This is a genomic window from Streptomyces sp. NPDC041796, assembly GCF_055590785.1.
In genome coordinates, this window is sequence record NZ_JBVJAH010000025.1 from 1 (window position 1) to 51524 (window position 51524).

A 51524-nucleotide genomic window follows, 5' to 3' on the forward strand; every position below is an offset into this window, starting at 1 on the left:
GTGTTTCCAGTCTAGCAGATCCGTTTTCCGTTTCTGCCACCCGCTGGAGCGGGCTGCCGGGCTGTTCTCCGCTTTCGCGTTTCCCTTTCCGGCGGATCCGACTCTATCAGCCTTTTTCCGTCCTCCTGACCGCCACCTGATGGACACAGAGGTGTAGACCAGTGGTGTAGACCAGTTAGGATCCGGCTTGAGAGTCGCTGCCGGCCTCCGACTCAGAGTTGCGTCGTGGCCAAGCAGGGGTACGACCCTACCGCCCGTTGGTAGTTGAGGCAAATCGCTTCCGGTGGTCCCTAGGCCCGCCAACCTGGAACTTTCGGGCGAACCCGGACTTCTCATGACATACGCTTCTGATCAGTACGCCGTCCAGGACAGGCAGTGACGGCGACACAGAATCTCCACCCCCTGGGAGGCTCCCCATGACCACCGTGACGTCGCCGCTCGAGGGCCGCGCCATCGGACTTGCCGCTGTACCCGACCCGGTGTTCTCCGGCGCGATGGTCGGACCGGGTACCGCCATCGATCCGGTGCGTGAGGCCTCGGCGGCCGTGGCGCCCGTGGACGGCATCGTCGTTTCCCTTCACCCGCACGCCTTCGTGGTCGTCGACGGCGAGGGCCACGGGGTGCTGACGCACCTCGGGATCGACACCGTGCAGCTCAATGGCGAGGGCTTCGAGCTTCTCGTGAACAAGGGGGACACCGTGACGCGCGGGCAGGCCGTCGTGCGCTGGGACCCCGCGGCCGTCGAGGCGGCCGGCAAGTCGCCAATCTGCCCGATCGTGGCCCTGGAGGCCACCGCTGATTCGCTGGGCGACCTCGTCGAGGCCGGCGCTGTGAAGGCCGGCGACTCCCTCTTCTCCTGGCAGTGACGTCACTGCCGTCGTGTGACGGCACGGGTCGGGACATTTCAACGTGGCGGCTCCGGCCGCCGCTCAATCGGAGACAGGTGTAATGGAGACAACGCTGCGGGGCGTCGGCGTGAGCCACGGTGTGGCGATCGGCGAGGTGCGCCACATGGGAACGGCGGTCCTCGAGCCGCCGGCCAAGCAGATCCCGGCCGAGGAGGCGGAGCGCGAACAGGGGCGTGCTCGCCAGGCCGTCGTGGCTGTGGCCGCTGATCTGATCGCGCGCGGCAATCTGGCCGGTGGCGAGGCACAGCACGTGCTCGAGGCACAGGCCATGATGGCCCAGGATCCCGAGCTGATGGCCGACGTGGAGCGCCGTATCGCTGTGGGGAGCACGGCGGAGCGGGCCGTGTATGACGCGTTCGCCGCGTACCGGGCGCTGCTGGCCGGTGCCGGGGAGTATCTGGCGGGGCGGGTCGCGGACCTGGACGACGTACGGAACCGGATCGTGGCGCGGCTGCTGGGTGTGCCGATGCCGGGTGTACCGGACAGTGACGAGCCGTATGTGCTGATCGCGCGGGACCTGGCGCCGGCCGACACGGCGCTGCTGGATCCGACGCTGGTGCTCGGTTTCGTGACCGAGGAGGGCGGGCCGACCAGTCACAGCGCCATCCTGGCGCGGGCGCTGGGTGTGCCGGCCGTGGTGGCGCTGCCGGGGGCCGGTGAGCTGGCCGAGGGCACCGTGATCGCGGTGGACGGCAGCACGGGTGAGATCTTCGTGGAGCCGAGCGCCGAGAAGCGTGCGGAGATGGAGCGGGCGGCGGCCGAGCGCAAGGCCGCGCTGTCGGCGGCGACCGGGCCGGGGGCGACGTCCGACGGGCACAAGGTGCCGCTGCTGGCGAACGTCGGTGGGCCGGCCGATGTGCCGGCGGCCGTCGAGGCCGGGGCGGAGGGCGTCGGCCTTTTCCGTACGGAGTTCCTGTTCCTGGACGACAGCAAGCAGGCGCCGTCGGAGGCCAAGCAGGTCGAGGCGTACCGCAAGGTGCTGGAGGCGTTCCCCGAGGGCCGGGTGGTCGTGCGGGTGCTGGACGCGGGTGCGGACAAGCCGCTGGACTTCCTGACTCCGGCCGATGAGCCGAACCCGGCGCTGGGCGTGCGCGGTCTTCGGACGCTGCTGGATCACCCGGAGGTGCTGCGGACCCAGCTGGCGGCGCTGTCGAAGGCGGCCGAGGGGCTGCCGGTGCACCTCGAGGTCATGGCGCCGATGGTGGCGGACCGGACGGATGCGAGGGCGTTCGCGGAGGCGTGCCGTCAGGCGGGCCTGCAGGCGAAGTTCGGTGCGATGGTGGAGATTCCGTCCGCCGCTCTGCGGGCGCGTTCGATCCTGCAGGAGGTGGAGTTCCTGTCGCTGGGTACGAATGACCTGGCGCAGTACACGTTCGCCGCCGACCGGCAGGTGGGTGCGGTGTCGCGGCTGCAGGACCCGTGGCAGCCGGCGCTGCTGGATCTGGTGGCGCTGGCGGCCGAGGCGGCCAGGGCCGAGGGCAAGAGCTGTGGCGTTTGCGGTGAGGCCGCGTCGGATCCGCTGCTGGCCTGTGTGCTGACCGGTCTGGGGGTCACCTCCCTGTCGATGGGCGCCGCGTCCATTCCTTATGTGCGCGCGACGCTGGCGAAGTACACGCTGGCGCAGTGTGAGCGGGCGGCGGCTGCCGCGCGGGCCACGGACTCGGCCGAGGAGGCGCGGCTGGCCGCGCAGGCGGTGCTGTCCGGGGAGTAGTGCCCGGGTGAAGTGGTAGAGGGGCTTTCTCGCCGGTGGGCGGGGAAGCCCCTTTTTTATTGTGGTCGGTGGTGGGTGTCAGTGGTGGGTGGTTCCTTGGTCGTCGGGGGTGATGTCGAAGCCGGCTCGGTAGTCGACGTTGGGCTCGGGTGAGAGGGGCTCTCCGGTGTCGGCGTCGGTGCAGTAGGCGTTGAACACCTCGGCCGCGGTGAGCGGGACGAGTCGGCCGCGGTCGAGGCGCCAGCCGTGGACGCGGTCGGGTGCGGCGGGGGTGGTGGTGCGGAGGACGAGGCCTCCGGGGCTTTCGAGCGCGATGCCGGCCGCGAGGACGGTGACGAACTCGGCTCCTTCGGTGGAGTCGAGCACAGCGGGGCCGGTGGGTGGCCGTTCGGCGTGGAGGACGGCGAGGAGCTGTTCGTCGGCGGGGACGCTGCAGACGAGGTGGTGGGTGCCGGGGCCGGCCTCCTCGAGCAGCCGTGTGAGTGTGCGGGAAGCCTGGTCGAATGCGGCGCGTCCGATGTCCTGGCCGCAGTCGGCGCACTCTCCCATGTCGGTGAGGAGCATCGTGGCGTATTCCCAGGTGGCCTGCCGTACCGCGCGGTGGATGAGGAGCGGGACGAGCCGGTCGATGGGCTGTCCTGTATAGGGGACGCAGGCGCCGGTGGCGGCGATTTCGGCGGTGAAGCGGCTGCGGCTGGCCGGGCTGTCGGGGTCGAGGCCGGTCTCGGTGCAGTACAGGGCGTAGTCCTCGGGGTCGAAGAGGGCCACGGTGGTGTGTCCGCCTTCGGTGGCGAGGGTTTTGAGCAGCTTTTCGACGTGGTGGAGGTAGGTGCCGTGGTCGTCGAAGGTGGTGAAGCTCTGGTAGCGGTGGCGCATGGCCGTGAAGTCGTGCGCGTCGGCGAGGAGGCCGACGGTGCTCGGTACTTCGCGGCGCAGTGCGCGTCGGACGGCCGTGGTGGTCCTGGTGTGTGCCATGTGTCCCCCTTGTTCATCGATGCTCACTCACAGTAATCGGGGGCACTGACAGCGGGGGGCGGGGAGGCCGGGGGCGGACCAGGCGGTGCTGGGCGAGGCAGACGGCGGCGAAGGTCGCGCCCAGGGCGGGCCAGGCGAAGGGGCCCGCGGTGATGACGGCCGTGACCAGGAGGGGTCCGGCGCTGCGCTGCGTGGAGGCGGCGATCCCGTGGACACCGAGGTAGGAGCCTTGGGCGTCGTCGGGGGCGAGGGTGACGGAGAGTTCCCAGGACGCGGTGGCGTGGATCATTTCGGCGAAGGTGAGGGCGACGGCTGCCGCGGTGAGGGCGGCGACGGCGGTCCAGCGGCCGCCGGCCGTCGAGGCGGCCATGGCGAGGCAGCCGACGGTGAAGAGGCAGGCGAGGGGGATGAGGAGGGCGCGAGCGGCGGCTGGGGTGGTGCCGAAGCGGGAGAGGGGGACCTGGAAGAGGACGACGAGTACGGAGTTGAGGACGAGGAGCAGCGGGGCGAGGCCGACGGGGGCGTCGGTGGCGTGGACGATCCACAGGGGCATGCCGACTTGGAGGATGGCGTCGTCGAGGAAGAGGGCGGCTTCGGTGGCGGTGTAGAGGAGGAAGGTGCGGTCGCGCCACGGGTTGGAGGGCTTGGTGGGTGCGGCGGGGGTCGGGGTCGTGGAGATGGCGGCGACGCGGGCGGGGGACGGGGGTTCGGCGCAGCGGAGGGTGAGGGCGGCGATGACGGCGTACGAGAGTGCGTTGGCGATGAGGAGGGTCTGGTAGGCGGTGGTGGTGGCGACGGCCAGGGCGGCTGCGGCGCCCAGGCCGCCGACGGCCCAGCCGAGGTTGGAGACGGTGCGGTTGAAGGCCTGGTAGCGGGCGCGTCCGGGGCCGGTGAGGCGGGCCGCGTAGAGCTTGGTGAGGACGCCCGCGGCGCGGTCCGGGAGGGCGCCGATGGCGGAGTAGGCCAGGAGGAGCGCGTAGTCGTGGGTGGTGAGGAGGGCGAGGAGGGCGGCGGCGCGGAGGAGTTGGGCGCCGACGAGTACGCGGGTGACGGGGAAGCGGTCGGCGAGGCGTCCTGCGAGGGGGGCGCCCGCGATGCCGATGCCGCCGGAGACGCCGATGAGGAGGCCGACGTGGGCGACCGGCATGGCGGTGACCTGGGTGAAGTAGAGGGGCAGGGCGGTCGCCCAGAGGCCGGTGCCGATTTTGTCGATGAAGGAGATGAGCAGCATGCGGCGGCCGTCGCGGCCTCCTGGTATGCGGGCGGCGAGTGCGGTCCGGTGCTTGTGCTTGTGCTTGTGCTTGTCCACGGTTCCCCCTTGACGTGGATTTTGTGTTGATACATAGTTCGATACGTGGCAGCACAATATGCGATCAGTGGGTCGACGGCCATAGGAATCGCGGCCTCCGTGGAGCGGGCGGTGGCGGACGGTGGGCTGGCGCCCGGTGCGGCGCTGCCCCCCGTGCGGCGGCTCGCGGACGATCTGGGTGTCAGTCCCGGGACCGTTGCGACGGCGTACAAGGAGCTGCGTCAGCGCGGGATCGTGGTGACCAAGGGGCGGGGCGGCACTGTGGTGGCGCAGACGCCGGCGGTGGGGTCACGCCGGCCGCCGAGGGTGCCCGACGGTGTGCGGGACCTGGCGGGCGGGCATCCCGATCCGGCGTTCCTGCCGCGGTTGGTGCCGCCGTCCCCCGTGCTGCCGGTGCCCGGTTCGCATCGGGCGTCGCCGCGGCTGGCGTCCCTGGAGGACCTCACGCGCGCGTGGTTCGAGCGGGACGGGGTGCCTGCGGAGCGGGTGACGTTCGCGCACGGGGCGCTCGACTCCATGGGGCGGCTGCTGTCGACGGAGCTGAAGCCGGGCGACTCGGTGGCCGTCGAGGACCCGGGCTTCCATCACCTGCTGGATCTGGTGCCGGCCTTGGGGCTGCGCATGGTTCCGGTGGCGGTGGACGACCACGGCATCGTTCCGGAGGCGCTGCGGACGGCGTTGCGGGCGGGGGTCCGTGCGCTGGTGTGCAGTCCCCGCGGGCAGAACCCGACGGGGGCCTGCTTCTCGCGGGAGCGGCGGGACGCGCTGGTGGACGTGCTGGGTTCGTTCCCCGAGGTGCTGGTGATCGAGGACGACCACAACGCGGACATGTCGGGGGCGCCGTCGTACTCGCTGGCGGCGGCGGGGCTGCCGCGGTGGGCGCAGGTGCGGACGGTGTCCAAGCACCTGGGCATCGATCTGCGGTGGGCGGGCCTGGCGTGCGACGGGACGACGTTGGCCCGGCACGACGGGCGGATGCTGCTGACGTCGGGGTGGATCAGTCACGTCCTGCAGGAGACCGTGGCGCGGCTGATGACGGACGGGCAAGTGCAGCGGCTGGTGGGGCGGGCAGAGGCGGCGTACACCGAGCGGCGTGAGGCGCTGATCGGCGAGCTGGAGCGGCGTGGCATCGCGGCGCACGGGGCGAGCGGGCTGAACGTGTGGGTGCCGGTGCGTGACGAGTCGGCCGTGGTCAACGGACTGCGCTCGTGCGGCTGGTGGGTCGCGGCCGGAGCCCGGTTCCGGATCGCCGCGCCGACGGCCGTACGGGTCACCACGGCGGAGCTCCGGCCGGCCGACGCGGCGCGGTTGGCCTCGGACTTCGCCGACGTGCTGGGCGAGTCCGAGGCCATGTACGGCGGTTGAGTCAGAGCTTTTCGAAGGGGTGCCGACCGGCGAACTCGGGGGCGGTCATGCCCATGATGACGAGGTCGTGGTGGCTTCCGGCGAAGAACTCGTGGTCGCGAAGCCTGCCCTCCTCCATGAAACCGAGTCTGCGGTGCAGGGCGAGCGAGGCGTCGTTGAACGCGTAGATGCCCGCCTCGCATTTGTGGTAGCGCCGCTCACCGAACATGAAGCGCAGCAGCAGCACCACGGCGTCCGCGGCGTAGCCGCGTCGCTGGTGCTCGCCGACGATGCCGATGCCGTACCGGAAACGGCCGGTGCGGGGGTCGGCCTCGTTGGTGGAGAGGCTGCCCACGAGGTCGCCGGTGTCCAGGGCTTCGATGGCCAGCCGGAAGTTGTCCCCGTCCGGTGCGGCGACGGATTGTTCGGCCGCCCACGCGTGGTAGCGCTCGGCGGAGCGCGGCGGGTGGAGGACGTCGACGGAGCGCTGGTGCCCGGTGTGGGCGTCGAACTCCATGAACACCTCCCAGTCCTCGGGTTCGATGCCCCTCAGCCGTACCCGCTCGCCGGTCCAGAAGGAGTTGTCGGCGGTCATCGGATCCTCTGGGCCCGGTTTCGGGCGAGGTCCTCGTAGAAGCGCAGCAGGTCGAGGTTGTCGACGGAGCCGGGGTTGACGGCCTTGGACAGGTCGGTGCCCTGGAGGAGGCGCTTGACCGGGACCTCGATGCGCTTGCCGGTGAGGGTGTGCGGGACTCCGGGGACCTCGATGATCTCGTCGGGGACATGGCGCGGGGACAACTGCTCGCGGATGGTCCGCTTGATACGCGAGACCAGGCCGTCGTCCAGGGTGGCGCCCTCGGTGAGGTGGACGAAGAGCGGCATCCAATAGCCGCCGTCGGGCTCCTCCAGGCCGATGACGAGGGACTCGCGGATCTCCGGGAGGCGTTCGACGGCCTCATAGATGTCGGCGCTCCCCATACGGACGCCCTGGCGGTTCAGGGTGGAGTCGGAGCGGCCGTGGATGACGACCGAGCCCCGGTCGGTGATGGTGATCCAGTCGCCGTGGCGCCATACGCCCGGGTACATGTCGAAGTAGCTGTCGTGGTAGCGGCTGCCGTCGGGGTCGTTCCAGAAGCGGATGGGCATGGAGGGCATGGGGTTGGTGACCACCAGCTCGCCCACCTCCTCGACGACGGGCTTGCCCTGCGGGTCCCAGGCCTGGAGGTCGGTGCCGAGGCAGGCGGCCTGGAGTTCACCGATGTGCACCGGGAGGGTGGGGACCGCGCCGGCGAAGCAGCTGCACACGTCGGTGCCGCCGCTGACGGAGGCGATCCACAGGTCGTCCCGCACCTCGTCGTGGAGCCAGCGGAAGCCGTCCGGCGGGAGCGGTGAGCCGGTGGTCGCCACACAGGTGATCCGGGACAGGTCGTGGTCGCGGGACGGATGGACGCCGGCCTTGCGGCAGGCCATCACATAGGCGGCGGACGTGCCGTACAGGGTGGCTCCGGTGATCTCGGCGACGCGCCACTGGGCGCCGGTGTCCGGGAAGCCGGGGCTGCCGTCGTACACGACCACCGTGGTGCCGGTGAGCAGGCCGGAGACGAGGAAGTTCCACATCATCCAGCCGGTGGAGGTGTACCAGAAGAAGCGGTCCTCGGGGCCGAGGTCGCAGTGGAGGCCGAGCTGTTTGAAGTGCTCCAGGAGGATGCCGCCCTGGGACTGGACGATCGCCTTGGGCAGGCCGGTCGTGCCGGAGGAGTACAGCACCCACAGGGGGTGGTCGAAGGGGACCTGCTCGAAGACCGGCTCCCTGTCCCCCGCCGTGAGGGTGGACCATTCGAGGGCGCCTTCGGGGGCTTCCGTACCGAGGAGCGGGATGTGGACGACCGCGCGGAGGGTGGGCAGTTCGCGGCGGAGTTCGGCGACGGTGTCGCGGCGGTCGTGCTCCTTGCCGCCGTAGCGGTAGCCGTCGACGGTGAACAGGACGACCGGCTCGACCTGCTGGAAGCGGTCGAGGACGCTACGGGCGCCGAAGTCGGGGGCGCAGGAGGTCCACACGGCGCCGACGGCGGCGGTGGCGAGGAGGGCGGTGACGGCCTGCGGGATGTTCGGCAGGTAACCGCTGACGCGGTCGCCGGGGCGTACGCCGAGGGCGCGCAGCTCGGCGGCGAGGGCGCCGACCTGGCGGCGCAGCTCGGCCCAGCTGATGGGCGTCACTTCCTGCGTCTCGTCGACGTGCAGCAGGGCGGGCGCGTCGGGGCGGTCGGCGGCGGCACGCAGCGCGTGCTCGGCGTAGTTGAGGGTGGCGCCGGGGAACCACTGGGCGCCCGGCATGGAGCGGTCGCCGAGGACGCGCTCGTACGGCGTGGAGAAGCGGATGTCGAACCATTCGGCGACCGCCCGCCAGAAGGTGTCGAGGTGATCGACCGACCAGCGGTGCAGGGCGGGGTAGCCGCCGTCGGCGGGTGCGCCGTGCCGCTCGGCCGCCCAGGCCTGGAAGCGGGTGACCGCGGCCGTGTCGATGCGGTCCTGGTCGGGCTGCCAGAGCGGCTCGGGCTGGGCGTGCTCTGTGGTCATGGGGCTGCTCCCTGGCTGTACGTCCCTGTACGCGGGTCTGCGTGGGTCGCGCGCACGTGCGGGGTGTGCGCGTGACGCGGCTGAGCAGGACGATGCCATGTGATCGTTGTTCGCACCAGGGTTCGCCACCCATGGTCGGCGGGATGAATATGTGCTCGCACCACGGGTGAACGGCAGCTGAACGGCCCCTGCGTGCCCCGGGGCGGGTGGCAGGGTGATCGGCATGGACGGTCGTGATCTGGTGCGCTCGGTGAGGATCTTCAGCACGGTACGGGGGCTGCGGGCGATGCGGTCGGCGTGGCGGCAGCGGCGTACGGACGCCTGGGGGCTGCGGCCGCGGGGCGCGGAGCTGGCACGGGTGCCGGGGCCCGCGGAGGGTGCCGAACCGCTGCCGGGGGGCGGGATCGTCCGGTTCGCCCGCTCCGAGGTGCGGGTGTCCGTCTCCAGTGGCGGCACCGTGTTCTGGGGGTGGGACGGCGCGGAGCCGCTGCCGTCGTACGCGCTGGCGGGCCGGCCGCCGGAGCCGGACCCGCGGGCGGTGCTGGAGCCCGACAAGGGCGGCGGCTGGCGGGTGGTGTCCGAACGGGTGACGGTGGCGGTGTCGCGGAACGGCGCCGTGGAGATCCGTACGCCGGGCGGGGTGGTGTTGCGGCGGGACCTGCCGCCGCGCTGGTGGGAGCCGGTCGGCGGGGGCCCGGCCCGGTGGGTGCAGCGGTCGGAGGTGCCGGCCGACGCGCGGTTCTTCGGGCTGGGCGGGCGGGCGTCGGGCCCGAGGCTGCGCAACGGGACGTACCGGCTGTGGAACACCGACCCGCGCGGCAGCTTCGGGCCCGCCGACGACCCGCTCTACATCACCATGCCGGTGCAGCTGGTGGTGTCCGACGCGGGCACGCACCTGGCCTTCCACGACAACTCGTGGGACGGGCGGGTGACGCTGCGGGAGGGCGAGGAGGGCGCGGGCTCGGGGCACGACCGGCCGGGTGCGAGCGAGGTGCGCGTCAGCGGCGGGCCCCTGCGCTGCTGGGTGGTCGTCGGCACCCCCACGCGCGTGCTGCACGGTTGGGCGGCGCTCACGGGCGCGCCGGCGCTGCCGCCGTCGTGGGCGCTGGGTCCGCAGCACGCGCGGTGGGGGTTCGGCAGCGAGGAGGAGGTGCGGCGGGTGGTGGCCGGCTACCGGGAGCGTGATCTGCCGCTTTCGGTGCTGCACCTGGACATCGACCACTACGACGGGCACCAGGTGTTCACGGTGGACCGCGAGCGGTTTCCGGACCTGCCGGGGCTGGCGCGGGAGCTGCGCGAGGACGGGGTGCGGCTGGTGTCGATCGTGGACCCGGGAGTGCGGGCGGAACGCGGAAACGCCCTCTACGAGAGCGGCGCCGAAATCGGCTCCTTTGGGGCGTTCGTACGCGACCCCAGGGGCGGCGAGGTCCGGGGGGTGGTGTGGCCCGGTGAGTGCGTGTACCCGGACTTCACGGACCCGGCGGTGCGGGAGTGGTGGGGCGGGCTGTACGAGGAACGGCTCGCGCAGGGGTTCTCCGGGGTGTGGCACGACATGAACGAGCCGGTTTCCTTCACGCCGTTCGGTGACATGACGCTGCCGCGTTCGGCGCGGCACGCGCTGGAGGGCCGGGGCGGGGACCACCGGGAGGCCCACAACGTGTACGGGCTGGCCATGGCGAGGGCCGGGTACGAGGGGCTGCGGCGGCTGCGCCCCGACGAGCGTCCGTTCCTGTTCTCCCGCTCCGGCTGGGCCGGGATGCAGCGGTACGGGGGGACCTGGTCGGGTGACGTGTCGACAGGATGGCCGGGGCTGCGCGCCTCGCTGTCGCTGGTACTGGGGCTGGGGCTCTGCGGGGTGCCGTACTCGGGTCCCGATGTGGGCGGGTTCGACGGGAGCCCGTCGCCCGAGCTGTTCCTGCGGTGGTTCCAGCTGGGGGCCTGGCTGCCGCTCTTCCGCACGCACGCGGCGATCGACGCGGGGCGGCGCGAGCCGTGGGAGTTCGGCCCGGACGTGCTGGAGTGCGCCCGCGCGGCGCTGGCCGAACGGGAGCGGCTGCGGCCCTATTTCGTGACGCTGGCGCAATTGGCACGGCTCACGGGCGCCCCCTATGTGCGGCCCGTGTGGTGGGGCTCACCGGAGGACCGGGCGCTGCGGGACTGCGAGGACGCCTTCCTGCTGGGGGACGCGTTGCTGGTGGCTCCGGTGCTGACGCGCGGCACGGACCGGCGGGCGGTGCGGTTGCCGCGCGGGCGGTGGTACGACACGGCGACGGGCCGGGCGTACGAGGGCCCCGGACAGGTCCTGGTGGACGCGCCCCTGTCGCGGATCCCGGTGCTCGCGCGGGCGGGGGCGGTGATCCCCGTACGGGGCGGCGACGGGGCGGACGAGCTGGAGGTGTGGGCGCCGGCCGTGGGGCGCACCGGCGGCGGGCTGGTGGTCCGGGACGTCGGCGACGGCTGGGTGGAGCCGGAGATCGAGCGGTACGCGTCCCGGCTGGTGGACGGACGGGTCGTGGTGCGCCGGGTGACGGACGACGGGGCGGTGGAGGTCGAGGGGAGGGTGCGGGTGCGCGGGCTGGGGTGAGGCACGGGTGCGCGGGGTGCGGGTGGACGGCGGGGGCGGGGGGCGCGGGTGGACGGCAGGGACGGCAGGGGCGGGGGCGCGGGTGGACGGGGGGTGCGGGCGGGGGGCGGGGTGCGCGGGGTGCGGGTGGACGGCGAGGTGCCCGGCGGGTGGGCGCGGCACAGTGCGGCGGGCGGGCGGGGGCGGGGGCGGAGGGCGTGTGTGCGGACCGGGCGGCGGCGGGTGGGCGCGGCGGGGGTGTCAGGTGTAGTGGCCGGCGAACCAGTTGGCGACCGCCGCCGTGTGGAGGGGGAAGGCCAGTTCCGCGGGGGCGTGCAGAAGGTGGTGGCCGGCCGTTTCGTCGGTGGCGGCGGAGGCCGGGAGGCGGGTGGCCGGGCGTTCGGGCAGGAGGCCGAAGATCAGCAGGTGGCCGGCCGGCGAGCTCATCGCGTCGGCCAGCGTGACGTCGTGGGCGGGGGCCTCGATGCCGGTCTCCTCCTTCAGCTCCCGCACCACCGCGTCCCGCCAGTCCTCGCCGTGGTCGATGAACCCTCCGGGCAGGGCGATGCCGCCGCTGTGCGGCTCGATGGTGCGGGTGATGACGACGAGCCCGGTGCCGTGCGCGTCGGTCGCGGGCAGCAGGGCCACGGCGACGGGCAGCGGGTTGCGGTAGGCGACGGCGCCGCAGGCCGGGCAGGTGCGGGGCCAGCCGGACTCGGCCGCGTAGGGGGCGCCGCAGTTCGTGCAGTGGGAGTCCTTCACGGAGACGGACTGTACCGACCCGGCGGTGCCCTGTAAGACGGTCCGCATGACAGGACTTGCTTTTCCTTCCGGCCTCCGCCGCGCCCTGATGACGACCGCCACGGCACTCCTGCTCCTGGCGGCCGTACCGCCCGCCGCGCGAGCCACGCCCGAGCCGAGGGCGCCGAAGGAGTTCGTGGCTCTGCGCTCCGTCGACCCGACGATCATCCAGGAGATGCGCTACACCACCGAGCACAACTTCCTGGGCCAGCCGGTGGACGGCTACCGGCAGCCGGTGTGCATCCTGACCCGGCCGGCCGCGCGGGCGCTGCACCGGGCGCAGACGAAGCTGCTGCGGCAGGGCTATTCGCTGAAGGTGTACGACTGTTACCGGCCGCAGCGGGCCGTGGACCACTTCGTACGGTGGGCGAAGGATCTCCAGGACGAGGAGATGAAAGTGGAGTTCTATCCGCTTGTCGAGAAGTCGCGTCTCTTCGCGGACGGGTACATCGCCGAGAAGTCCGGGCACAGCCGGGGCTCCACGGTCGACCTGACGGTCGTGAAGCTTCCCGCCGCGCCGACCCGCCCCTATGTGCCGGGCGAGAAGCTGGTTCCCTGCTTCGCGCCGCGGGAGCAGCGATTCCCGGACAGCTCGGTGGACATGGGCACGGGTTTCGACTGCTTCGACACGCTGTCCCACACGGACGACCCCCGGATCAAGGGAGAGCAGCGGGCGAACCGGCAGCTGCTGAAGGGCACCCTCGGCGCCGAGGGATTCGTCAACCTTCCCGAGGAGTGGTGGCACTTCACGTACAAGCCGGAGACGTTCCCCGACACGTACTTCGACTTCCCGGTCTCCAGGAGGTCGGTGGCGGGCCACTGACGTCCGCCGTCTCGCGGAGTGCACCGGGCCCGTGGCACACTTCTGACGTTCCGTCAGATATGGCTGCCGGGGAGGGCCCATGACGCACGAGCGCACACCTGTGGTGGCCGGGTGGTTCAGTCATGAGGGCGACAAGGACGGCTTCCGGCTGCTGGGCACGCGCTGCTCGGCCTGTTCGGCGGTCTTCTTCCCGCGAGAGGACGCCTTCTGCCGCAACCCGGCCTGTGGAGGCGGCGGGGAGCTGCTCCAGGTGCCGCTCTCCCGGCGCGGGCGTGTCTGGTCCTACACCGACAGCCGCTACCGGCCGCCCGCACCGTACGTCTCCGACCCGGCGACCCCATGGCGGCCGTTCACCCTCGTCGCGGTCGAGCTGGCGGCCGAGGCCATGGTCGTGCTGGGGCAGGCGGCCCCCGGGGTGGGCGTCGCCGATCTGGCCGTCGGCATGGAGGTCGAGCTGGTCCCCGGTGTTCTCGACGAGGACGCCGAGACGGTGTGGACCACCTGGCACTGGCGTCCGGTGACGTCATGAGCGGTGATGTCGCCGTCCTGGGTGCGGGCATGCACCCGTGGGGGAAGTGGGGCCGCTCCTTCGTCGAGTACGGGACGGTGGCGGCGCGCGCCGCCCTCGCCGACGCGGGGGTCGACTGGCGGGACGTGGGGTCGGTGGTCGGCGCCGACACCGTGCGGGGCGGATATCCGGGGTACGTGGCGGGCGCGACGTTCGCGCGGGCGCTCGGCTGGCAGGGCGCCCGGGTGAGCAGCGTGTACGCGGCGTGCGCCTCGGGCGCCCAGGCGATCGCCACCGCGCGGGCGCAGATCCTCGCCGGGCTGGCGGACGTGGTGCTGGTGGTGGGTGCCGATTCGGCGCCGAAGGGGTTCTTCGCGCCCGCCGGCGGTGACCGGCCGGACGACCCGGACTGGCTGCGGTTCCGGGTGCTCGGGGCCACCAATCCGGCCTACTTCGCGCTCTACGCCCGCCGCCGGATGGCCGTTCACGGGGACACCCCGGAGGACTTCGCACTGGTCAAGGTGAAGAACGCGGCGGCGGGCGCGCTCAACCCGTACGCCCGCTACCGCAAGCCGGTGACCGCAGACGAGGTGGCCACCTCGGCCGTGGTCGCCGACCCCCTGAGACTGCTCGACATCTGCGCGACCTCGGACGGCGGTGCGGCACTGGTGCTGTCCTCCATGGCGTACGCGCGCGTGCACGGGGTCGAGGACCCTGTCCGCATCCGGGCCGTGTCGACCGTGACGCCCACCTATCCTCGTACGGTGCTCGACCTTCCGGACATCGCCACCGACTCGGCGGCCGGCGCCCCACCCGCGGTCCCGTTCCGCGAGTCGATCGCGACGGCCGCGTACGAGGAGGCGGGCATCGGCCCCGAGGACCTGTCCCTGGCGGAGGTGTACGACCTGTCCACCGCCCTGGAACTGGAGTGGTACGAGGACCTCGGCCTGTGCGACCGGGGCGAGGGAGCCAAGCTGGTGCGCGAGGGAGCCACGGCCCTCGGCGGCCGGGTCCCGGTGAACACGAGCGGTGGCCTCGCCTCCTTCGGCGAGGCGGTGCCGGCGCAGGCCATCGCCCAGGTCTGCGAGCTCACCCGGCAACTGCGCGGGGCGGCGGGGGCGCGGCAGGTGCCGGGCGCTCGCGTCGGAATCGCCGCGAACCAGGGGCTCTTCGGCCACGGGTCGGCGGTCGTGGTGGTCCGCTGAACGACGACGGCCGCCGACGGCGGTGGCTTCATGTGACGTACGGGCGCGTCCGGAGGCACTCCCGGGACGCCAGTGCGGCAGGCGACCTTGACGCACCATCGCGGCGGGAGAAAACTGCCTCTTCGTCGACATCGCCGGTTACGCCCGCACCAGCACCCCATGCCCGTTCGGCACGCCAGGGAGCCGTGGAGCCTAGGAGCCGCCATGAGCAATGGAGACATTTTCGCCGGTGAGGTCATAGGCACCGCGATCCTCGTCCTCTTCGGCGCGGGCGTCTGCGCCGCCGTCACCCTCAACTTCTCCAAGGCCAGGGCGGCCGGCTGGACCGTCATCGCCTTCGGCTGGGGCTTCGGCGTCCTGGCCGGGGCGTACACCGCCGCTCCCCTCTCGGGCGGCCACCTCAACCCGGCCGTGACGGTCGGGGTCGCCGTCGACACGGGCGAGTGGGGCAAGGTACCGCTGTACATCCTCGCGCAGCTGGTCGGCGCGGTCGTCGGAGCCGTACTCGCCTGGCTGGTCTACTACGCGCAGTTCCGGGCGAACGCCGACGCGAGGACCGCCCAGCCCACGCTGGGCATCTTCTCGACCGGGCCCGAGATCCGCAGCCCGGTCGCCAACCTCACGACCGAGATCATCGCCACGGTCGCGCTCGTCCTCCCGATCCTCGCGTTCGGGAAGAACGACGGCATCGGCATCGGGCGGATTCCCGGTGAGGAGGCGGGCATCTACGGATCGGGCATCTCGATCCTCCTGGTGTCGCTCCTGGTCGTCGGCATCGGCATGTCGCTCGGCGGGCCGACCGGCTACGCCGTCAACCCGGCCCGAGACCTCGGCCCGCGCGTCGCCCACGCGCTGCTGCCGATACCCAACAAGGGGACCTCCGACTGGGGTTACGCATGGGTGCCCGTGGTGGGACCGCTCATCGGGGGCGTGCTCGCCGGGGTCGTCTTCAACGCGGCCTACTGAGCGGTGGGGGCGGCCGACTCGCGCGTCCGACCGGCAGCGCCGACCGCGGCAGCCCCTGTCGACAGGCCGACTCGCACACCTCACCGACGCGCTGCCTCGGCGGCCTCGGCGACCTCGCCGGATCCCGGCACGGTCCATCAGCGCGGCTCTCACTCGCGACAAGGGGTTTCACCATGACGGACAGGTTCGTCGCCGCAATCGACCAGGGCACCACCTCCAGCCGCTGCATCGTCTTCGACCAGGGCGGTGCCATCGTCGCCGTCGATCAGCGCGAGCACCGTCAGATCTTCCCCAAGCCGGGCTGGGTCGAGCACGACGCCACGGAAATCTGGTCCAAGGTCCAGGCCGTGGTGGCGGGGGCGCTGGCCAAGGCGGGGCTGCGCGCCGAGCAGCTCAGCGCGCTCGGCATCACCAACCAGCGTGAAACGACGGTCCTTTGGGACCGGGCCACCGGTAAACCCGTGCACAACGCGATCGTGTGGCAGGACACCCGTACCTCGGCGCTGTGCGGCGAACTCGGCGGTGCTGACGGCCAGGACCGCTTCCGGGACATCACGGGGCTGCCGCTCGCCAGCTACTTCTCCGGGCCCAAGGCGGCCTGGCTGCTGGACAACGTACCGGGGCTGCGGGCCCGCGCCGAGCGCGGGGAGATCGCGTTCGGCACGATCGACTCGTGGCTGATCTGGAACCTCACCGGGGGTGTCGACGGCGGCGTCCACGTCACCGACGTCACCAACGCCTCCCGCACCATGCTGATGGGCCTGGAGTCCCTGGACTGGGACCGGTCGGTCCTCGAGGCCATGAACGTGCCGGAGGCGATGCTGCCGCGGATCCGGTCGTCCGCGGAGGTGTACGGCACCGCCGTCGGACGGCTGGCGGGCGTGCCGGTCGCGTCGGCACTCGGCGACCAGCAGGCGGCGGTCTTCGGGCAGGCCTGCTACGAGACGGGGACGGCCAAGAACACGTACGGCACGGGGAGTTTCCTGCTGCTCAACACCGGGGAGCGGCCGGTGGCCTCGAAGAACGGTCTGATCACGACGGTCGGGTACAAGATCGGCGGCCAGGCGCCCGTCTACTGCCTGGAGGGCTCGATCGCGATCACGGGCGCCCTGGTGCAGTGGTTCCGGGACCAGCTCGGCATCATCCGCAGCGCCGACGAGATCGAGACGCTGGCGGCGAGCGTGGAGGACAACGGCGGCGCGTACATCGTCCCGGCGTTCTCCGGGTTGTTCGCACCGTACTGGCGCTCCGACGCGCGCGGTGTCGTCACGGGCCTGACGAGGTACGTCACGAAGGCGCACCTGGCGCGTGCCGTCCTCGAGGCGACGAGCTGGCAGACCCGCGAGGTCGTCGACGCCATGTACCAGGACTCGGGTGTACGGATCTCGTCCCTGAAGGTGGACGGCGGGATGACCGTCAACGGTCTGCTGATGCAGCACCAGGCGGATGTGCTGGGCGTTCCGGTGATCCGGCCCAAGGTGTCGGAAACCACCTGTCTGGGTGCCGCGTACGCCGCCGGGCTCGCCACGGGGGTCTGGTCGGGCCTGGACGAGCTGAAGACCCACTGGCAGCGGGACGCCGCATGGGAGCCGCGTATGGAGGCGGCCGCCCGGGAACGCGAGTACGGCAACTGGCGTAAGGCGGTGGAGCGCAGCTTCGGCTGGGAGCAGGAGGCCTGAAGCGGGTGGAGCCCGCGGCCCGTACCGGTGTCCCCGGTGGTACGGGCCGCGGCCGGCTCAGGTGGCTCAGGTGGTGATCGGCTCGCGGTCGCGGCCGGCTCAGGTGGTGATCGGCTCCCGGTCGCGGGCGGCCAGGGTCAGGGCGTGTTCGACCACGGCGACGAGGACCTCCTTGACCGCCTCGCGTTCGCGCGCGTCGCACATCAGCAGCGGCACCTCCGCGTCGAGGTCCAGCGCCGCCCGTACCGTCTCGGCCGGGAAGCGTGCCGTGCCCTCGAAGCGGTTGACCGCCACGGCGAACGGGATGCCGCGCCGCTCGAAGTAGTCGATGGCGGCGAAGCTGTCCTCCAGGCGGCGGGTGTCGCACAGCACCACCGCGCCCAGGGCACCTTGCGCCAGTTCGTCCCACAGGAACCAGAAGCGGTCCTGTCCCGGCGTGCCGAACAGGTACAGCACCAGGTCCTCGCGGAGCGTGATGCGTCCGAAGTCCATCGCGACCGTGGTGGTGGACTTGGTCTCGACACCGTGCAGGTCGTCGACCGGCCGGCCCGCCTCGGTGAGGGTTTCCTCGGTGCGCAGCGGCCGGATCTCGCTGACCGCGCCCACCAGGGTGGTCTTGCCCACCCCGAATCCGCCCGCGACCAGGATCTTCAGCGTCACCGGCTCCACCGGTCGCTTCTTGCGGCCGGTGCTAGAGCGCCCGAAGGCCATTGATCACCTCACGGAGGATGCTGACGTCCGGCAGCTCGGCCGGCGGAACGGGACGGGTGACGTGGACGAGTTCGTCCTCCACGAGGTCGCCGACCAGGACCCGGACCACCCCTACGGGGAGGTCCAGTCCGGCGGCCAGTTCGGCGATCGACCGGGGGAGGTCGCTGCACCGCTCGACGATCTCCACATGCTCCGGAGAGAGCGTCTGGTCACGGCCGGGGTCGTCGGCCGCGGGCTCGGGAACGACCACCGCGATCAGGTCCAGGCGGTGGCGGGTGGCGCTGCTGGTGCGGCCGCGTGTCATCGCGTACGGGCGGACCACCGGGCCCGCGTCGTCGTCGAACCAGTGGTGCGGGTCATGGCGGTCCTGGCGTCTGTGCCGGCTCTGCCGCCCTGCTGCGTCACTCATCGCATCCCCCTCACCCTCCGACGCGCAGTCCGGTCCGAGGTGCCGTCGCGAGGTGGGCCCCGACCCGCTTGACCATCAGCGTCATCTCGTACGCGACGAGGCCGACGTCCGAGTCGGCGTCCGCGAGCACGGCGAGGCAGCTCCCGTCACCCGCCGCCGTGACGAAGAGGAAGGCGTCCTCCAGCTCGACGACGGTCTGGCGGACACGGCCGGCGTCGAAGTGGCGGCCGACGCCCTTGGCGAGGCTGTGGAACCCGGAGGCCACGGCCGCCATGTGCTCGCTGTCCTCGCGGCTGAGGTCCTTGGAGGCCCCGGTGGCGAGGCCGTCGCTGGAGAGCACCAGTGCCTTGCGGATGGAACCGACCCGGTCGACCAGTTCGTCGAGCAGCCAGTTCAGCTCGCCGGTAGAGCCGGTTGAGTTGGGTACTGCGGCGTTCGGTGCGGTCATCGACCGTCCCCCTCCGGTGTCGTTCGTGGTGCTGTCTCGCCCCGGCCGGCGGGCGGGGTGCTTTCGGCGTTGTGCCTGCGCCCGCGCTGCCAGCCGCGTTGCATCGCCGCCATACGGCTGCGTACTTCTTCCGCTTCGCGTTCCGTGTCACGGTCGGTGTGCGTGTCCTCGGCGGCGGACCGCCCCGCGTCCTCCTTGGCGGTCCGCCCGGCCGCCTCCCTCAACTGGGGCGCGAGGCTTGCCTGGCGTACGCGGCGGGGAAGCCCGCGCAGCAGCAGGGTGGCGTCGTCGTCGGGCGCTTGGCCGGTGGGGGTGGCGGGCCCCACGGCCCGGGCCGTGTCCCCGGTCCCGGCCGGCTCCGCCGCCCTCACGCCCTGCCCGGGTGCCCCGGACGCCCCCGGCGCGGGATGCGCACGGCCGCGTTCGTCGAGACGGCGGCCTCGGTGCGCGACGAGCGTCGGGGGCTTGCGGCGGGGCAGCGGGACGGGGCCGGCGGGCGGGCGCTCGGGTGTCTGGTCGGAGGCCTGCTGGTGCTGCTCATGGTCGGTGTGGCGGCCGGACACGGTGCGCAGCGGCGGGCGGGCGCGGAACAGCCCGCCGCGCTCGCTCTCGGTCTCCTCCAGGTCGCCGAGCCGGTCGTCCAGGTCCGCGAGGTCGGCGAGCCTGTCGTCGAGACCGAGCGCGCCGACCGGCGCCTCCAGTTCGACCGGTCCGTCGAGAACGGACGGGCCCGTGGCGGTGGACAGGCCGGAGGGCACCTTGGAGAGGGCTGCGCGCCGGGGCGGGGCCTCCTTGCCGCCCTTGCGGTCGAGCCGGAAACCCGCTCCCTGTGTCTCGGGTGCGTCGGTGAGCAGCGCGGCCGGTATGAACACGACCGCGGTGGTCCCTCCGTACGGGGATGGCTGGAGCGAGACCCGCACGTTCTGGCGCTGGGCGAGGCGGCTGACCACGAAGAGGCCGAGCCGGTCGGTGTCGGAGAGTTCGAACTCGGGAGTCTCGGCGAGGCGCAGATTGGCGTCGAGCAGGGCTTCGGGGGCCATGCCGAGGCCGCGGTCGTCTATCTCCAGGGTGAAGCCGTTGGCGACCCGCTCGCCATGGACGTGGACCGCGGTGTGCGGCGGGGAGAACACGGTGGCGTTCTCCAGGAGTTCCGCGATGAGGTGGGTGAGGTCGGCGACCGCCGGGCCACCGACGCCGATGCGCGGCAGGCGCCGCACCTCTATGCGCTCGTAGTCCTCGACCTCGGCGACCGCGGCCCGTACGACGTCCATCAGCTGGACCGGCTTGCGCCACTGCCGTGAGGGGGCCGCCCCGGAAAGGATGACCAGGCCCTCGGCGTGGCGGCGCATACGGGTGGTGAGGTGGTCCAGCCGGAACAGGTCGGCGAGTTCCTCGGTGTCCTCGGTACGCCGCTCCATCGTGTCGAGGAGGGTGAGCTGGCGGTGGAGCAGTACCTGGTTGCGGCGGGCGAGGTTGACGAAGACCTCGGACACGCCCCGGCGCATGCCGGCCTGCTTGACGGCGGCCTCGACGGCGGCCCGCTGGAGGGTGTTGAGGGCCTGGCCGACCTGGCCGACCTCGTCCTTCTCGTACTCGAGGTGCGGTACTTCGGTCTCGACGTCGACCTGTTCGCCGGCGGCGAGGCGGCGCATCACGCTGGGCAGCCGTACGCCGGAGACTTCCTGGGCCTCCTTGCGCAGGCGCCTGAGGTCGCGCACGAGGCCGCGTCCGATGCGTACGGAGACGACGACCGACACGAGCAGGGCGAGGAAGCCGAGCACGCCGGCGACACCCGCCTTGAACAGGACGCTGTGGGCGGCGGGTTCGACGCGGTTCTGGTAGCGGTTGCCCGCCTCGGTGTTCTCACGGACGAGGTCGTCGAGGACGGGGGTGGCCAGCTCCTGCCACCTGGCGGCGTCGATCGTGCGCGGGTCGTCGGTGGCACCGGCGTCGAGCAGCGCGTCCTCGGTGTCGCGGAGGGGTTCGGTGTGGGGGCTGCGCCAGTAGGCCTGGAAGGTTTCGCGCTCGGAGCCGGGCATGAGCTCCAGGTTGACCTCGTAGAGCAGTTCGCGGTGGGCGACGAGGTCGGAGATCGCCCGCAGCTCCTGGGCGGTGACCCTCTTGCTGATGAGGGAGGAGACCACCAGGGCGTCCTCGCGCGAGAGCATCTCCCGGGCGCGGACGACACCCACCAGTGCGCGGCCCTGCTTGTCCATCTCCACGTTGTCCAGGGCGTGGAGGTTGGTGAGGAAGCTGTAGCAGGGGTCTACGAGACGGTTGTAGAAATCCAGTGCCTGGATGCGGCCGACGGCGCGGTTCTCGACGGAGCGGCGCAGTGAGGCGAGGTCGTCGAGGGCGTCGAGGAGGGAGGTGAGCCTTGCGGCCGCCTGGGGGCTCAGGGCGTCGACGACGCCGGGGTCCTTGGCGTTGTCGCGGATCCGGCCGATGGCCCGGTCGGTCGCGACCCGGTCGCGCTGGAGGACGGGGAGGGCTTCGGCGGAACGGGGATCGGCCAGATAGATGAGTGTCTGGCGGCGCTCCTGCTGGATGACGTGGATGGTCTCTTCGAGCGGGTGGCCGACCTTTTCGACGATGTAACCGACGTCCAGGAGTTGACTGGCCTCGCGACCGGTGATGAATGTCGCGAACCCCCACAGCCCGGTGAGGGAGAGAAGCGGCACAAGGAGCAACGCCACGATCTTCCTGCGGATCGACTTCCCGCGAAAGCGCATGGCCTCCCCCACTCGCACCCGCCTGTCGTCGGCGTGGGTGTACACATCAACACATCAACAAACGGCGTGAGCCTACTACTGCATCACGGACAACTCGAAGGAACGTCCGGGCGATTTTCAGCCGCACACTGCGGAGCAGATCATGAGTTGTCCTGGTATTCGGCGAGTTGACAATTGCCGGTGTGGCGCATGACACCTGGCGGGGCGTCACTTCGTACTGCGCGCCGGTTGGCTGGAATTGCACGTTCCGGGGGGAATCTTCGTCGTGCGCCGTTCGTCCTCCTGTACGGGGAGGCGAGAACTGTCGGCGTAAAGCGGCTGAAGGCGGGCAGCCACCCTGGAGACGGTCGGTCGTGGGGAGTGGCGGTTCGGATGGAGACGGCGGCGCGGGGCGAACTGTGGGTGGAGGAGCCGGTGGGGAGGCGGAGGCTCCCCGACCCGGTGCGTACGGCGGCGGTACGGGCCGTGCTCATCGCGGCGCTGACGCTGATACAGGCGATGGTGGCGTTCTTCTGCACGCTCACGGCATCGTGGCTGGCCTTTCCGATGGTGCTGAGCAGCGTCGGGAGCACGGTGGTCGCGACCTGGGCCGTGCTGGACGTGTGGGTGACCCGGCAGGTGTGGAACCAGCGGCACGGCGTCGTGTCGACGCCGAGCAGCACGGCTCGCCGACTGCGCCGGGAGCGTCGCCGGGCCCGGCGCGCCGCCCGCACGGAGGCCCGCGAGACGGCGCGCATACGGGCGCGGCAGGGACGGCAGGGCGCGAGCGACAACCGGCTGTCGCGGGCCTGACCACGGGCCGCGGGCCGGGGCGATGGTCGCGGGACGGGACGGCAGGCGCGGGCCGGGACGGCAGGCGCGGGGCTGAGACGGTCGTCGCGGGCCGGGACGGCAGGCGCGGGCCTCAACGCGGGCCGCGAGTAGGGACGGTGGGCGCGGGCAGGGGCGGTGGGCGCGGGACGGAACGCGGGCCGCGGGACGGGACGCGGGCCGCCGGTCGCAGGCGGGGACGATGCTCGCGGGCCTGAGACGGGCGGGCCGGGCCCGGGTGGGGCTCGGCCCGCCGGGGGCTCTGGGGTGCGGTCGACCGGGTTCCGGCGTCGCGCCGCGCACGCGGGGTCAGTCGGCGGTCGCGGGCTCCGGATCCGGGCTGCGCTTGAACATGCGGGTGGCGGTGATCTCGCCGTGCACCGCCGCTTCGCCTTCGCCGGCCGGCTGCGGGAGGCCGGGGCGCAGGTGCTCCTCCACGCTGATGTACTTCAGGCCCGCCCTCAGGTCCGCGTCGTTGCGCAGCCGGATGACCAGCGGGAACTCGGCGAGCGCCGTCGTGTCGAACAGGCCCGTGGTGTAGAGCAGCTGGACGCCGAGCGCGTCCGAGACCGCCCGCTGGAGCTCCAGCAGGTACGTGGCGTTGGCGCGGCCGATCGGATTGTCGAGGAACAGCGTGCCGGCGTGCCGGTGCTTGTCGCGGCCCCGGTCGTTGCTGCGCAGGGCCGCCATCGTGCAGTACAGGGCGATGGCGGCGGTGAGCAGCTGGCCGCCGGAGAAGACGTCGCCCATCTGCCCGACCGGAACACGCTCGGCGCGCAGCACCGCGTCGGGCTTGAGGATCTCCACCGCCACGCCCTTGGGCTGGAGCGCGGCCTGGACTCCGCGCAGCAGCAGGGACATGCCGTCGCGGCGCATGTCGGAGTTCTTCTTGACGGCCGCGCGGGTCGCTTCGTCGATGACCTCGCCGAGCCGCTCGATGAGCGTCGCCTGATCGGGTTCCTCGAACCTGATCCGCAGGAACTCCTGCCCGGACCATTCGCCGAGACCCTCGGGGAGCCGGGACAGGCGCTGTGCCGAACGGAGCGTGGCCAGCGCGGATTCCACCAGGCCGCGCAGCCGGTCGACGATGGAGTCGCGGTTGCGCTCCAGCTGCGCGAGCTCGTCGGTGAGGACCCGCAGCCGGGGTGCGAAGGCGTCGGCCCACTTGGCGGCGTGCTCGGGCAGGGCCGAGGCGGGCAGCTCGCGGATCTGCTGCCGGGCGGGGGTCCGGACCTGTTCGTACCGGGTGGAGTTGGCGTGCCGTACGAGGACGTCGCACGTCTCGCGTACGGCGGCGTCGGCGGCCGACAGGTCGGCCGCGCAGCCGCGCAGGGAACGCCGCGTCTCGGCGGCGGACCGGCGTGCTTCCTCCAGGCTGCCCGGGTACGGCTCGGCGGACTCCTGCTCCTCTTCGGTGTGCTCCCTGAGCAGGTCGCGGAGGAGGGTGGCCGTCTCGTCGAAGCCGCCCGCCGCGTCCTCGGCGGCGCGATGCGCCTGGAGGAGGCGGGCGTGGGTGGCGCGGGCGCTCTCCAGCGCGTCGGTGCGGATGGCGAGTTCCGTGGTGGCGGTGCGGAGGAGGGACTGCGCGTGGTCGGCGTCGGTGGGCACCTGGTCCTCGGGCAGCTCCGTGTGCGACTCGCCGTCCACGGGGGCCAGCCGCTCGGCCTCGCCGCGCAGCCGGCCGAGCTTCTCGCTGGCCTCCGAGGCGCGGGACTCCAGCATCTGGACGAGGGACTCGGCGCGGGCCGCGGCGGCCTGGCGTGACGGGCCGTCGGCGCCGTCCGGGCTCTCCAGCAGCTGGGCGGCGCGGGTGCGGACCTTGTTGGTGAGCCGGTCCAGCTCGGCGAGGGCGGCGCTCTCGTCGCTCTCGGCGCGGGCCTGTTCGGCGCGCAGGTCGGCTCCGACGCCCACCTTCTCGTACAACTGGGAGGCGGCGCGGTAGGCCTCTCGGAGGGCGGCGAGCGGTACGCGCGGGGCGTCGGCGTCCTCCTCCGGGAGGTTCTCCGGGGCGCCGGCGATCTCGGCCCGCTCGGCGCGCAGGGCGCGGGCGGTGCGGTGGGCGTCGTCGGCGGCGCGCTGGGCGGCGCGGCGGTCCTCGTCGGCGGCGCGGGCGCGCTCCAGGCAGGTCTGGGCGCGGGCCTCGTACTCGGCGGTCTCGTCGGCCAGTTCGCGCAGCCTGGCCTGCCAGCCGGCCCGCTCCCGCAGCCGGAACGCCAGCCCGGCGAGGGCGTCGGCGGCCCGGCGGGCCCGCTGCGCGGCTTCCTGCCGCTCGTCGCGCACGCGGGCGGTGTCGGACGCCGCCTCGTCGGCCTCGGCCCGCACGGTGCGGGCTTCGGCGAGCGCGGCTTCGGCCGCTTCGGCGGCCTCGCGCGCGGTGGTGGCGGCTTCCGCGAGTTCGGTGAGCATGCCGGGCGGGCAGTCTTCGCGCCAGGAGCCGATACGGGCGGCGAGGGACCGGTCGCCGGTGAGGCGGGCGGCGAGGGCGCGGATCTCCTCGTCGCGGGCCGCGGCGCGGGCACGCAGCGCCTGGCGTTCCTCGTCGGCGGCGTGCTCGTCGTGCATGGCCGGGTTCGGCGGGACGAGGAAGACGTCCGTGTCCGTGCCGGTGGCACCGGGGACGGGCGCGAGGAGCGCGGCGGCGGTGCCCACGGCGACGGCGGAGCGGGGCAGCAGGGCGGCTCCGGCGAGGACCTCGCGGGCCCTGGCGTACGAGACGGGGTCGGTGATGACGACACCGTCGACCAGCTCGGGCCGGGCGGCCAGCACGGCCGCGTGGTCGGCGGGGTCGACGGCCTGCGCCAGGTAGCGCCAGCCGGGGAGGGCAGGGATGCCCTGCTCGCCGAGGTACTCGACGGTGGCGAGGACGTCGGGGCCGGGCGGCAGGAGCCCGCCGTCTCCGAGGGCGCCGAGGATGCGGGAGTCGTCGGCGGCGGCGGTGCGCAGCTCGAAGAGCTTGCGCTCGGCGGCGGCGATGCCCTGGTCGAGCAGGTCGCGCAGCTCGTCCGCGTACCGGTCGAACTCCTCGACGGTGAGGGGGCCCTGGGCGCCCCGCACGGGTCCGGCCACCTCGTCGGAACCGGAACCGGTACCGGAACCGGACCCGGCGTCCGCGCCCTGGCGGGGGCCGGGGACGGCGGGCCTGCCGCTGGACGGCCCGGAGGCCGACGGCAGGCTCAGCAGCTCGGCGAGGCGTTCCTCGGCGGCGATGGACTCGGCGGCGCGGCGCTCGGCCTGGTAGGCGTTCTCGGCGGCCTGCGCGGCGTCGGAGGCACGGGCGGCGGCCAGTTCGGCGCGGGATTCGGCGCCGGCGGCCTCACGGGCGCGGTCGGCCGCCGCCCGGGCGGCGTCGCGGGCCTCGTCCCAGGCGGCGACGGTGGTCTTCTCGGCGTCGCTGGCGGCGAGCGCGGCGCGGGCCGGGTCGGCGTCCGGGGCGGTGTCGTCGAGCCAGCCGGCCCGAACCGCCTCGGCGGTCTCCTGCTCGACCTCGGCGAGGCGCTGGCGCAGGTGGCCGGCCTCGCTGCGGGCGCGCTGGGCCTCGGTGGCGGCGGCGGTGGCGTCGCGGTGGGCGGTTTCGCCCGCCTCCTGCAGGGCGGCGGAACGCTCCTCCTCCTCGCCCGCGTGCCGCTCACCCTCCTCGGCGGCCGCGTGCAGCGCGCGTACGAGGTCGGCGGCGGCCTTGGCGCGGGCGGCGAGCGCGGGGGCGGCGTCCCGCTCGGCCTCGCGGATGGCGGCGGCCACACGCGCGGAGCGGTCGGCGGCGGCGCGGTGCCTGAGGACCGCCTCGGCGGCCTGCCATGCGGCGTGGAGGGTACGGGCGTCGGACAGCTCGCGGCGCTGGGCCGCGGCGCCCTTCTCGGCGGCGGTGAGGGCCAGGGACGCGTGGCGGTAGGCCAGTTCGGCGGCGATCAGGGAGGCGCGGGCGCGGGCCTGCTCGGCCTCGGTGACGGTGTGGGCGGCGGCGGTGACCTGGTGGGCGAGTTCGGCGGCGCGGCCCCGCTCCTCACCGGCGCGGGCGGAGAGGCGGCGGGCGAGCGTGCGGGTGCGGCGCTCGGCCCCGGCGTGGACGTCGCGGGCACGCGAGCGTGTGCCGGCCGCTTCGACGATCCGGCCGAGGAGGTCGACGGACCCGGCGGTGAAGTCGCGTTCGGCGGTGAGCTCGGCACGGCGGCCGAGCTTGTTGCCGAAGCCGCTGACGAGGTCGGCGAGGCCGTCGGTGTCGCGGGTGTCGGTGACGGCGCGCAGCAGCAGGTCGGTGAAGTCGGAGTCCTTCTTGACCGCGAAGAGACCGGCGGCCTCACCCTCGTCGGCGTTCATCTCCCGCTGGTAGCGGAACAGTTCGGGGTCCAGACCGAGGTCCCCGAGGTGTTCGTTCCAGCGGTCGTGGATCTCCTCCCAGTACACCTCCAGGTGCGGGTACGCCTTGTCCGCCTCGGTGAGGGCGTCACGGAAGCCCTTCATGGTGCGGCGGCGGCCCTGGGCGCCGGAGACGCCTTCGCCGGGCGGGCGTACGGAGGTGGCTTCGGCGACGGGCAGGTTGTCCAGGCTCAGCCCGGGCCCCGGCCGGAAGGAGTACCAGGCCTCGGCGAACTTCCGGGGGTCGTTGGAGACCTGCCGGCCGCGCCATTCGCTGACCTTGCCGACGACGACGAGTTCGCCGGTGAGCGTGTGCTGCCACTCCAGGGCGACGTGGCCGCAGTCGTCGGCGAGCAGGAACTTGCGCAGCACGCCGGAGCTCGCGCCGCCGAGGGTGTTGCGGTGGCCGGGCAGCATCACCGAGAAGATCAGCTTGAGCAGAACGGACTTGCCGCCGCCGTTCTCCAGGAAGAGCACACCCGCGGGCGCGGGGCGGCGCGGCGGGCCGACCGGCTCCTCCTCGAAGAACTCCGCCTGCGTGGGGGCGGGGTTGGGCACGGGCGCGCCCACTCCGCGCAGGTCCAGCACGGTGTCGGCGTAGCGCGCACCGGCGGGCCCGATGGAGTAGAGGCGGACCCGGGACAACTCGTACATGTCGGCGGACTCTCAGTCGTGTGCTGTCGTGTTACGCGTGGAAGGGCAGGCCGGCGTCGGCCGCCAGCTCCAGGTCGTCGCCCTCGGGCGGTGGCAGGAGCGTGGCGGAGCCGTCGGTGACCGGGACGACGCCCAGCTCCAGCAGCTCGGCCATGGCGGCGCTGCCCGCCATGTCGCGGACCTGGAGCTGGTAGCGGGCCGTGGTGCGGTAGGAGCCACCGCCCTCGTCGCCGGTGCGCTGGAGGAACCCGGAGTCGGTGAGGAAGGCGACGGCCTTGCCGATGATGCCGGTGGTGGACCCGGCGAGCCGGCGGGCGTCCTTGGTGGCACCGGTCGCGCTGCGCCGCGCGTAGATCCGCCAGGCGGCCTCCAGCCCGGGAGCGTCCGTCGCCGGGTCGGTGTTCTCCCCCTGCTCCTCCGCGCGCTCCTCCAGCCGCCGACAGGCCTGGCGTACGAAGGCGTCCACCCCGTTGACGGTGATGCGGCCGATGTAGCCGTCGTCGGCGAGGTCCTCGGGGCGCGGGAACGCCATGGCGGCGACGGCGAGGTGGGCCAGGCCGTGCAGGAAGCGGTCGCCGGAGTCGGTGGAGGCGCGACGGGCGTAGTCGCCCATGCGGACGGCGAAGACCGAGTCCTCGGCGGCGGTGACGGCCATGCCGGCGCGGGGGGACACCTCCAGCACGATGAGGCCGAGGCCGGTCGCCACGGCGTCCGCGAGGCGCGCGAAGGCGGGCTCCTCGCGGTAACGCCGCAGCAGGTCGGCGTACTCGGCGTCGCGGGCGGGGAGCAGCTTGGGCTGGAGCCCGAAGGACACCAGGCGGGCCGCGTCGGCCGCGTCGGCGGGCGTGACGGCGGAGGCGCCGCCGGACGGCACGGTGCCCGGCTGGGCCGCCTCGGGGACGTCCGGCTCGCTCCACGCGTCGGCGTGCTCGGCGTGGTGGTCACTCACGGCTGGGGCTCCTTGGTGCGGGTGCGTCGTGGTCGGGACGGGGACGTGAGGACGGCGCGCCCGCACCCGGCGGACGCGACGGACCCGGCGGGGTTCGCCGCGCCGCGGGCCCCCGGGCGACGGGCGCGGACAGCGACGGCGCCGACCGGCTGTGGCAGCGCCGTCATGCCGTGTCCGTGCGGTCGGCGGCCATGCCCGCCGCGTCCAGCAGGGCGGTGCCGACTATCAGGTCCGCGCCGCCGAACTCCGGGTCGTCCAGCTCGGTGCCGTCGTCGACGGCGAACAGCAGGCGCTGCTCGCCCTGCCGGTAGGCCGTGCCGACCGGGGGGCTCGCCGCGTGTATCGCCAGCAGGGCGACCAGGTAGGGCAGTTCGGGGTCGCGGCGGCGGGCCTCGGCGAGCAGCCCGGAGAGGCGGCGCGGCGCCTCGTGCTCGAGGTCGAGCAGCTCCATGGCGCTCGCAAGCTGTGCCTCGCTGAACCGGCTGTCGTCGGGCGTCGCGATCAGGTCGGGTTCCGGCATCTCGGCGCCGAGGTGTTCCCTTTCCACCGGCGGGGTCAGCAGCAGCTCGACCAGGTCGCCCATGCGTACCGAGCCGGGGGCGCGGAGGCCGGTGCCGCGGGTGAACCAGGCGTCGGTGACCTTGATCGCCTGCTCCACCGGCAGCGGCAGGATCGGAGCGACGAGCTGCCCGTAGAGATCGAGGCCGGAGCGCGCGGTGGGCCGGGCGAAGGCCTGCCGGTCCTGTTCGGCCCGGAACAGCGGTCCGGCCTCCAGGAGCCGGGACTGAAGCTGGGTGTGGCGGCGGATGCAGTCCTTGACGATGTCGACGAGCTCGGCCGCGCGCCGCTTGTGTTCCTGGTCCTCGGCCTCGTCGCGGGCCTTGCGGATGTTGGTCAAGATGGCGTTCTCGTGGCGGTACCGGTCGGCCACGTGGTCGAGCGCCTCGTCGATCATGTCGGGTACGGCGCTGAGCCAGTCGACGGCCCGGACATTGCGCCGGGTGGCCTCCAGCGTCTTGCGGAGGGTCTCCGCGTACTGCACGGTGCGGTACCGCGCCTGTTCGGCGGCGAGCTGGGCGTCGGCGAGCCTGCCGCGGCTGATCAGCACCTCCAGCTTGACCTCGGCGGCGATCTGCGCGCTGGTGACGTCGGTGTCGAGGGCGCCGACGAGGACGTTGACCGCCTCGTCGGTGGTCCGGAGGTAGACGCTGCCGCCGTAGCCGGGGACTTCCTCGATGAGCTTGAAGTCGTAGTCGCGGCGTACGTAGACGCCGTCGGCGCCGAACGTGCCGTACACGGCGCGGAAGCCGCGGTCGACGCTGCCGACGTTGATCAGGTTCTCCAAGACCCAGCGGGCCACGCGCTCGTGTTCGGCGGCGGGCCGCTGCGGGGCCTGGGCGGCGACGCGGGGCAGGAGGCGGGCGACGATCTGCTCGTGGTCGGCGCCGGTGTCGAAGTCCATGTTGAGCGTGACGAGGTCGATCGCCGCGAGGGCGACCTCCGCCATGGCGTACGTCGAGTACTCCCCCGCCAGGTTGGCCTTGCGGGCGTCCAGGTCGTGCAGGGGCGCGGTGCACGCGAGCGCGCGCAGCCGCCGCGCCAGCCCTTCGTCGGCGGCCGGGCCCTGCGCGGGCCGCGGCCCCGCGCTGAGCTGGGGCGGAACGAATTCCGTCGAGGCAGGCGAAGTCACGCTGCACAGATTAGGTCCTCGCACTGACAACGGTCGAAACGGCGCAGATGGCCTGTGCGAGCCCCGTGTGCCGGCCGGTGGGCGAGGGGCCCGGTCAGCCGGCCGCCGTCGGCGGTTCGGTTTCCACCAAGTGGGAGTAAACCTGGACCAACTGGTCGCGCGAGTCGTCCAGGTAATCCATGAGAAGCCGCTCGGCCTTCGTCCGCTCCCCCGCTCGCAGGGCGTCCAGAATCTCCCGGTTTCGGATGAGATAGGGCTCGTGCAGCGCGCGCGGGTCGTCCACCATGTGGAACACGAGCCGGAGTTCGGCCAGGACACCGCGCATCAGCTCGTCCATGCGGTCGCTGCCGGCGAGGGCGACCAGTTCCCGGTGGAAGTGGATGTTGGCGGTGGAGACGCCCTTCCAGTCACCGGCCCGCGCATCACGCTCACCCTCGGCCACTGCCGCGATCAGCCCGTCCAGCGCGAACGGCGGCTCCCCCAGGTCGTGCACGACCGCGCGCTCGACGAGCCGCCGGGTGCGGTAGATGTCGACCACGTCACCGACGGCGAGGACCCGGACGAACACCCCGCGGTTCAGCTCGTGGACGAGCAGGCGCTCATGGGTGAGCAGCCGGAAGGCCTCGCGCAGGGTGTTGCGGGACACTCCCAGCGCGCCACCGATGCTCTCCTCCGAGAGCCGGCTACCGGGCGGGAAGAAGCCTTCGGCGATACGGGTGCGCAGGATGTCCGCGACCCGTTCCGCGGTGCTCGTGCGTCCGAGCAGCGCACGGTCGTCCGCCAGCCCGCCGCCCCGCTCGCTCCCGGAGCCCGTCGTCCCCACAGCACCCTCTTCTCGTCGCCCGACTCCACCCCCGCTCATCGTAGAAGGAAATCGGTGAGCGAGAACGAGAGAACGAACCCCTTGTCGGATCGTTCAACAATCCCTACCTTGGGGGCACCGCACGGTTCCCGCTCTCCTCTGCGAGGTGCAGATGAGCACGTCCCAAAGCCCCCGGACCTCCCCGATCTCCCCCGCCGAACCGCCCGACGACAAAGGCGCGTTCGCCTGGCTGCGCGCCCTCGGGCCGCGCGGCCGGCGCGCCTTCGGCGGCGCGTTCGGCGGCTACGCCCTGGACTCCTACGACTTCTTCACGCTGCCCCTGAGCATGGTGGCGATCTCGGCGTACTTCAGCCTGAGCAGCGGCCAGACCGGCCTGCTCACCACGGTCACCCTCGTCGTGTCGGCCATCGGCGGCGTCCTCGCGGGCATCCTCGCCGACCGGATCGGCCGGGTGAAGGCGCTCATGATCACGGTCATCACGTACGCGCTGTTCACCGTCCTGTGCGGCTTCGCGCCCAACTACGAGACCCTGCTGGTGTTCCGTGCCCTTCAGGGCGTCGGTTTCGGCGGTGAATGGGCCGTCGGCGCGATCCTGGTCGCCGAGTACGCCTCCGCCGAACACCGGGGCCGCACCCTCGGCGGCGTACAGAGCGCCTGGGCGGCCGGCTGGGCCCTCGCGGTCATCGTCTACACGCTGGTCTTCCACTTCCTCGACCCGGACACCGCGTGGCGCGTGATGTTCTGGACGGGCGCCCTGCCGGCCCTGCTCGTGGTCTGGGTCCGCAGGAACGTCGAGGACGCGCCGCACGCCGCCGAGGTCCGCAGGTCGAGCAGCGAGCGCGGCTCCTTCACCGCCATCTTCCGCCCGGGTCTGCTGCGGACGACGATGTTCGCGACGCTGCTGTCCACCGGTGTCCAGGGCGGCTACTACACGCTCGCCACCTGGGTACCGACGTACCTGAAGAGCGACCGCGGGCTGACCGTCGTCGGGACGGGCGGCTACCTGACCTTCCTGATATCCGGCGCCTTCATCGGGTACCTGACGGGTGGCTACCTCACCGACCGGCTCGGCCGCAAGCGCAACATCGTGATCTTCGCGGTCCTCTCGGCGGTGTGCATCCTCGCCTACACCAACATCCCCTCCGGGGCGAACGGCCTGGTCCTCGTCCTGGGCTTCCCCCTCGGCTTCTGCATGTCGGCCATCTTCAGCGGGTTCGGCTCGTTCCTCGCCGAGCTCTATCCGACGGCGGTGCGCGGCACGGGCCAGGGGTTCACGTACAACACCGGCCGGGCGGTCGGCGCTTTCTTCCCGACCCTCGTCGGCTTCCTCGCGGACGGCTGGGGCGTGGGCGGGGCGCTGGTCTTCGGCGCGGTCGGCTACGGCATCGCCGTCCTGGCACTGCTCGGCCTGCCGGAGACGCGCGGCCGCGAACTCGTCTGACGCACCGTCAAGGAGACACCACCATGACCTGGGCCTCGATCGACCTCAACGCCGACCTGGGAGAGGGCTTCGGGCGCTGGCGCCTGACGGACGACGAACAGCTCCTGTCGGTCGTCACCAGCGCCAATGTCGCCTGCGGCTTCCACGCCGGGGACGCCGCGACCATGCGGCGCGTCTGCGCTCTCGCCGCCGAGCGCAAGGTGCGGATCGGCGCCCAGGTCTCCTACCGCGATCTCGCCGGCTTCGGACGGCGCTCCATGGACGTGCCGTACGACGAGCTGGTCGCCGAAGTGGCGTACCAGATCGGCGCCCTGGAGGTGTTCGCCCGGGCGGCCGGTGCCCGGGTGTCGTACGTGAAGCCGCACGGCGCGCTCTACAACCGCGTCGTGCACGACGAGGTGCAGGCCCAGGCGGTGGTCGACGGTGTGCTGCTGACCGGCGAACGGCTGCCGTTGCTGGGCCTGCCCGGCTCCCGGCTGCACGAGGTGGCCGAGAAGGCCGGCCTGCCGGTCGTCACCGAGGCGTTCGCCGACCGGGCGTACACCGCCGGAGGCACGCTGGTGCCCCGCGGCGAGGAGGGAGCGGTGATCACCGATCCGGCGGCCGTCGTGGAACGGTCCGTGTCCATGGCCCGGTTCGGTGTGACCACCTCCCGGTGCGGACGCCCGGTGGCCGTCCGCGCCCGGTCGCTGTGCCTGCACGGTGACACGCCTGGTGCGGTGGACCTGGCGCGCCGCGTGCGGGCGCAGCTGGAGGCCTCCGGTGTCCGCGTGGAGGCCTTCGTATGAGGACCCTCGCGGTGGGCGAGCGGGCCCTGCTCGTCGAGTTCGGCTGCGGCGAGGAGACCGAGGCCTTCCACGCCGAGCTGCTGCGCCGCCGGGCGGCCGGCGCGCTCCCGGCCGTCACGGAGATCGTTCCGGCGGCACGGACGGTGCTGCTGGACGGCGTGGAGGAGCCCGGCCGGCTCGCCGCGCTCGTCACCGGCTGGGAGATCGAGCCGCTCCACGCGCGCGTGGAGCCCACCGTCGACATTCCCGTCCGGTACGACGGGCCCGACCTGCCGGACGTCGCCGCTCTGTGGGGCGTGACGCCGGACGAGGTGGCGCGGATCCACGCGGGGACCGAGTTCCGAGTGGCGTTCTGCGGCTTCGCCCCCGGGTTCGGCTACCTGACCGGCCTGCCGGCGGCGTACGAGGTGCCCCGGCGGGCCACTCCGCGCACGGCCGTCCCCGCGGGGTCGGTGGCGATGGCCGGCCCGTACACGGGCGTGTACCCGCGCTCGTCGCCCGGCGGCTGGCAGCTGATCGGGACGACGGACACGGTGCTGTGGGACCCGGCGCGGCGGCCCGCGGCGCTCCTGGCTCCCGGCACGCGGGTGCGGTTCGTCCCTCTGGGCGTGGGGTGCCGATGACCGACCGGGCCTTCGCCGTCGTACGGGCCGGGGCGCTGACCACCGTGCAGGACCGGGGACGCGTCGGCCACGCCCACCTGGGCGTGCCGCGCTCCGGCGCCCTCGACCCGTACGCGAGCGGCCTCGTCAACCGGCTGGTCGGCAACCCCGTGGACGCGGCCGTGCTGGAGACGACGGTCAACGGGTGCGCGGTACGGCCGCGCTGCGCCGTGACCGTGGCCGTGGGCGGCGCCCCGTGCGGCGTCACGGTGGACGGGCGTCCGGTGCCGTGGGGCGCCGCCCTGCGCGTCCCCGCGGGTGCCGTGCTGGACGTGGGCGCGGCGGTGCGGGGCGTGCGCTCGTACGTGGCGTTCGCCGGGGGCGTCGCCGCCGAGCCGGTGCTGGGCAGCCGCTCCACGGACCTGCTCTCGGGGCTCGGTCCGGCGCCCCTGAGCGACGGCGCCGTCGTGCCTCTGGGCCCGGAGCCCCCCGTCGGGCCGCCCGGACCCGACACCGTGCCGTGGCCGGGGCCGGTCCGGGAGCTGGCGCTGCGTGTCCGGCTCGGCCCCCGCGACGACTGGTTCACCAGGGCGGCGCTCCGCGCCTTCGTCACGCGCGCGTACCGGGTGTCGCCGGCGAGCAACCGCATAGGGCTGCGCACCGAGGGACCGCCCCTGGAGCGTGCCGTGGCGGGCGAGCTCCCGAGTGAGGGCATGGTCCTGGGGGCGGTCCAGGTGCCGCCGGACGGGTGCCCGGTGGTGTTCCTGGCGGACCACCCCACGACCGGTGGCTACCCCGTGGTGGCCGTGGTCCGGGAGCGGGACCTGGCGGCGGCCGCCCAAGCGGTGCCGGGGACGCCGGTCCGGTTCATCCCGGTGCGCTAGGCGTCCCGTAGCCGCCGCCCCCGGGGGTCCGGACGATCAGGACGTCGCCCGGTTCGACCTCCACCACGTCCACGCCTTCCAGCCGGCGGACGGTGCCGTCCGCGCGCTCCACCGTGTTGACGCCGAGCGCTCCGGGGGCGCCGCCCGCCATGCCGTACGGGGGGATTCTCCGGTGTCCGGTGAGCAGGGCCACGGTCATGGGCTCCAGGAAGCGGACGCGCCGCTCGGCGCCGTTGCCGCCCCGCCACCGGCCGTGTCCGCCGCTGCCGTCCCGTACCGCGAAGGCGTCCACCCGGACCGGGAGACGCCACTCCAGGACCTCGGGGTCGGTGAGCCGCGAGTTGGTCATATGGGTCTGTACGGCGTCGGCGCCGTCGAAGCCGTCCCCGGCGCCGGAGCCGCTGGCCACCGTCTCGTAGTACTGCACGCGGTCGTTGCCGAAGGTCACGTTGTTCATGGTGCCCGAGCCCTCCGCCTGGACGCCCAGTGCGGCGTACAGGGCACCGGTCACGGCCTGCGAGGTCTCGACGTTGCCCGCGACGGTCGCCGCCGGGTGGACGGGGGCGAGCATCGAGCCGTCCGGCACACGTACCTCCAGCGGCTCCAGGCAGCCGCTGTTGAGGGGGATGTCGTCGTCGACAAGCGTCCGGAACACGTACAGGACGGCCGCGATGACCACGGAGGTGGGCGCGTTGACGTTCCCGGGCTGCTGCGGTGACGTGCCGGTGAAGTCCAGGACGGCACCGCGCCGCTCCCGGTCGACGCGCACGGTCACCTGGATGACCGCGCCGCCGTCGGTCTCGTACCGGTAGGAGCCGTTGTGGAGGGTGGCGACGATCCGGCGCACCGACTCCTCGGCGTTGTCCCGCACGTGCCGCATGTAGGCGTGGACGACGTCCAGGCCGAACTGGCCGACCATGCGGTGGAGTTCCTCGATGCCCTTCTCGTTGGCGGCGATCTGGGCGCGCAGGTCGGCGAGGTTGGTGTCGGGGTCCCGGGACGGGTACGGCGCCTCCGTGAGCAGCTTCCTGGTCTCCGCCTCCCGCAGCCGTCCGTCCCGTACGAGCAGCCAGTTGTCGAACAGGACGCCCTCCTCGTGGATGCTGCGGCTGAAGGCGGGCATGGAGCCGGGGGTGATGCCGCCGATCTCGGCGTGGTGGCCGCGCGAGGCGACGAGGAAGCGGAGGTCGCCGGACGGGCCGAAGACGGGCGTCACGACCGTCACGTCGGGCAGGTGGGTGCCGCCGTGGTACGGGTCGTTGATCGCGTACACGTCCCCGGGGCGCATGGCCCCCTCGTTCCGCCGCAGCACCTCCTTGATGGACTCCCCCATGGAGCCGAGGTGGACCGGGATGTGGGGCGCGTTGGCGATCAGGTTGCCCTCCGCGTCGAAGAGGGCGCAGGAGAAGTCGAGGCGTTCCTTGATGTTGACGGAGTGGGCGGTGTTCTCCAGCCGTACGCCCATCTGCTCGGCGATCGCCATGAAGAGGTTGTTGAACACCTCCAGGAGGACCGGGTCGACGTCCGTTCCGACGGCGCTTCGGACCGGCCTGGGACGGGCCCTCGTCAGGTGGAGGTGGCCGGTGTCCGTGGCGACCGCCCGCCATCCGTCGTCGACGACGGTGGTCGCGTCGGCCTCGGCGACGACGGCCGGCCCCACCACCGTGTCCGAGGGACGGAGGTCCTCCCTCCGGTACAGCGGGGTGTCCCTGCGCTCCCCGTCCACGAACATCGCCACGGTCGCGCGCGACCGCAACCGGTCCTGTCTGGGCGGCTGTTCCAGGTCGACGGAACCGTGCGGCCCGGCCCGGCCCACAGCCTCGACCGATACGGCCTCCACCACCAGGGGCTTGTCCATGGTGAAGGCGTACCGCGTGCGGTGTGCCGCCGTGAACGCCTCCGTCATCGCCTCGGCGGACCCGAGGGGTACGGGCAGGCTCGTGTCCGTGCCCGCGTAACGGATCAGCACGCGCGCGTGGGTGCTGATCGTGTCGTCGGGCAGCCCGTCGGCGCGCAGTTCGTCGCGGGTTCGTTCGGCGAGCCTGTCGCAGAGGTCCTGTACGCGCGCGTGGAGGGTGCCGTCCAGTTCCGCCTCGACGGACTGTTCCCGCATGGCGGTGGCGTCGGCGAGCCCGATGCCGTAGGCGGAGAGCACTCCGGCCAGGGGTGGCACCAGGACCGTGTCGATCCCGAGGGCGTCGGCGACCGCGCACGCGTGCTGGCCTCCGGCGCCGCCGAAGCTGGTGAGGACGTAGCGGGTGATGTCGTGGCCGCGCTGTACGGAGATCTTCTTGACGGCGTTCGCCATGTTGAGGACGGCGATCTCCAGGAAGCCGGCGGCGACTTCCTCCGGCGTACGGGACGTACCGGTGTGCCGCCGTACCTCTTCGGCGAGGGCGGTGAAGCGGGTACGCACCACCTCCGCGTCGAGCGGCCGGTCCCCGTCCGGTCCGAAGACGGCGGGGAAGTGTTCCGGCTGCAGGCGCCCGAGCATCACGTTGGCGTCGGTCACCGTCAGCGGACCGCCGCGCCGGTAACAGGCGGGCCCGGGGTCCGCGCCGGCCGAGTCGGGGCCGACGCGGTAGCGCTGGCCGTCGAAGTGGAGGACCGATCCACCGCCCGCCGCGACGGTGTGGATGTTCATCATGGGTGCGCGCATCCGCACGCCCGCCACCTGAGTGCCGAGCTCCCGTTCGAACTCTCCCGCGAAGTGCGACACATCGGTGGACGTGCCGCCCATGTCGAAGCCGATCACCCGCCCGAATCCGGCCTGCTCCGACGTACGCGCCATGCCGACGACGCCGCCTGCGGGGCCGGACAGCACGGCGTCCTTGCCACGGAAGTGGGCGGCCTCGCGCAGTCCGCCGTTGGACTGCATGAACATCAGCCGCACTCCCGCCAGTTCGCGGGCCACCTCGTCGACGTACCGCCGAAGGATCGGGGAGAGGTATGCGTCGACGACCGTGGTGTCGCCGCGCGGCACGAGCTTGATCAGCGGACTGACCTCGTGCGAGCAGCTGACCTGGGTGAAGCCGGCCACGCGGGCGGCTTCGGCGACGCGCAGCTCGTGCTCGGGGTGGCGGTAGCCGTGCATGAGGACGACCGCGGCGCTGCGGAAACCGTCGCCATGGGCGGCCTTCAACCGGTCCCCCACGGCGACCGGGTCGAGCGGCCGGACGACCGTGCCATGGGCGTCGACGCGCTCGGGCACCTCGATGACATGGTCGTACACCGCTTCCGGGAGCAGGATGCGGCGGTCGAAGATCCGCGGCCGGTTCTGGTAGGCGATGCGCAGCGCGTCGCGGAAGCCCTCGGTGATCAGCAGGACGGTCGGCTCCCCGCGCCGCTCCAGCAAGGCGTTGGTGGCGACGGTGGTCCCCATCTTCACCGAGGCGATCCGGTCCGCCGGTACGGGTTCGTCCGGGGTGAGCCCGAGGAGGAGCCGGATGCCCGCGACGGCCGCGTCCCGGTACCGGTCGGGGTCGTGCGAGAGCAGCTTGCGGGTGACCAGGCGCCCGTCGGGCCGCCGGGCCACGATGTCGGTGAAGGTGCCGCCGCGGTCGATCCAGAACTCCCAGCGCCCTGTCATCCCCCCATTCTGGCAAGCGGAGCCCCGGCGTCCACTGCTGAGGAGACGGCGGCGAGTGCGGCAGACAGGGCATGCTCGGCGCGCTGGTCGAGCCGTGCGCTGGTACCGCCCGCCCAGTGCCGTACCTCCGACCCGGCGAGCCGCAGCAGTTGCGGCAGCAGGTCGTGGCACCGCCGCACCACCCAGCCGGTCCCGGCCGTGGCGAGCCACAGCAGCGTCTCGGCGCGGGTCGGTGGCGGTTGCCGGGGCTCACGGCCGGGCGCGGCACCGCTCGCGAGGCCTCGTGCGGCGAGCAGGGCGTGGAACCGGGCGGCGATCGTCCGGTGCCCGCGCTCGCCGGGGTGCAACCGGTCGGCGCTCCACAGGCTGCGATCGGTGACCCGGGCGGCGTCCGCCATGTGCAGGTGCACGGAGCCGTAACGGTCGGACAGGGCGTGCACGACGGCGTTGACCTGCCGCTGGCGGCGTGCGAGGGGCCGTGCGAGCGGCGGGGGCAGGCCCAGCATGGCGCCGGGATCGGGCAGGCAGGCCGTCAGGAGTACGGCGCCCCGGGCGGAGAGCCGCCCGCAGACGTGGTCCAGGGCGAGGGCCAGTTCGGCGATGTCGAAGGTGCGGCGCAGGGTGTCGTTGACGCCGACGACGACGGAGACGAGGTCGGGGCGGTACGCGAGGGCCCGGGGCAGCTGGACTTCGGCGACGTCCCGGGCCAGGGCGCCGCTGACGGCGAGGTTACGGAACTCCACGGCGCCCTTGTAGCCGCCGTCCGGCTCGTTCACCTCGTGCGGAAGCCCGCCCGCAAGCGCGCCGGCGAGCAGCGCTGCCCACCCGCGCAGCTCGCCGCCCACGGGGTCGCCGACCCCCGCGGTCAGCGAGTCGCCGAGCGCCGCGAACCGCCGCACGGGTGGCTCGCGGACCGCATGCCAGGTTCCGCCCGCCGGGCCGTGCCCGGGGACCTGGCCGGCAACCGGCGCCACGCGCGCGGGGATCGTCCGCCGCAACGGGGCTTCGGAAACCGGGCCTTCGGGGACGGGTGGCGCGGTCATGCCGGGACCTCCGGGCCGGAGTCCGGGTCGGGGGTCCGGACCGGGCGTACGGGGGCGTCGTGGGCCGCGAGGAACGCCGCCACCGCCCGGTCCCAGCCGAAGAGCTCGGCACGCGCGCGTGCCGCGGCGCGACGGTGGGCCTCCGGACGGGCCAGGACGCGGGTCACGGCGTCGGCGAACGCCGCCGGGGTGTCGTGGGCGGCGGCGCCCGCGTCGCCGACGACCTCCGGGAGCGCGGAGGTCGCGCTGGCGACCACCGGGGTGCCGCAGGCGAGCGCCTCCAGGGCGGACAGCCCGAACGTCTCCGCCGGTCCGGGCGCCAGGCAGGCGTCCGCGGACGCCTGGAGGGCCGCGACCTCCGCACGGTCGGGCACGTGCCCGAGGAACCGGACGTCCAGCCCCCGGGCCCGTCGCTCCAGGCCGTCGCGCAGTGGTCCGTCCCCGGCAACCACCAGCGCCGCCCGGACGCCGCGGGCGCGCAGCTCCGCCAGGGTGTCCAGGGCCATGCCGGGCCGTTTCTCGACCGACAGCCGTGAGCAGAGCAGGAGCAGAACCTCCGCACCGGGCGCGTACCGGGCGCGGAGGAGGGCGCTGTGCCGCCCCGGACCGCATCGGCGCAGGTCGACACCGAGTGGCGCCCGCACCACATTGCGCGCCCCGATCCGCACGAACTCGCGTTCCGCCCACTCGGTGGTGCACACGATCCGGGTGTACGCCCACGCGCTGCGGCGATTGAGCCGGTCGGCGGCCCGCGAGGCGAGAGCGGCCGGCATACCCCACGTACGCAGAACGCCGTCCGCCGTCTCGTGGGAGACCATCACGGCGGGCACTCTGGAGCGCCGGGCCCACTCGCCCGTCCAGCGCAGAGTGGTCCGGTCGGAGACTTCCAGACGGTCGGGGGCGAGGTCCTCCAGCAGGAGGCGCAGGCGCCGGCGGTCGGCGAGGACGCGGTAGCCGCCGGTGCCGGGCAGGACGGGCCCGGGCAGGGTGATGACCCGGCCCTGGGGGGTGAGGCGATCGCTCTCCTCCTCCCCCGGCACCACCAGGACGGGTTCGTGACCGGCGGCGCGATAGCCGCGGCCGAGCTCGTCGAGTGCGGTGCGCAGTCCGCCCGAGGAGGGGGTGACGAAGTTCGCCAGCCGTACGATGCGCAGGCTCATGCCGCCACCACCGTCCGCTCGCGCAGCACCTCGCCATAGTGGTCGATGAGCTGGTCCCCGACCGCCGCCCAGGTCCTGTCCTCGACCGCGGCCCGCCCCGCGCCTCCGTACGCCGCGCGCAGGGCCGGATCCGCGGCCAGCGCGGTCACGGCGGTACGGATGGCGGCCGCGTCGTGCGGGGCGACGAGGAGGCCGGTGCGGCCGTGGTCGACCAGGTCCAGCGGTCCGCCCGCGGCGGGGGCGATCACCGGCACTCCGCTGGCCATGGCTTCCTGGACGGTCTGGCAGAACGTCTCATAGGGCCCGGTGTGGGCGAAGACGTCCAGGGAGGCGAAGATCCGGGCCAGTTCACCGCCCGTTCGGCGGCCCAGGAAGACGGCGCCGGGCAGGGCGGTCCGCAGCGCGCCCTCGCTCGGCCCGTCGCCGACGACGACCACGCGTACGCCGGGAACGCCGCACACCCCGGCCAGCAGCTCCACCCGTTTCTCGGGCGCGAGGCGCCCCACGTACCCGACGAGCACTTCGCCGCCGGGCGCCAGCCGGCGGCGGAGCTCCGCGTCCCGCAGCCCGGGCCGGAACCGCGCGGTGTCGACGCCGCGCGGCCAGAGCCGTACTCGCCTCACACCGTGCCGCTCCAGGTCCCGTGCGGCGGCCGTGGAGGGGGCCAGGGTCCGGTCGGCGGCGCCGTGCACGGCGCGCAGCCGTCGCCAGGCGGCGCCCTCGCCCGCGCCCATGTACGTGCGGGCGTAGCCGGCGAGGTCGGTCTGGTAGACCGCGACGGCGGGCAGGCCGAGCCTCGTGGCTGCCGCCATGCCGCGTACGCCGAGGACGAAGGGGCTCGCCAGGTGGACGATGTCCGCCCGGTGTGCCGCGATGGCGGCGGCCACGCGCCGGCTGGGCAGCGCCACCCGGACCTGGGGGTAGCCGGGCAGCGGCAGGGACGGGACGCGTACGACCCGGCAGGGGGCGTCCGCGTCCGGGGAGACGGCCACGGCGCCGCGAGCGGCGGGATCTGCGAAGCCGGCGGAGGCCGAGGGGCCCGCCGAGGCCGGGAGGGCCGCGGAGACCGAGGGGCCCACGGAGGCCGAGGGGGTTGCCGAGGTCGAGGGGGCCGCGGGGGCGGCCGGTGCTATGACGAGCGGGGCATGCCCGCGGACGGCGAGGTGCCGGGCGGTCTGCAGGGCGCAGTGGGCCACACCGTTGATGTCGGGAGGGAAGGACTCGGTGACGATGACGACACGCATACGGGTGTTGTCGTCGTGCCCGGCGTGGCTCCGCCGACTTGGATCTGTCCGTGCGGGGAACGTCCCGTGAGCGTTTGCCCGCGCGCCCCCGCGGGGTCAGACCTTGGGCAGGTCCGGTCCGATCCTGCTGCGTACGGCCGTCTGTACCTCGTCCTCCTCGGCGGGGTCGGCGGCGAGGCGGCGCAGCCGCTCGGCGACCCGCACGTCACCGGTCTCGGCGTGCAGCGCGGCGATCTCCCTGGTGGTCTCCTCGCAGTCCCACAGGCACTCGACGGCGAAGCCGGTCGGGAAGGAGGGGTCCGTGGCCGCGAGGGCGCGGGCTGTGCGCCCTCGCAACTGGGAGGAGGCGGTTTCGCGGTAGATGTGTCGCAGGACGGGTGCGGCACAGGCGACGCCCAGCCTGCCCGTGCCGTCGACGAGGGCGTAGAGCGACGGCGCGTCGGGGCCGTCGGCCCTGACCGCCTCGCGCAACGCCCCGAGGACGAGCGTGGCGTCGCGGGCGTCGCCCCGGCAGGCGAGCACGCCCGCCGCCGAGGCCCCCAGCGGGTCGGGCCGGTGCACCCAGCCGCGTGCGCGGTCGACGGCCTCGTCGCCGCACATGCGCTCGAAGGCGGCGACGGCGGCTTCGGCGACGGTACGGGAGTCACTGGCCGCCGCGGCCTCGATGAGGTCGAGCACGGCGGGGTCCCGCGCTTCGGCGAGGTAGTGCAGGGCGGCGCAGCGGGCGCCGTCGGGGCCGCTGCGGGCGGCCTCGACGATCACGGGCCGGTCGTCGGGGCCGGCGACGGCGGTCAGGCAGCGGGCGGCGGGCACGTGGAGGACGGATCCGCGCTCCAGGCCCTCCTGGGCCCACTCGAAGACTGCCTGGACGCTCCAGCCCGGCCGGGGGCCGGTGGGCCGCATCTGGCGCTGCCAGCGGTCGAAGGAGCCCTGTTCACGGGCCGCTCGCACCCGGGCACCGATGGCGTCGTGCCGGTCCTCGGCCCACAGCCGCCACGGGCGCGGCTCGAAGGCGTCCCGTACGGCGGCCGCCAGCTCGGCGTCGCCCTCCGGGGTGGCGGGGAACCTGGCCAGGACGGGGGCGGCGAGGGCGCGCAGCCCGGCGTCGTCGTCGCGGAGGGCGAGCTCGTCGAGCGCCCAGGCCCAGTTGGTCCCGGTGGCGGCGTACCGGCGCAGCAGCAGGAGCGCGTCCTCGCGGCCGTACGCGGCGAGGTGGCCGAGGACGGCGAGCGCCAGCCCGGTCCGCGACTCCTCGGTGTCGAGCAGGTCCTCGGCGCCGAACAGGTGGGCCTCGATCTCGTCGAGCCCGCCGTGCAGATCCAGGTAGAGGCGTGCGTAGTAGAGGGAGCGGTTCTCGACCTGCCAGTCCTGGCGGGGGTCACTGAGAACGCAGTGGTTGAGGGCCGCGAGGGCTTCCGCCCGTGGCGCGGCGAGCGCGTGCAGCGTGCCGTCGCCGCGACCCCTCTGCAGCAGGCCGAGCAGGGTACCGCTCGGCGCTATGACTGGATCGAACATGGAAAATGCCTCACATCAAGCTGTCGACGCACCCGGAGGAGACCGGGGATCCCGGGGTGACCGGGGAACGGTGATTACCTAGGCCGCGCAGCAACATGTGGAGCCGCCCGTCGTCTTCCGCTTGGTGATGACCATCTTCCTCTGCCTCTCGTCGGTGGCCCCGTGCGGGCCCGACGTCATGATGACCCAGCCATTTCGCCACCGCGACCACATTTACGGCACCGCTCTCACCTGGGGTTCAGCGCCCGTTCACCGGGACTCGAACAGCTCCAGGAGGTGTGTCTTCCCAAACATCCTCGCGGTATCCACGGCGGACGGAGTTCCGGCTTCCGGATCCGCTCCGGCTGCCAGGAGGGCACGGACGATGGTGTCCTCGCCCTTGAAGACGGCGCCCGCGATGGGCGTCTGGCCCCGGTCGTTGACGCGGTTGGGGTCGGCGCCACGCTCCAGGAGGGCGGCCACCGCCTCCTCGTGGCCGTGGTAGGCGGCGAGCATCACCAGGGAGTCGCCCTTGTCGTTGGTGAGGTTCGCGGGCACGCCCGCGTCGACGTACTCGGCGAGCGCTTCGGCGTCGCCCCGCCGCGCCATTTCGAAGACCTTGGACGCCAGCGCGATCACCTCGGGGTCCGGGGTTTCACTCATCGGACGTACTGCCTTTCACCTCGTTGACGCGTCATGGACGCCATGGACGCGCGCGGCCACGACGGCCGCGTTGACCTGCATGGACCCGGTGGGACCGGTACGCACGGCGGGAGCGCCGTACGAGTGAACCGACAGGGTACTGCCCGCGCACGCACATGACCCGGCCCGGCAGTGGCAAGGGATGGGCAACGGAGCCGAGGCGCCTCGTGACATGGACAACCCGTCCGCCAGTCAAGTGAAAAGCGCATAAATTCACCCATTTGCATCTTTTATCATATAGATACTTGCTGTGAGGCTGGAAGTACTGAAGGTGACTGTCCCCTCACCCAGGAGATCCCCTCATGATCCTGTCCATCTCAGGCGTGGTACTGCTCGGCATCATCGTCTTCCTCTTCTTCAAGAAGGACGGGCTCAAGGCCTCCCACGCCCTCGTCTGCGCTCTCTTCGGCTTCTACCTCGCGGGTACCGCGATCGCACCCAGCATCACGGCGGGCGGCGCGAGCCTCGCCAGCCTGCTGGGCGGGATCAAGTTCTGACACCCCGCGGCCCCTTCCACGACTTCAGGATCAGGAGTACGACGTGGCCCGGCGCCCTCTTCCGCGCATCTCGAACCTCCCGAGCATTCCGAGCCTGCCGAGCAGCGCCAGTGCCCGGATCGCACGCGGTCGGGAGATCGCACGAACGGCCGCCGACGGCGCCACGGACGTCCTCCATCCGCTGATCACGATCACCCGTGGTCTGCGGAAGCTGGCCGGGGCCGGCCGCGTCAAGTGGGCCGCGACCCCCAAGGAGCGGCGCGGTCCCGCGCTGTTCGTGGTCGCGGCCTGCGTGCTGGCCGTCGCGCTCATCCCGTACGGGCCGCTGCTGGCCCTGGTCTCGGTGATGGGCGCGGCGGCGTGGAAGGGGCGCGAGCGCCCCGTCGTGAAAACGGGGCCGGACGAGGCGGAGACCGAGCGGCTGCGGGCGCTGTACGAGGCGCTGGTGCCGTACTTCTCCGTCCCCGAGGACCCGAGCCCGCTGTTCGCCCACGGCGGCGACTGGGCCAAGGCCTTCAGCGAGTTCGAGTTCGACGGCGACGGGCGGCCCACCCGGCTGCGGATCACCTACCCGGCGTACTTCACCGACGGCGAGGCCGCGTCCCGCGCGAGGATCGAGCAGCTGCTGCACACCAAGTCCGGACGGGGCCGGGAGTACCTCTTCGACTGGGACGAAGAGGCAAACCAGCTCCTCATGCGGGTGCTACCGGCGCTGTCCACGTCGGTGGCCGCGCAGCGTTTCGTCACCGTGCCGGGCGAGACGGTGCTGGGGTTCACGGACCCCGAGGCGGTGCAGCGGACCGTGCCCGTCCGTGACGGTGACGAGTCCCGGGACGCGCCGGCCGTGGTGTGGCGCACCGGGCCACGCTCGACGGAGCCGCACCTGCTGGCCGTCGGGCAGCCCGGCAGCGGCACCACCACGCTGATGCGGTCCATCGCGCTCCAGGCGCTCCAGCACGGCGACGTCCTCGTCGTCGAGGGCAGCGGGACCGGCGAGTACGCCTGCCTCACCGGGCGCGCCGGGGTCCTGGCGGTCGAGTGCGGTCTGGGCGGCGCGCTGTCCAGCCTGGAATGGGCGGCGAACGAGACCGAACGCCGGCTGATCGCGGCGAACCGGGCCCGGCAGGCGGGACACCCGGCGCCCGAGGACACCAGGCGGCCGCTGTGGATCCTGCTGGACCGGCCGAGTGTGTTCGGCCACCTGGCGGCGGCGGACGGGCGGACGGACCCGCAGTCGCTGCTCCAGGTCCCCCTCCGGCACGGACGGGCGGCCCATGTGACGGTGGTCGTGGCCGAGCAGTTCGACAGCCTGGACGCGCTGAGCGAGGCGGTCTGGGCGCACACCAGGGCCAGGGTCCTCCTGGGACCCGCCACGCCGGAGCAGGTGCGGTGCGTCCTGGACGCGGCCCCGCACACCACCCCGATCCCGCACGTCCCGCCCGGCCGCGGATACGCCCGGCTCGGCACAGGCCCGGTGCTGCGGCTCCAGGTCCCGGCGACGCCCGACCCGTACGACGACGCGACGGCGGAGGCGCACCGGCAGGCGGTCCTGGACCTGCTCCCCGACCGCCAGCCGGTAGCGGTCGCCGAAGCCCCGGCCGTCCCCGAAGCACCCACAGCACAGGCCGCCCCGGAAGCCCCTACAGCCCCGGCCGTCCCGGAAGCACCTCAGCCGCCACCTGTCCCCGCCGCACAGGCCGTCCCCGCCGCACCGGCCGCACCCGCCCCACCTGCAGCCCCGGCCGCCCCGGAGCCACCCGCCGCGCCACCCGTCCCCGCCGCTCCCCCCGAGCCACTGCCCGCCGCGCAGCGACCGGCGGCGGACACGGACCGGCTGCCGGCGGGCTGACCGCGCACCGCCCCACGCTCGCCGCCCCGTAACCCCACGAACGCCGAACCCAGGAACGCCCTACGCCACGAACGTCCTCGGCGACTCACCCGAACCGGCGCTCGCGCCCGCCCGCACCAGGCGGGCCGCCGCCGCCAGGCGCACCGCGGCCTCGTCCGCGACCGGACCGGCGACGGTGAACGGCAGCCGGACGTACCCCTCGAAGGCGCCGTCCACGCCGAAGCGGGGCCCGGAGGGCACGCGTACGCCGACCCGTTCGCCCACCTCCGCCAGCCGGGAGCCCGACAGGCCACCGGTGCGCACCCACAGGGTCAGGCCGCCGCCCGGTACCTCGAACTCCCAGTCGGGCAGCTCCCGGCGTACCGCCGCCACCAGCGCGTCACGGTTCTCGCGCGCCTGGGCGCGGCGCAGGGCGACCGCCTCCTCCCAGCCGCCTGTGCGCATCAGCCAGTTGACGCCGAGCTGCTCCAGGACGGGGGTGCCGAGGTCGGCGTACGCGCGGGCGGCGACCAGCGAGCGGATCACGTCGGGCGCCGCCCGGACCCACCCGATGCGCATGCCCGCCCAGAACGCCTTGCTCGCCGAGCCGACGGTGAGCACCGTGCTGCCGGCCGGGTCGAAGGCGCACACGGGCCGGGGCATGTCGAGCCCCTCCTCCAGGTGCAGCTCGGTCATGGTCTCGTCCACGACGAGCACGGTCCCGGCCGAGCGGGACGCGTCGACCAGCGCGCGCCGCTGGTCCTCGTCCGCGAGGGCTCCGGTGGGGTTGTGGAAGTCCGCCACGACGTAGGCGAGCCGGGGCGCGGCGTCCCTCAGCACCTGGCGCCAGCGCGGGAGGTCCCAGCCCTCCAGGCCCTCGGACATCGCGACGGGCACCAGGCGGGCGCCGGCCTCCCGCATCAGCTGGAGGATGTTGGCGTACGAGGGCGACTCCACGGCGATGCGTTCGCCGCGTCCGGCGAACAGGTGACAGATGGCGTCGATCGCGCCCATGGCACCCGTCGTGACCATGATCTGCTCGGGCATCGTCGGGATGCCCCGTTCCGTGTACCGGTCGGCGAGCATCTGCCGCAGCGCGGGGAGACCGGCCGGATAGTCCCCGTGGGTGTGGGCGTAGGGCGGCAGCTCTTCGAGGGCGCCCTGGAAGCCGCGGGTGAGCCAGGGTTCGGGCGCGGGCAGGGAGGCACAGCCCAGGTCGATCATGGAGCCGAGGGACTCCGGGGGCAGCGGTTCCAGGCCCCGCGCCGGGAGCGGGTTCCCGGCGGGGACGGCCGTCCAGCTCCCGGCGCCCCGACGGGACTCCAGGAACCCCTCGGCGCGCAGCGCCTCGTACGCCGCGGCGACCGTCGTACGGCTCACGGACAGGGCGAGGGCCAGCTCACGCTCGGCGGGGAGCCGGGCGGCGACCGGGACGCGCCCTTCCAGCACCAGCAGGCGGATGCCGTCGGCGAGCGCCCGGTAGGCGGGCGGCTTCCGGGTGCCGGGACCGGCCGGCCGGGGCTGCTGTGCGGTCAGTTGCCGGGCGAGCTGGGCCGGGCCCACCGCCGAAGTCCACTCAGCCATGGATTTCAGTCCACCTTCCTCGAATTGGACCTGGTTGAGATCCAAAGCCCTGCCACAGGGTGGCATGAACCAGTCCACCACCACCACATCGGGGGGCACAACCCATGTCGACGACATCCGGCACACCGGACCGGGACACGGACGCCGCACCACGGCACCTCACCCGTCGACTGCTCCAGCTCTACATCGGCCTGGTGCTGTACGGGGTGAGCTCGGCCCTGCTCGTCCGCAGCGGCCTCGGCCTGGAGCCGTGGAACGTCCTGCATCAGGGACTGGCCGAGCTGACCGGTCTGACGATGGGCGTCGTCCTGACCATCGTCGGGGCCGCCGTCCTGCTCCTGTGGATCCCGCTCCGGCAGAGGCCCGGACTGGGAACCGTCTCCAACGTCCTCGTCATCGGTTTCGCGATGGACGGCACCCTGTGGCTCCTCCCGGACGTCCACGGGCTGCTCGCCCAGATCCCGCTGATGACCGCCGGAATCGTCCTCAACGGCGTGGCCACCGGCCTCTACATCGCCGCCCGCTTCGGGCCCGGCCCGCGCGACGGGCTGATGACGGGCCTGCACCGGGTCACCGGCCGCTCCATCCGTCTGATCCGGACGACGATCGAGGTCGCCGTCGTCCTGACCGGCTTCCTGCTGGGTGGCTCCCTCGGGGCGGGGACGGTCCTGTACGCCCTGGCGATCGGCCCGCTCGCCCAGTTCTTCCTGGGCCTCTTCGCCATCCCCGGTCAGGGCGGCGGAAGCACCGTGGTCGCCTCCGGGAAACCCGGACACGCCATACTGCGGCGGTGACTCGCGTACGCCATCCCTATCTGGACCATCCCTCCTCTCTCATACCCTTCGCCCATCGCGGCGGGGCCGCGGACGGGCTGGAGAACACGGTGGCCGCCTTCCGGCGGGCGGCCACGGCCGGTTACCGCTACTTCGAGACGGACGTGCACACCACCGCCGACGGCCGGCTGGTCGCGTTCCACGACGCGACGCTGGACCGCGTGACGGACACCCGCGGCCGGATCCAGGACCTGCCGTGGAGTGTGGTGCGCCACGCGCGCGTGGCGGGCAAGGAGCCGCTGCCGCTCTTCGAGGAGCTGCTGGAGGAGTTCCCGGACGCCCGCTGGAACGTGGACATCAAGGCGGAGCCCGCGCTGGAGCCGCTGATCGACGTGGTGCGCAGGGCGGACGCCTGGGACCGGGTGTGCGTCGGCTCGTTCAACGAGGGCCGGGTGACCAGGGCGCTGCGGCTCGCGGGCCCACGCCTGGCCACCTCCTACGGGGTGCGTGGCGTTCTGGGGCTGCGGCTGAGGTCGTACGGGATTCCGGCGGCGCTGCGGGCGGGTGCGGTGGCGGCCCAGGTGCCCGAGACCCAGGGCGGGATCCGGGTGGTGGACCGGCGGTTCGTGAGGGCCGCGCACGCCAGGGGCCTTCAGGTGCACGTGTGGACCGTCAACGACCCGGAACGGATGGCCGCTCTGCTCGACCTCGGGGTGGATGGCATCATGACCGATCATCTGGAGACGTTGCGCACGGTACTGACCGACCGGGGGGTCTGGGTCTGAGCGTGCCCCCCGTCTCCGTCCAGGGGACGAACGAGGGGGCGGGCGTGAGCGACGCCGAAACCGCCGACCGGGCCGCCGGTGAAGCCGGGCCGCCCGACCGCCGGCGCGAGCAACGCGGCTGGTATTTCTACGACTTCGCGTGTTCCGTCTACTCGACGAGCGTGCTGACGGTCTTCATCGGCCCTTATCTGACGTCGGTCGCCAAGGCCGCCGCGGACGCGGACGGATTCGTCCATCCCCTCGGGATCCCGGTCCGCGCGGGCTCGGTCTTCGCGTACGCGGTGTCCGTCTCCGTCGTCTTGGCGGTGCTGGTCATGCCGCTGACGGGCGCGGCCGCGGACCGTACGGGCCGCAAGAAGCCGCTGCTGGCGGCGGCCGCGTACCTGGGGGCCGCCGCCACGGCGGGCATGTTCTTCCTGGACGGGGACCGGTACCTGCTGGGCGCCTTCCTCCTGATCGTGGCGAACGCCTCGCTCACGGTGTCGATGGCGCTGTACAACGCCTACCTGCCGCAGATCGCCGAGCCCGAGGAACGCGATGCCGTGTCGTCCCGCGGCTGGGCGTTCGGCTATACGTCGGGCGCTCTCGTCCTCGTCCTGGACCTGGTCCTCTATACGGGCCACGAGTCGTTCGGGCTGTCGGAGTCGGAGGCCGTGCGGATATGCCTGGCCTCGGCGGGCCTGTGGTGGGGCGCCTTCACCCTCGTACCGCTGCGGCGGTTGCGTGACAGGGGGGTGACACCCGGTGGTGAGGGCGCGGTCGGTTCGGGATGGCGGCAGTTGCTGTCGACGCTGCGCGACATGCGCCGGCATCCGCTGACGCTCTCCTTCCTCCTCGCGTACCTCATCTACAACGACGGCGTCCAGACGGTGATTTCACAGGCGTCCATCTACGGCTCCGAGGAACTCGGCCTGGAGCAGACCACGCTCATCACGGCCGTACTGCTGGTGCAGGTCCTGGCGGTCGCGGGGGCGCTGGGCATGGGACGGCTGGCGCGTACGTACGGGGCGAAGCGGACGATCCTCGGTTCGCTCGCGGTGTGGACGCTGATCCTGGCCGCCGGCTACTTCCTGCCGGCCGGGGCGCCGGTGTGGTTCTACGCGCTGGCGGCCGCGATCGGGCTGGTTCTGGGCGGCAGCCAGGCGCTGTCGCGGTCGCTGTTCTCCCACCTGGTGCCGCGCGGCAAGGAGGCCGAGTACTTTTCGGCCTACGAGATGAGCGACCGGGGGCTGAGCTGGCTGGGGCCCTTGGTGTTCGGGCTCGCCTACCAGCTGACCGGCAGCTACCGGGATGCCATCATCTCGCTGGTGATCTTCTTCGCACTGGGATTCGTCCTCCTTGCGCGGGTACCCGTCCGGAAGGCGGTGGCCGCCGCGGGGAACCCGGTACCCGACCGGATTTAGACGCGGAAGTGAAAGGCCGGTAGTGTACGCCTTTGGCCTGCCAGGCGGACCGTTACTGCGTGCTCTGTAAGTAAAGACGCTGGGTGACATCTGCTGCCAGATGTGACAAACCGGGCACTGGTGGGTACAACAAGGGGCGGCACGACGGGCGACGCATGACCCGCAACGGGAATCTTTACCGCCGACCGGACGTTGACCGGATGACGACGACAGCGACACCTGTCCTGTGGGCGACAAGCCCGGGAGGCACGATTCATGAGTGAGCGAGCTCTTCGCGGCACGCGCCTCGTGGTGACCAGCTACGAGACCGACCGCGGCATCGATCTGGCCCCGCGCCAGGCGGTGGAGTACGCATGCGAGAAGGGGCATCGTTTCGAGATGCCGTTCTCGGTCGAGGCGGAGATTCCGCCGGAGTGGGAGTGCAAGGTCTGCGGAAGCCAGGCACTCCTCGTTGACGGGGACGGCCCCGAGGAGAAGAAGGGCAAGCCGGCGCGTACGCACTGGGACATGCTCATGGAGCGGCGCACCCGCGAGGAGCTCGAGGAAGTGCTGGCCGAGAGGCTGGCGGTCCTGCGTTCCGGCGCCATGAACATCGCCGTGCATCCGCGCGACAGCCGGAAGTCCGCGTAAGCGCACAACAGCAGCAACACAGCCGCGGGGGGGGGGGGGGGGGGGGGGGGGGGGGGGGGGGGGGGGGGGGGGGGGGGTGGGGGGGGGGGGTGGGGGGGGTGGGGGGGGGGGGGGGGGGAGGGGGGGTGT

The 51524-nt window shown here is 73.1% G+C and carries 40 protein-coding genes; 20 read left to right on the plus strand and 20 right to left on the minus strand.

Annotated features, from left to right (window positions below):
* Positions 1-416 precede the first annotated feature (416 nt).
* Both ACZ6C1_RS33650 and ptsP read left to right on the plus strand, forming a co-directional pair.
* A complete protein-coding gene (locus ACZ6C1_RS33650) occupies positions 417-866 on the plus strand; it encodes a PTS sugar transporter subunit IIA (RefSeq protein ID WP_469246282.1) in 450 nt (149 codons plus the stop codon).
* Positions 867-948: 82 nt separating this feature from the next.
* Entirely contained in the window at positions 949-2619 is a 1671-nt protein-coding gene (gene ptsP, locus ACZ6C1_RS33655; RefSeq protein ID WP_469246284.1) for a phosphoenolpyruvate--protein phosphotransferase, read from the plus strand.
* Positions 2620-2697: 78 nt separating this feature from the next.
* Here ptsP and ACZ6C1_RS33660 read toward each other — a convergent pair whose 3' ends face one another.
* Both ACZ6C1_RS33660 and ACZ6C1_RS33665 read right to left on the minus strand, forming a co-directional pair.
* A complete protein-coding gene (locus ACZ6C1_RS33660) occupies positions 2698-3594 on the minus strand; it encodes a hypothetical protein (RefSeq protein ID WP_469246286.1) in 897 nt (298 codons plus the stop codon).
* A gap of 13 nt (positions 3595-3607) precedes the next feature.
* The gene (locus ACZ6C1_RS33665; protein ID WP_469246288.1) at positions 3608-4903 is read right to left on the minus strand and encodes an MFS transporter; all 1296 of its coding nucleotides are present in this window, start codon (positions 4901-4903) and stop codon (positions 3608-3610) included.
* 45 nt (positions 4904-4948) lie between these two features.
* On the opposite strand from ACZ6C1_RS33665, the gene ACZ6C1_RS33670 reads away from it, so the two are divergent.
* Positions 4949-6268: an aminotransferase class I/II-fold pyridoxal phosphate-dependent enzyme gene (locus ACZ6C1_RS33670; protein WP_469246289.1), complete on the plus strand. Its 1320-nt coding sequence runs from the start codon at positions 4949-4951 to the stop codon at positions 6266-6268.
* Position 6269: 1 nt separating this feature from the next.
* Here ACZ6C1_RS33670 and ACZ6C1_RS33675 read toward each other — a convergent pair whose 3' ends face one another.
* Both ACZ6C1_RS33675 and ACZ6C1_RS33680 read right to left on the minus strand, forming a co-directional pair.
* Positions 6270-6842: a GNAT family N-acetyltransferase gene (locus ACZ6C1_RS33675; RefSeq protein WP_469246291.1), complete on the minus strand. Its 573-nt coding sequence runs from the start codon at positions 6840-6842 to the stop codon at positions 6270-6272.
* Positions 6839-8824 (minus strand): acetoacetate--CoA ligase, encoded by a 1986-nt coding sequence (locus ACZ6C1_RS33680; RefSeq protein ID WP_469246294.1) that lies wholly within the window; start codon positions 8822-8824, stop codon positions 6839-6841. Before ACZ6C1_RS33680 ends, ACZ6C1_RS33675 begins: the two co-directional genes overlap by 4 nt.
* 223 nt (positions 8825-9047) lie before the next feature.
* On the opposite strand from ACZ6C1_RS33680, the gene ACZ6C1_RS33685 reads away from it, so the two are divergent.
* Complete coding sequence (locus tag ACZ6C1_RS33685; RefSeq protein ID WP_469246296.1) at positions 9048-11408, plus strand: glycoside hydrolase family 31 protein; 2361 nt, start codon at positions 9048-9050, stop codon at positions 11406-11408.
* Between the two features lie 240 nt (positions 11409-11648).
* On the opposite strand, the gene ACZ6C1_RS33690 is transcribed toward ACZ6C1_RS33685, so the two are convergent.
* Positions 11649-12197 (minus strand): NUDIX domain-containing protein, encoded by a 549-nt coding sequence (locus ACZ6C1_RS33690; protein WP_469246298.1) that lies wholly within the window; start codon positions 12195-12197, stop codon positions 11649-11651.
* Here ACZ6C1_RS33690 and ACZ6C1_RS33695 point away from each other — a divergent pair.
* The 5 genes from ACZ6C1_RS33695 to glpK all read left to right on the plus strand — a co-directional run bounded on the left by ACZ6C1_RS33695 (position 12196) and on the right by glpK (position 17369).
* Positions 12196-13011 carry a M15 family metallopeptidase gene (locus tag ACZ6C1_RS33695; RefSeq protein ID WP_469246300.1) on the plus strand — a complete coding sequence of 272 codons (816 nt, stop codon included), beginning with the start codon at positions 12196-12198 and terminating at the stop codon, positions 13009-13011. The genes ACZ6C1_RS33690 and ACZ6C1_RS33695 overlap by 2 nt on opposite strands.
* A 79-nt stretch (positions 13012-13090) precedes the next feature.
* Positions 13091-13540 carry a Zn-ribbon domain-containing OB-fold protein gene (locus ACZ6C1_RS33700; protein ID WP_469246302.1) on the plus strand — a complete coding sequence of 150 codons (450 nt, stop codon included), beginning with the start codon at positions 13091-13093 and terminating at the stop codon, positions 13538-13540.
* Complete coding sequence (locus tag ACZ6C1_RS33705; RefSeq protein ID WP_469246411.1) at positions 13537-14724, plus strand: lipid-transfer protein; 1188 nt, start codon at positions 13537-13539, stop codon at positions 14722-14724. Before ACZ6C1_RS33700 ends, ACZ6C1_RS33705 begins: the two co-directional genes overlap by 4 nt.
* 204 nt (positions 14725-14928) lie before the next feature.
* Positions 14929-15690, plus strand: coding sequence for an MIP/aquaporin family protein (locus tag ACZ6C1_RS33710; RefSeq protein WP_469246304.1), 762 nt, complete (start codon positions 14929-14931; stop codon positions 15688-15690).
* A 173-nt stretch (positions 15691-15863) separates the two neighbouring features.
* Positions 15864-17369, plus strand: a complete 1506-nt coding sequence (gene glpK, locus ACZ6C1_RS33715) for a glycerol kinase GlpK (RefSeq protein ID WP_469246306.1) — start codon at positions 15864-15866, stop codon at positions 17367-17369.
* Between the two features lie 99 nt (positions 17370-17468).
* On the opposite strand, the gene ACZ6C1_RS33720 is transcribed toward glpK, so the two are convergent.
* The 4 genes from ACZ6C1_RS33720 to ACZ6C1_RS33735 are packed head-to-tail and all read right to left on the minus strand — an operon-like array spanning position 17469 to position 21669.
* Positions 17469-18080, minus strand: a complete 612-nt coding sequence (locus tag ACZ6C1_RS33720) for a GTP-binding protein (protein ID WP_469246308.1) — start codon at positions 18078-18080, stop codon at positions 17469-17471.
* Entirely contained in the window at positions 18061-18489 is a 429-nt protein-coding gene (locus ACZ6C1_RS33725; protein ID WP_469246310.1) for a DUF742 domain-containing protein, read from the minus strand. The genes ACZ6C1_RS33720 and ACZ6C1_RS33725 overlap by 20 nt, the downstream gene beginning before the upstream one ends.
* A gap of 10 nt (positions 18490-18499) precedes the next feature.
* The gene (locus ACZ6C1_RS33730; protein ID WP_469246312.1) at positions 18500-18937 is read right to left on the minus strand and encodes a roadblock/LC7 domain-containing protein; all 438 of its coding nucleotides are present in this window, start codon (positions 18935-18937) and stop codon (positions 18500-18502) included.
* Positions 18934-21669, minus strand: coding sequence for a sensor histidine kinase (locus ACZ6C1_RS33735; protein ID WP_469246313.1), 2736 nt, complete (start codon positions 21667-21669; stop codon positions 18934-18936). Before ACZ6C1_RS33735 ends, ACZ6C1_RS33730 begins: the two co-directional genes overlap by 4 nt.
* Positions 21670-22041: 372 nt before the next feature.
* On the opposite strand from ACZ6C1_RS33735, the gene ACZ6C1_RS33740 reads away from it, so the two are divergent.
* Entirely contained in the window at positions 22042-22461 is a 420-nt protein-coding gene (locus tag ACZ6C1_RS33740; protein ID WP_469246315.1) for a hypothetical protein, read from the plus strand.
* A 327-nt stretch (positions 22462-22788) separates the two neighbouring features.
* Here the strand turns inward: ACZ6C1_RS33740 and ACZ6C1_RS33745 are convergent, their stop codons facing one another.
* From ACZ6C1_RS33745 to ACZ6C1_RS33760, 4 genes are all read right to left on the minus strand, one after another.
* Complete coding sequence (locus tag ACZ6C1_RS33745) at positions 22789-27486, minus strand: hypothetical protein (protein ID WP_469246317.1); 4698 nt, start codon at positions 27484-27486, stop codon at positions 22789-22791.
* 31 nt (positions 27487-27517) lie between these two features.
* The gene (locus tag ACZ6C1_RS33750; protein ID WP_469246319.1) at positions 27518-28435 is read right to left on the minus strand and encodes a hypothetical protein; all 918 of its coding nucleotides are present in this window, start codon (positions 28433-28435) and stop codon (positions 27518-27520) included.
* A 163-nt stretch (positions 28436-28598) separates the two neighbouring features.
* The gene (locus ACZ6C1_RS33755; protein WP_469246320.1) at positions 28599-30125 is read right to left on the minus strand and encodes a hypothetical protein; all 1527 of its coding nucleotides are present in this window, start codon (positions 30123-30125) and stop codon (positions 28599-28601) included.
* Between the two features lie 94 nt (positions 30126-30219).
* Positions 30220-30948 (minus strand): GntR family transcriptional regulator, encoded by a 729-nt coding sequence (locus tag ACZ6C1_RS33760; protein ID WP_469246321.1) that lies wholly within the window; start codon positions 30946-30948, stop codon positions 30220-30222.
* Between the two features lie 151 nt (positions 30949-31099).
* Here ACZ6C1_RS33760 and ACZ6C1_RS33765 point away from each other — a divergent pair, with 151 nt between their 5' ends.
* The 4 genes from ACZ6C1_RS33765 to ACZ6C1_RS33780 are packed head-to-tail and all read left to right on the plus strand — an operon-like array spanning position 31100 to position 34663.
* Positions 31100-32389 carry an MFS transporter gene (locus tag ACZ6C1_RS33765; protein ID WP_469246323.1) on the plus strand — a complete coding sequence of 430 codons (1290 nt, stop codon included), beginning with the start codon at positions 31100-31102 and terminating at the stop codon, positions 32387-32389.
* A gap of 23 nt (positions 32390-32412) precedes the next feature.
* Complete coding sequence (locus tag ACZ6C1_RS33770) at positions 32413-33177, plus strand: LamB/YcsF family protein (protein WP_469246325.1); 765 nt, start codon at positions 32413-32415, stop codon at positions 33175-33177.
* Positions 33174-33800: a 5-oxoprolinase subunit B family protein gene (locus ACZ6C1_RS33775; protein ID WP_469246326.1), complete on the plus strand. Its 627-nt coding sequence runs from the start codon at positions 33174-33176 to the stop codon at positions 33798-33800. Before ACZ6C1_RS33770 ends, ACZ6C1_RS33775 begins: the two co-directional genes overlap by 4 nt.
* Complete coding sequence (locus tag ACZ6C1_RS33780) at positions 33797-34663, plus strand: 5-oxoprolinase subunit C family protein (RefSeq protein ID WP_469246328.1); 867 nt, start codon at positions 33797-33799, stop codon at positions 34661-34663. The genes ACZ6C1_RS33775 and ACZ6C1_RS33780 overlap by 4 nt, the downstream gene beginning before the upstream one ends.
* Here the strand turns inward: ACZ6C1_RS33780 and ACZ6C1_RS33785 are convergent.
* From ACZ6C1_RS33785 to ACZ6C1_RS33810, 6 genes are all read right to left on the minus strand, one after another.
* Positions 34647-38252 (minus strand): hydantoinase B/oxoprolinase family protein, encoded by a 3606-nt coding sequence (locus tag ACZ6C1_RS33785; RefSeq protein WP_469246330.1) that lies wholly within the window; start codon positions 38250-38252, stop codon positions 34647-34649. The two genes, ACZ6C1_RS33780 and ACZ6C1_RS33785, sit on opposite strands and share 17 nt — an antisense overlap.
* Positions 38249-39295: an SGNH/GDSL hydrolase family protein gene (locus tag ACZ6C1_RS33790; RefSeq protein ID WP_469246332.1), complete on the minus strand. Its 1047-nt coding sequence runs from the start codon at positions 39293-39295 to the stop codon at positions 38249-38251. The genes ACZ6C1_RS33785 and ACZ6C1_RS33790 overlap by 4 nt, the downstream gene beginning before the upstream one ends.
* Complete coding sequence (locus ACZ6C1_RS33795) at positions 39292-40455, minus strand: glycosyltransferase (RefSeq protein WP_469246334.1); 1164 nt, start codon at positions 40453-40455, stop codon at positions 39292-39294. Before ACZ6C1_RS33795 ends, ACZ6C1_RS33790 begins: the two co-directional genes overlap by 4 nt.
* The gene (locus tag ACZ6C1_RS33800) at positions 40452-41699 is read right to left on the minus strand and encodes a glycosyltransferase family 4 protein (protein WP_469246337.1); all 1248 of its coding nucleotides are present in this window, start codon (positions 41697-41699) and stop codon (positions 40452-40454) included. The genes ACZ6C1_RS33795 and ACZ6C1_RS33800 overlap by 4 nt, the downstream gene beginning before the upstream one ends.
* A 96-nt stretch (positions 41700-41795) precedes the next feature.
* Positions 41796-43214, minus strand: a complete 1419-nt coding sequence (locus tag ACZ6C1_RS33805) for a HEAT repeat domain-containing protein (protein ID WP_469246338.1) — start codon at positions 43212-43214, stop codon at positions 41796-41798.
* A 249-nt stretch (positions 43215-43463) separates the two neighbouring features.
* Entirely contained in the window at positions 43464-43856 is a 393-nt protein-coding gene (locus ACZ6C1_RS33810; protein ID WP_469246340.1) for an ankyrin repeat domain-containing protein, read from the minus strand.
* Between the two features lie 341 nt (positions 43857-44197).
* Here ACZ6C1_RS33810 and ACZ6C1_RS33815 point away from each other — a divergent pair, with 341 nt between their 5' ends.
* A complete protein-coding gene (locus ACZ6C1_RS33815; protein WP_017949565.1) occupies positions 44198-44392 on the plus strand; it encodes a hypothetical protein in 195 nt (64 codons plus the stop codon).
* 43 nt (positions 44393-44435) lie between these two features.
* Positions 44436-46241 carry a hypothetical protein gene (locus ACZ6C1_RS33820; RefSeq protein WP_469246342.1) on the plus strand — a complete coding sequence of 602 codons (1806 nt, stop codon included), beginning with the start codon at positions 44436-44438 and terminating at the stop codon, positions 46239-46241.
* 60 nt (positions 46242-46301) lie between these two features.
* Here the strand turns inward: ACZ6C1_RS33820 and ACZ6C1_RS33825 are convergent, their stop codons facing one another.
* Positions 46302-47804: an SCO1417 family PLP biosynthesis transcription factor gene (locus tag ACZ6C1_RS33825; RefSeq protein ID WP_469246344.1), complete on the minus strand. Its 1503-nt coding sequence runs from the start codon at positions 47802-47804 to the stop codon at positions 46302-46304.
* Positions 47805-47908: 104 nt separating this feature from the next.
* Between ACZ6C1_RS33825 and yczE the strand changes: the two genes are divergently transcribed.
* The 4 genes from yczE to ACZ6C1_RS33845 all read left to right on the plus strand — a co-directional run bounded on the left by yczE (position 47909) and on the right by ACZ6C1_RS33845 (position 51395).
* The gene (gene yczE / locus ACZ6C1_RS33830; RefSeq protein ID WP_469246346.1) at positions 47909-48598 is read left to right on the plus strand and encodes a membrane protein YczE; all 690 of its coding nucleotides are present in this window, start codon (positions 47909-47911) and stop codon (positions 48596-48598) included.
* Positions 48595-49362, plus strand: coding sequence for a glycerophosphodiester phosphodiesterase (locus ACZ6C1_RS33835; protein ID WP_469246348.1), 768 nt, complete (start codon positions 48595-48597; stop codon positions 49360-49362). The genes yczE and ACZ6C1_RS33835 overlap by 4 nt, the downstream gene beginning before the upstream one ends.
* A 44-nt stretch (positions 49363-49406) precedes the next feature.
* Positions 49407-50765 carry an MFS transporter gene (locus tag ACZ6C1_RS33840; protein WP_469246350.1) on the plus strand — a complete coding sequence of 453 codons (1359 nt, stop codon included), beginning with the start codon at positions 49407-49409 and terminating at the stop codon, positions 50763-50765.
* 255 nt (positions 50766-51020) lie between these two features.
* The gene (locus ACZ6C1_RS33845) at positions 51021-51395 is read left to right on the plus strand and encodes an RNA polymerase-binding protein RbpA (protein WP_026278069.1); all 375 of its coding nucleotides are present in this window, start codon (positions 51021-51023) and stop codon (positions 51393-51395) included.
* Positions 51396-51524: the final 129 nt, after the last annotated feature.

What these genes read in the sequence shown, in the direction of transcription:
- ACZ6C1_RS33790 (WP_469246332.1), bottom strand. Translation starts at nt 39,295, where the DNA reads ATGACCGCGCCACCCGTCCCCGAAGGCCCGGTTTCCGAAGCCCCGTTG.
- ACZ6C1_RS33680 (WP_469246294.1), bottom strand. Translation starts at nt 8,824, where the DNA reads ATGACCACAGAGCACGCCCAGCCCGAGCCGCTCTGGCAGCCCGACCAG.
- ACZ6C1_RS33650 (WP_469246282.1), top strand. Translation starts at nt 417, where the DNA reads ATGACCACCGTGACGTCGCCGCTCGAGGGCCGCGCCATCGGACTTGCC.
- ACZ6C1_RS33770 (WP_469246325.1), top strand. Translation starts at nt 32,413, where the DNA reads ATGACCTGGGCCTCGATCGACCTCAACGCCGACCTGGGAGAGGGCTTC.
- ACZ6C1_RS33825 (WP_469246344.1), bottom strand. Translation starts at nt 47,804, where the DNA reads ATGGCTGAGTGGACTTCGGCGGTGGGCCCGGCCCAGCTCGCCCGGCAA.
- ACZ6C1_RS33725 (WP_469246310.1), bottom strand. Translation starts at nt 18,489, where the DNA reads ATGAGTGACGCAGCAGGGCGGCAGAGCCGGCACAGACGCCAGGACCGC.
- ACZ6C1_RS33730 (WP_469246312.1), bottom strand. Translation starts at nt 18,937, where the DNA reads ATGACCGCACCGAACGCCGCAGTACCCAACTCAACCGGCTCTACCGGC.
- ACZ6C1_RS33815 (WP_017949565.1), top strand. Translation starts at nt 44,198, where the DNA reads ATGATCCTGTCCATCTCAGGCGTGGTACTGCTCGGCATCATCGTCTTC.
- ACZ6C1_RS33800 (WP_469246337.1), bottom strand. Translation starts at nt 41,699, where the DNA reads ATGCGTGTCGTCATCGTCACCGAGTCCTTCCCTCCCGACATCAACGGT.
- ACZ6C1_RS33660 (WP_469246286.1), bottom strand. Translation starts at nt 3,594, where the DNA reads ATGGCACACACCAGGACCACCACGGCCGTCCGACGCGCACTGCGCCGC.
- ACZ6C1_RS33780 (WP_469246328.1), top strand. Translation starts at nt 33,797, where the DNA reads ATGACCGACCGGGCCTTCGCCGTCGTACGGGCCGGGGCGCTGACCACC.
- ACZ6C1_RS33745 (WP_469246317.1), bottom strand. Translation starts at nt 27,486, where the DNA reads ATGTACGAGTTGTCCCGGGTCCGCCTCTACTCCATCGGGCCCGCCGGT.
- glpK (WP_469246306.1), top strand. Translation starts at nt 15,864, where the DNA reads ATGACGGACAGGTTCGTCGCCGCAATCGACCAGGGCACCACCTCCAGC.
- ACZ6C1_RS33685 (WP_469246296.1), top strand. Translation starts at nt 9,048, where the DNA reads ATGGACGGTCGTGATCTGGTGCGCTCGGTGAGGATCTTCAGCACGGTA.
- ACZ6C1_RS33785 (WP_469246330.1), bottom strand. Translation starts at nt 38,252, where the DNA reads ATGACAGGGCGCTGGGAGTTCTGGATCGACCGCGGCGGCACCTTCACC.
- ACZ6C1_RS33795 (WP_469246334.1), bottom strand. Translation starts at nt 40,455, where the DNA reads ATGAGCCTGCGCATCGTACGGCTGGCGAACTTCGTCACCCCCTCCTCG.
- ACZ6C1_RS33740 (WP_469246315.1), top strand. Translation starts at nt 22,042, where the DNA reads ATGGAGACGGCGGCGCGGGGCGAACTGTGGGTGGAGGAGCCGGTGGGG.
- ACZ6C1_RS33805 (WP_469246338.1), bottom strand. Translation starts at nt 43,214, where the DNA reads ATGTTCGATCCAGTCATAGCGCCGAGCGGTACCCTGCTCGGCCTGCTG.
- ACZ6C1_RS33775 (WP_469246326.1), top strand. Translation starts at nt 33,174, where the DNA reads ATGAGGACCCTCGCGGTGGGCGAGCGGGCCCTGCTCGTCGAGTTCGGC.
- ACZ6C1_RS33810 (WP_469246340.1), bottom strand. Translation starts at nt 43,856, where the DNA reads ATGAGTGAAACCCCGGACCCCGAGGTGATCGCGCTGGCGTCCAAGGTC.
- ACZ6C1_RS33845 (WP_026278069.1), top strand. Translation starts at nt 51,021, where the DNA reads ATGAGTGAGCGAGCTCTTCGCGGCACGCGCCTCGTGGTGACCAGCTAC.
- ACZ6C1_RS33720 (WP_469246308.1), bottom strand. Translation starts at nt 18,080, where the DNA reads ATGGCCTTCGGGCGCTCTAGCACCGGCCGCAAGAAGCGACCGGTGGAG.
- ACZ6C1_RS33705 (WP_469246411.1), top strand. Translation starts at nt 13,537, where the DNA reads ATGAGCGGTGATGTCGCCGTCCTGGGTGCGGGCATGCACCCGTGGGGG.
- ACZ6C1_RS33735 (WP_469246313.1), bottom strand. Translation starts at nt 21,669, where the DNA reads ATGCGCTTTCGCGGGAAGTCGATCCGCAGGAAGATCGTGGCGTTGCTC.
- ACZ6C1_RS33675 (WP_469246291.1), bottom strand. Translation starts at nt 6,842, where the DNA reads ATGACCGCCGACAACTCCTTCTGGACCGGCGAGCGGGTACGGCTGAGG.
- ACZ6C1_RS33700 (WP_469246302.1), top strand. Translation starts at nt 13,091, where the DNA reads ATGACGCACGAGCGCACACCTGTGGTGGCCGGGTGGTTCAGTCATGAG.
- yczE (WP_469246346.1), top strand. Translation starts at nt 47,909, where the DNA reads ATGTCGACGACATCCGGCACACCGGACCGGGACACGGACGCCGCACCA.
- ACZ6C1_RS33695 (WP_469246300.1), top strand. Translation starts at nt 12,196, where the DNA reads ATGACAGGACTTGCTTTTCCTTCCGGCCTCCGCCGCGCCCTGATGACG.
- ACZ6C1_RS33765 (WP_469246323.1), top strand. Translation starts at nt 31,100, where the DNA reads ATGAGCACGTCCCAAAGCCCCCGGACCTCCCCGATCTCCCCCGCCGAA.
- ACZ6C1_RS33690 (WP_469246298.1), bottom strand. Translation starts at nt 12,197, where the DNA reads ATGCGGACCGTCTTACAGGGCACCGCCGGGTCGGTACAGTCCGTCTCC.
- ptsP (WP_469246284.1), top strand. Translation starts at nt 949, where the DNA reads ATGGAGACAACGCTGCGGGGCGTCGGCGTGAGCCACGGTGTGGCGATC.
- ACZ6C1_RS33710 (WP_469246304.1), top strand. Translation starts at nt 14,929, where the DNA reads ATGAGCAATGGAGACATTTTCGCCGGTGAGGTCATAGGCACCGCGATC.